48 protein-coding genes are annotated in these 57,419 nt (G+C 39.9%); 23 read left to right on the top strand and 25 right to left on the bottom strand.

From position 1 onward, the window contains the following. Both H5203_RS15145 and H5203_RS15140 read right to left on the bottom strand, forming a co-directional pair. Positions 1-695 (bottom strand): TonB-dependent siderophore receptor (locus H5203_RS15145; RefSeq protein WP_182734929.1); only part of this gene is annotated, 695 nt, incomplete at its 3' end. 279 nt (positions 696-974) lie between these two features. Beyond that, positions 975-3,365 (bottom strand): DNA polymerase II, encoded by a 2,391-nt coding sequence (locus H5203_RS15140; protein WP_182819932.1) that lies wholly within the window; start codon positions 3,363-3,365, stop codon positions 975-977. 60 nt (positions 3,366-3,425) lie between these two features. On the opposite strand from H5203_RS15140, the gene dinG reads away from it, so the two are divergent. Genes dinG through H5203_RS15110 form a run of 6 tightly spaced genes read left to right on the top strand, consistent with a single transcriptional unit; the run spans position 3,426 to position 8,275 of the window. Beyond that, a complete protein-coding gene (gene dinG / locus H5203_RS15135) occupies positions 3,426-5,501 on the top strand; it encodes an ATP-dependent DNA helicase DinG (RefSeq protein WP_145240959.1) in 2,076 nt (691 codons plus the stop codon). Beyond that, positions 5,501-6,277 (top strand): TSUP family transporter, encoded by a 777-nt coding sequence (locus H5203_RS15130; RefSeq protein WP_145240961.1) that lies wholly within the window; start codon positions 5,501-5,503, stop codon positions 6,275-6,277. Before dinG ends, H5203_RS15130 begins: the two co-directional genes overlap by 1 nt. 1 nt (position 6,278) lies before the next feature. Next, positions 6,279-6,899 (top strand): primosomal replication protein, encoded by a 621-nt coding sequence (locus H5203_RS15125; RefSeq protein ID WP_182819931.1) that lies wholly within the window; start codon positions 6,279-6,281, stop codon positions 6,897-6,899. Positions 6,900-6,901: 2 nt separating this feature from the next. Further along, the gene (locus H5203_RS15120) at positions 6,902-7,804 is read left to right on the top strand and encodes a histone deacetylase (protein WP_182819930.1); all 903 of its coding nucleotides are present in this window, start codon (positions 6,902-6,904) and stop codon (positions 7,802-7,804) included. A gap of 38 nt (positions 7,805-7,842) precedes the next feature. Next, a complete protein-coding gene (locus tag H5203_RS15115) occupies positions 7,843-8,115 on the top strand; it encodes a late competence development ComFB family protein (RefSeq protein ID WP_145240967.1) in 273 nt (90 codons plus the stop codon). Next, the gene (locus H5203_RS15110) at positions 8,108-8,275 is read left to right on the top strand and encodes a DUF2496 domain-containing protein (RefSeq protein WP_145240969.1); all 168 of its coding nucleotides are present in this window, start codon (positions 8,108-8,110) and stop codon (positions 8,273-8,275) included. The genes H5203_RS15115 and H5203_RS15110 overlap by 8 nt, the downstream gene beginning before the upstream one ends. A gap of 32 nt (positions 8,276-8,307) precedes the next feature. Here the strand turns inward: H5203_RS15110 and H5203_RS15105 are convergent, their stop codons facing one another. The 3 genes from H5203_RS15105 to H5203_RS15095 all read right to left on the bottom strand — a co-directional run bounded on the left by H5203_RS15105 (position 8,308) and on the right by H5203_RS15095 (position 11,217). Beyond that, a complete protein-coding gene (locus tag H5203_RS15105; protein WP_145240971.1) occupies positions 8,308-9,342 on the bottom strand; it encodes an isoaspartyl peptidase/L-asparaginase family protein in 1,035 nt (344 codons plus the stop codon). A gap of 123 nt (positions 9,343-9,465) precedes the next feature. Then, positions 9,466-10,170, bottom strand: a complete 705-nt coding sequence (locus H5203_RS15100) for a SapC family protein (RefSeq protein ID WP_145240973.1) — start codon at positions 10,168-10,170, stop codon at positions 9,466-9,468. Positions 10,171-10,518: 348 nt separating this feature from the next. After that, complete coding sequence (locus H5203_RS15095) at positions 10,519-11,217, bottom strand: SapC family protein (protein WP_145240975.1); 699 nt, start codon at positions 11,215-11,217, stop codon at positions 10,519-10,521. 63 nt (positions 11,218-11,280) lie between these two features. Here H5203_RS15095 and H5203_RS15090 point away from each other — a divergent pair, with 63 nt between their 5' ends. Next, positions 11,281-12,282, top strand: coding sequence for a cupin-like domain-containing protein (locus tag H5203_RS15090; protein ID WP_182819929.1), 1,002 nt, complete (start codon positions 11,281-11,283; stop codon positions 12,280-12,282). A gap of 50 nt (positions 12,283-12,332) precedes the next feature. Here H5203_RS15090 and H5203_RS15085 read toward each other — a convergent pair whose 3' ends face one another. The 4 genes from H5203_RS15085 to pgi form a co-directional block, all read right to left on the bottom strand. Continuing rightward, positions 12,333-14,984 carry a TonB-dependent receptor gene (locus H5203_RS15085; RefSeq protein WP_182819928.1) on the bottom strand — a complete coding sequence of 884 codons (2,652 nt, stop codon included), beginning with the start codon at positions 14,982-14,984 and terminating at the stop codon, positions 12,333-12,335. A gap of 1,014 nt (positions 14,985-15,998) precedes the next feature. Beyond that, positions 15,999-16,709, bottom strand: coding sequence for a 6-phosphogluconolactonase (gene pgl, locus H5203_RS15080; RefSeq protein ID WP_145240981.1), 711 nt, complete (start codon positions 16,707-16,709; stop codon positions 15,999-16,001). Positions 16,710-16,711: 2 nt separating this feature from the next. Beyond that, a complete protein-coding gene (gene zwf / locus H5203_RS15075; RefSeq protein WP_145240983.1) occupies positions 16,712-18,184 on the bottom strand; it encodes a glucose-6-phosphate dehydrogenase in 1,473 nt (490 codons plus the stop codon). Positions 18,185-18,485: 301 nt separating this feature from the next. Beyond that, positions 18,486-20,132, bottom strand: a complete 1,647-nt coding sequence (pgi, locus tag H5203_RS15070) for a glucose-6-phosphate isomerase (protein WP_145240985.1) — start codon at positions 20,130-20,132, stop codon at positions 18,486-18,488. A gap of 349 nt (positions 20,133-20,481) precedes the next feature. Between pgi and H5203_RS15065 the strand changes: the two genes are divergently transcribed. Beyond that, positions 20,482-21,510 carry a LacI family DNA-binding transcriptional regulator gene (locus tag H5203_RS15065; RefSeq protein ID WP_145240987.1) on the top strand — a complete coding sequence of 343 codons (1,029 nt, stop codon included), beginning with the start codon at positions 20,482-20,484 and terminating at the stop codon, positions 21,508-21,510. 83 nt (positions 21,511-21,593) lie between these two features. Here the strand turns inward: H5203_RS15065 and H5203_RS15060 are convergent, their stop codons facing one another. From H5203_RS15060 to H5203_RS22955, 3 genes are all read right to left on the bottom strand, one after another. Next, positions 21,594-23,843 carry an aminotransferase class V-fold PLP-dependent enzyme gene (locus H5203_RS15060; RefSeq protein WP_145240990.1) on the bottom strand — a complete coding sequence of 750 codons (2,250 nt, stop codon included), beginning with the start codon at positions 23,841-23,843 and terminating at the stop codon, positions 21,594-21,596. A gap of 178 nt (positions 23,844-24,021) precedes the next feature. Beyond that, the gene (locus tag H5203_RS15055; protein ID WP_145240991.1) at positions 24,022-25,095 is read right to left on the bottom strand and encodes an AI-2E family transporter; all 1,074 of its coding nucleotides are present in this window, start codon (positions 25,093-25,095) and stop codon (positions 24,022-24,024) included. Continuing rightward, the gene (locus H5203_RS22955; protein ID WP_145240993.1) at positions 25,088-25,306 is read right to left on the bottom strand and encodes a hypothetical protein; all 219 of its coding nucleotides are present in this window, start codon (positions 25,304-25,306) and stop codon (positions 25,088-25,090) included. Before H5203_RS22955 ends, H5203_RS15055 begins: the two co-directional genes overlap by 8 nt. Before the next feature lie 136 nt (positions 25,307-25,442). Between H5203_RS22955 and H5203_RS15050 the strand changes: the two genes are divergently transcribed. From H5203_RS15050 to H5203_RS15030, 5 genes are read left to right on the top strand one after another with little or no spacing between them, the layout of a single operon-like run. Then, a complete protein-coding gene (locus H5203_RS15050; RefSeq protein ID WP_145240995.1) occupies positions 25,443-26,108 on the top strand; it encodes a hypothetical protein in 666 nt (221 codons plus the stop codon). Position 26,109: 1 nt separating this feature from the next. Then, positions 26,110-27,570 carry a M48 family metalloprotease gene (locus H5203_RS15045; RefSeq protein WP_145240997.1) on the top strand — a complete coding sequence of 487 codons (1,461 nt, stop codon included), beginning with the start codon at positions 26,110-26,112 and terminating at the stop codon, positions 27,568-27,570. A 54-nt stretch (positions 27,571-27,624) separates the two neighbouring features. Beyond that, positions 27,625-27,972, top strand: a complete 348-nt coding sequence (arsC, locus tag H5203_RS15040) for an arsenate reductase (glutaredoxin) (RefSeq protein WP_145240999.1) — start codon at positions 27,625-27,627, stop codon at positions 27,970-27,972. After that, complete coding sequence (gene wrbA / locus H5203_RS15035; protein WP_145241001.1) at positions 27,972-28,526, top strand: NAD(P)H:quinone oxidoreductase; 555 nt, start codon at positions 27,972-27,974, stop codon at positions 28,524-28,526. Before arsC ends, wrbA begins: the two co-directional genes overlap by 1 nt. Then, the gene (locus H5203_RS15030) at positions 28,523-28,987 is read left to right on the top strand and encodes a DUF2069 domain-containing protein (RefSeq protein WP_145241003.1); all 465 of its coding nucleotides are present in this window, start codon (positions 28,523-28,525) and stop codon (positions 28,985-28,987) included. Before wrbA ends, H5203_RS15030 begins: the two co-directional genes overlap by 4 nt. A gap of 131 nt (positions 28,988-29,118) precedes the next feature. On the opposite strand, the gene H5203_RS15025 is transcribed toward H5203_RS15030, so the two are convergent. Continuing rightward, on the bottom strand, positions 29,119-30,456 hold the full coding sequence (locus H5203_RS15025) for an ankyrin repeat domain-containing protein (protein ID WP_145241005.1): 1,338 nt from the start codon (positions 30,454-30,456) through the stop codon (positions 29,119-29,121). Between the two features lie 260 nt (positions 30,457-30,716). Further along, a complete protein-coding gene (locus H5203_RS15020) occupies positions 30,717-31,313 on the bottom strand; it encodes a phospholipid-binding protein MlaC (protein ID WP_145241007.1) in 597 nt (198 codons plus the stop codon). A gap of 238 nt (positions 31,314-31,551) precedes the next feature. On the opposite strand from H5203_RS15020, the gene H5203_RS15015 reads away from it, so the two are divergent. Continuing rightward, the gene (locus H5203_RS15015) at positions 31,552-32,094 is read left to right on the top strand and encodes an acyloxyacyl hydrolase (protein ID WP_145241009.1); all 543 of its coding nucleotides are present in this window, start codon (positions 31,552-31,554) and stop codon (positions 32,092-32,094) included. Positions 32,095-32,148: 54 nt separating this feature from the next. Then, positions 32,149-32,295, top strand: coding sequence for a DUF2897 family protein (locus H5203_RS15010; RefSeq protein ID WP_145241011.1), 147 nt, complete (start codon positions 32,149-32,151; stop codon positions 32,293-32,295). A 39-nt stretch (positions 32,296-32,334) separates the two neighbouring features. On the opposite strand, the gene metE is transcribed toward H5203_RS15010, so the two are convergent. Further along, positions 32,335-34,608, bottom strand: a complete 2,274-nt coding sequence (gene metE, locus H5203_RS15005) for a 5-methyltetrahydropteroyltriglutamate--homocysteine S-methyltransferase (RefSeq protein WP_182819927.1) — start codon at positions 34,606-34,608, stop codon at positions 32,335-32,337. Between the two features lie 289 nt (positions 34,609-34,897). Here metE and H5203_RS15000 point away from each other — a divergent pair, with 289 nt between their 5' ends. Continuing rightward, positions 34,898-35,785, top strand: coding sequence for a LysR family transcriptional regulator (locus tag H5203_RS15000; protein WP_145241014.1), 888 nt, complete (start codon positions 34,898-34,900; stop codon positions 35,783-35,785). 52 nt (positions 35,786-35,837) lie between these two features. Next, positions 35,838-36,602: an ElyC/SanA/YdcF family protein gene (locus H5203_RS14995; RefSeq protein WP_182819926.1), complete on the top strand. Its 765-nt coding sequence runs from the start codon at positions 35,838-35,840 to the stop codon at positions 36,600-36,602. A 34-nt stretch (positions 36,603-36,636) separates the two neighbouring features. On the opposite strand, the gene H5203_RS14990 is transcribed toward H5203_RS14995, so the two are convergent. After that, positions 36,637-37,389, bottom strand: a complete 753-nt coding sequence (locus H5203_RS14990) for a Nif3-like dinuclear metal center hexameric protein (protein WP_149982830.1) — start codon at positions 37,387-37,389, stop codon at positions 36,637-36,639. A 150-nt stretch (positions 37,390-37,539) separates the two neighbouring features. On the opposite strand from H5203_RS14990, the gene H5203_RS14985 reads away from it, so the two are divergent. After that, the gene (locus tag H5203_RS14985; protein WP_145241020.1) at positions 37,540-37,911 is read left to right on the top strand and encodes a hypothetical protein; all 372 of its coding nucleotides are present in this window, start codon (positions 37,540-37,542) and stop codon (positions 37,909-37,911) included. A 33-nt stretch (positions 37,912-37,944) separates the two neighbouring features. On the opposite strand, the gene H5203_RS14980 is transcribed toward H5203_RS14985, so the two are convergent. Beyond that, entirely contained in the window at positions 37,945-38,418 is a 474-nt protein-coding gene (locus H5203_RS14980) for an HPP family protein (protein WP_182758210.1), read from the bottom strand. Between the two features lie 99 nt (positions 38,419-38,517). Between H5203_RS14980 and H5203_RS14975 the strand changes: the two genes are divergently transcribed. Then, positions 38,518-39,099 carry a TetR/AcrR family transcriptional regulator gene (locus H5203_RS14975; RefSeq protein WP_182734937.1) on the top strand — a complete coding sequence of 194 codons (582 nt, stop codon included), beginning with the start codon at positions 38,518-38,520 and terminating at the stop codon, positions 39,097-39,099. 47 nt (positions 39,100-39,146) lie between these two features. Here the strand turns inward: H5203_RS14975 and H5203_RS14970 are convergent, their stop codons facing one another. The 7 genes from H5203_RS14970 to H5203_RS14940 form a co-directional block, all read right to left on the bottom strand. Further along, on the bottom strand, positions 39,147-42,329 hold the full coding sequence (locus H5203_RS14970) for an amidohydrolase family protein (protein ID WP_182734938.1): 3,183 nt from the start codon (positions 42,327-42,329) through the stop codon (positions 39,147-39,149). Positions 42,330-42,436: 107 nt separating this feature from the next. Continuing rightward, positions 42,437-43,261 carry a M90 family metallopeptidase gene (locus H5203_RS14965; RefSeq protein ID WP_145241028.1) on the bottom strand — a complete coding sequence of 275 codons (825 nt, stop codon included), beginning with the start codon at positions 43,259-43,261 and terminating at the stop codon, positions 42,437-42,439. A gap of 142 nt (positions 43,262-43,403) precedes the next feature. Continuing rightward, positions 43,404-44,636, bottom strand: a complete 1,233-nt coding sequence (locus H5203_RS14960) for a M23 family metallopeptidase (RefSeq protein WP_182819925.1) — start codon at positions 44,634-44,636, stop codon at positions 43,404-43,406. A 168-nt stretch (positions 44,637-44,804) separates the two neighbouring features. Then, a complete protein-coding gene (locus H5203_RS14955) occupies positions 44,805-47,699 on the bottom strand; it encodes a ligand-binding sensor domain-containing diguanylate cyclase (RefSeq protein ID WP_182819924.1) in 2,895 nt (964 codons plus the stop codon). Positions 47,700-47,874: 175 nt separating this feature from the next. Next, positions 47,875-48,510: a CatA-like O-acetyltransferase gene (locus tag H5203_RS14950; protein ID WP_182734942.1), complete on the bottom strand. Its 636-nt coding sequence runs from the start codon at positions 48,508-48,510 to the stop codon at positions 47,875-47,877. 93 nt (positions 48,511-48,603) lie between these two features. Next, complete coding sequence (locus H5203_RS14945) at positions 48,604-49,644, bottom strand: Glu/Leu/Phe/Val dehydrogenase (protein WP_182734943.1); 1,041 nt, start codon at positions 49,642-49,644, stop codon at positions 48,604-48,606. Positions 49,645-50,045: 401 nt separating this feature from the next. Continuing rightward, on the bottom strand, positions 50,046-51,572 hold the full coding sequence (locus H5203_RS14940; RefSeq protein WP_145241038.1) for a fumarate hydratase: 1,527 nt from the start codon (positions 51,570-51,572) through the stop codon (positions 50,046-50,048). Between the two features lie 165 nt (positions 51,573-51,737). Here H5203_RS14940 and pabB point away from each other — a divergent pair, with 165 nt between their 5' ends. The 3 genes from pabB (at position 51,738) to H5203_RS14925 (ending at position 55,159) form a co-directional block, all read left to right on the top strand. After that, positions 51,738-53,084 carry an aminodeoxychorismate synthase component I gene (pabB, locus tag H5203_RS14935; protein WP_182778731.1) on the top strand — a complete coding sequence of 449 codons (1,347 nt, stop codon included), beginning with the start codon at positions 51,738-51,740 and terminating at the stop codon, positions 53,082-53,084. Positions 53,085-53,107: 23 nt separating this feature from the next. After that, entirely contained in the window at positions 53,108-53,683 is a 576-nt protein-coding gene (locus H5203_RS14930; RefSeq protein ID WP_145241043.1) for a CoA pyrophosphatase, read from the top strand. Between the two features lie 99 nt (positions 53,684-53,782). Next, a complete protein-coding gene (locus H5203_RS14925) occupies positions 53,783-55,159 on the top strand; it encodes an L-serine ammonia-lyase (protein WP_145241045.1) in 1,377 nt (458 codons plus the stop codon). 58 nt (positions 55,160-55,217) lie between these two features. Here H5203_RS14925 and cysB read toward each other — a convergent pair whose 3' ends face one another. Next, a complete protein-coding gene (gene cysB / locus H5203_RS14920) occupies positions 55,218-56,195 on the bottom strand; it encodes an HTH-type transcriptional regulator CysB (protein ID WP_145241047.1) in 978 nt (325 codons plus the stop codon). 317 nt (positions 56,196-56,512) lie between these two features. On the opposite strand from cysB, the gene H5203_RS14915 reads away from it, so the two are divergent. Further along, positions 56,513-57,271: a hypothetical protein gene (locus H5203_RS14915; protein ID WP_145241049.1), complete on the top strand. Its 759-nt coding sequence runs from the start codon at positions 56,513-56,515 to the stop codon at positions 57,269-57,271. Positions 57,272-57,419: the final 148 nt, after the last annotated feature.

The raw sequence follows: 57,419 nt of genomic DNA, 5'->3' as shown, positions 1-57,419 counted from the left end.
TTACCCATTGATGAGATATCACGATCACCAGCCCAAATTTCAGCTTGAGTAACGTGGCTAAGGTTCATCATTAAGCCACCTTTATCAGAGGTGGTACCAATTGTTAAATCAGCTGAATATTGACGGCCATCATTATATTTTAAGTTTTCACCACCATAAACTGAAAGCTCTGCACCTTCAAAATCTTTACGTGTGATGATGTTCACAACACCGGCTATCGCATCTGAACCGTAAATTGCTGATGCGCCATCTTTAACAACTTCAACACGTTCAATTGATGCTGCTGGAATGGTATTTAAATCAACTGTTGAACCTAAAGATGATATCCAACGTTTGCCATTCACTAAAACCAATAGACGCTGTGCACCTAGGTTACGCAAATCCATGTTAGTGGCACCGTTACCGCCATTATTAAATGCAGTATTCAACGCAGCACCTGCGGCAGGGATTTGCTGTAAGATATTACCGATACTGATCTGGCCACTTGCAGCAATATCTGAACGGTCTAGTACAAGTACAGGACTAGCACTTTCTAAATCGGTTCGTTTAATACGAGAACCAGTAACTTGGATACGTTCTACTTTATCAACACCTTCTTCTTCTGCTGCGAATGAAGTTGCTGAAAATGCAGCTGTTGATGCTGCACCAAAAGCGATCGCTAAGCGAACTGCCTTTGAAACTTTATTATTTAACATTTGATTCTCCCTGGACCACTATATTGTGGGTTATTTTTATTTAGTTTTTGTAAACTATCGCAACACTTAATGTTGCAACTGCACAATGATAGTAAACAAAAAAAACCAAGATGCCAACATTTGTTCACATTAATTTAATTTAAATGTGGGGTAAAATCGATAACATACTGAAAAAAGGTACTAAAACGACTAAAATAGCAACAGCGATATTTAAAACACTTTCCTATGTATACTTTTTAGCAACAAAAACAGCTCAATAATACCCATATTTGGAACTATCTAAAGGAGTTGTAATTGTATTTTATTAGACGAGTTAAAATCTTTATTCAAGGGAAGCAGGATCATTTGTGCGATTGGTTTGAGTTGTTTTTCTACATAAATTGCATAGTCATATTTTTGACTTGTCTGGGTTTGCTGCATGTTTGCATAGAGCTCTGCACCAATATGGGTGTACACATATTCAACAATTTGGCCTTTATTAATGACAAACTCAGGGTGAGTTGCTTGGTATTTTTTGACAGCCTGGACTTGAGGAGGGATGTTTTTTTGATAATCAGCCAAGTGTTGGCCGAGTTTTTTTCTGTATACGAGTTTGTCGTCAAATTCCCCAGCATACAAACGGGTAATGTAACTTTCAATAATAGGGGTTAACATTTCAACAGTAAAACTGTCGCTGAATAAAGTTTCAAATAGTTCGGTTTGAAATTCATGCGCTAATTCTGTCCAGTCACTTCGCACGGTTTCCATACCTTTAAAAATTAATTCTTTTTTATCATCTCCTTGTACCTGGCCAACATAACGTTTTTTTGAACCGGTGGTTTTGCCACGGATAGTCGGCATAAAGAATGGGCTATAAAGTGTTTCGAATTCTATTTCTAAATAACTTTGTGTCGCAAAGCGCTGTTTTATTGTTTGCTGCCATTTTTCATTAATAGTATTAGCTAATTGCTTGCCAATTTCTTTGCAGTTATCTGAATCAAGTTGATCTGGTAGGCTCACAAATGTTGAATCGGTGTCACCATAAATAACAGTATAACCAAGCTCTTCGATCCACAATCTGCTGGTTTGCATTATTTCATGACCACGCAAAGTAATAGAGCTTGATAAGCGTGGATCGTAAAAACGACACCCCTTTGAGCCTAACACGCCGTATAAACTGTTCATGATGATTTTTATAGCTTGCGACAGCATGGGCTGAGCAGTATTTTTTGCGTGTTGCCTTGATGAGGCTAACTTTTTTATTAAATTAGGAAGGTGATGCTCAGTGCGAGAAAAAAAAGCGTCTTTAAAACCTGCAATCGCGTTATCAGGCTCCTCTAAGCCGCGAATTAACCCAAGCGGATCAATACAAAACGTTTGCATAATCGATGGATACAAGCTTTTAAAATCCAACACGATAACATTTTTATAAAGCCCAGGAATTGACTCCATCACAAAACCGCCTGGGCTTTCAAATGATAAGCCATGATCGCCTAGATTCGGTGCAACATAACCGCTTCGATGCAATAACGGTAAATATAAGTTAGTAAAAGCAGCCACTGAGCCACCCATTCGTTCTAACTCTAATCCTGTTAACTGCGTGCGAACAATAGCAAATTCAATGAGTTTTAACTTTGCAAAGATACGATTAACTAACACACAATCTTGACGATTATACGCCGCTAGCGAGAGCTTATCTTCATTATATTGACGAATAATTTCACTCAAGCGGTTATCGCTTTGGATTAACTTTTTCTCGCCTAGTATTTTATGGCTCACATTAGCCAGTGAGAAACTATCAAAATGATAAGTAGCATTTTTTAGCGTATCTATGCCATCGATAACACAGCGCCCAGGCAGAGTTAAACGGGTAAAGTGTCCTTCTCTGATCTGTAATTGACCATTACCTCGACCCAATAATAATTTAACGCCAAGGGCATCCGCGCGTCGATTAAGTACATTAAAATCAAATTCAATGACGTTCCAACCAATAATAATGTCAGGATCTGCTTGTTGTACCAGCTGCTGTAATTGAGTCAGCAAATCAATTTCATCATGGCACCAATGAATAGTCTGTTCACTCTGTTGTGGCTCGCCAACCATAATAACGCAATCAATGCCCTCTCCTACTAAACCAACTGAAAACAACACGCCTTCACCACTGCACTCAATATCCATTGACAGCGTTTTAAAACGTGGTTTATACGAATCAGCTGCTTTTAGCTGAGCATTGTCGATTTGGATAAAGCCAGCTTGTTGAGTAACGTCGCCTGTCACCCACACCCCACCTCGAATAAAACGCTCCATTAAAAAGCGATCGCTGTGGCGTACATCACCTTCATATACTGTGATCTGGTTTTCTAGGGGTTGGTTTTCTAAAAGCTGCCTTGCTTGATATAACGCTTGTGAGCTTGAAAAATAGCAAGCGATGCATTGTTCGCCACTAAAGTGTTTAATCGCAACGTCTTTAAATTCGACATTGATATTGTGCTTTGATAACAACTGAGCAGCTAAAGCACGTTGTTTTATTAAAATAAAAAATACCGCTTGTTGATTTGGCACTAACACTTTTATCGGACCATGATCAGAGCTTAGCCAATAGCACAGTGTGATCCCACTATGGCGGCTATACTTATCAGCAGAATATTGTTGCCTAGAAAGTATAAAGCCTTGATAGATTGCTTGTGTCAATGTTCGATCCCAATTAATATACAGCACTGTAATTATATACATACTTTAGGTTATTGACCCATGCTTTCTGATGCATTAAAAACGACGATAAGAAAAATTCACAAGCATGTGGCCGATAACCTCAGTGATTATCGCCCTCGCAGTAGCCAAAATTACTTAGTAGCCGAAATTGCAAAAACACTGGCGGGCGAGTACCACAAAAAACAGCGGATCTGCGTTATTGAAGCTGGTACTGGTACGGGTAAATCGCTGGCTTATTGTTTAGGCGCATTACCGCTGGCGCTTGCACAAAAAAAGAAGTTAATTATTTCTACTGCAACGGTAGCCCTTCAAGAGCAATTAATAAGTAAAGAACTCCCCTTTTTTAAAAAATATTCAGGCCTTGATTTCAAGTTTGATTTAGTCAAAGGCCGCCAGCGCTACCTATGTGCTCACAAACTACATAACGCGGTCAACGGTGATAATCAAACGCAAATGGACTTTATGCCCACCCTTACTTCGCCACTGAGTGCGATGGAAACTAAATGTTTGCAGCAACTCTATGATGCTTACACCAATAAAAAGTGGCAAGGCGATCGAGACAGCTGGGCAGATACTATCCCTGTTCGCGTTTGGGGATTAATTGCTTGCGATAAACATGCTTGTCAAAGACAAATGAAAGCACATCAAACCTGCCCTTTTCAACTTGCTCGTCAACGCTTGATGCAAATGGATGTATTAGTGATTAACCATTCATTATTATTAGCTGATCTTGATTTAGGTGGCGGGAAAATTCTGCCCGAGCCAGATAATAGTATTTACGTTATTGATGAAGCTCATCATCTTGCGCATATTACGCGTGACTTTTCATCTGCCGCAGCGACGATTAAAGGCACCATTGATTGGCTTGATAAACTCACTAAATTTAGTGGCAAAATGGCCAAAGTATTAGTAGGTCAAAAAGCCATTGGGCAAAATTTTAAGCTCTGTGACAGTATTAATGATGCCAATAAAGACTTAAAAGTTGTTCGCGATATTTTGGATAATGCCAATTTTAACTATTCAAAAGACGATACATACCGATTTGAACATGGTGAAATACCTGAATCGTTACACGCTAAAGCCAAAGATATCAGCGAGGCGACCCTCGATGCTCTGCGCTGCTTAAATAAAATGCACGATACCTTAGTACAAGATGTCAGTGATGGTGATATCAAACCCTATGTTGCCGATCCTATTTTAGGCGAAAGCGGTCATTACATTAATCGTTTAGAGCAACTAAACAAACTTTGGTATAGCTACGCCACCAAGGGTGAAGGCACACCACATGCACGTTGGATAAAGCGTTTAGAATACAAAAACCATCACGACCATCTACTCAGCGATTGCCCTATTGAAGTTGGCTACTATTTAAAAGATAAACTGTGGCGACAATGTGCCGGTGCGGTTTTATGCTCAGCGACCCTGACTGCACTTGGTTCATTCGATCATTTTGCTTACGAAAGCGGTCTTACTAAAGAAGAAGGTGTAAAATACTTAAAAGTACCTTCTCCGTTTGATTATCCTAATCAAGCTACTTTGCACATACCAACATCACACATCGAGCCGACCGATAAAGAATTTAGTGATCATCTGGCCAAAGTATTGCCGGATCACTTAAATACGCAACATGCTAATTTAGTGTTGTTTGCGTCTTACTGGCAAATGGATCATGTAGTAAAAGCTTTGCGCGCTAAACACCTCGACATTTTAGTACAAGGTGAAATGTCGCGTGAAGCACTGTTAAAGCAACATACAAAGAATATAGATGCGGGTAAAGGCAGTATTTTATTTGGCACACAAAGCTTATCCGAAGGACTCGACTTACCGGGTAAATACCTTGAGAACTTGGTGATCACTAAAATTCCATTCGCGGTGCCCACCTCCCCTATTGAAGAGGCACAAGCAGAGTTTGTACAAAGCAAAGGCGGCAATCCATTTTTATCTATCACGGTGCCTGATGCGGCTAAGAAATTAGTGCAAAGCTGTGGTAGACTGCTGCGTAAAGAGAACGATCAAGGGCGGATCACCATCCTCGATCGCCGTTTAGTGACCAAGCGATATGGCAAAGCCATGCTTGACACATTACCACCCTTTAAAAGACAAATAGATTATTAATGTTTGAACTTGCACTAGACCCAACAACCTGGGCACTTCTTTGCGCAGTGGCACTTGCCGCAGGCTTTATAGACGCAATAGCCGGTGGTGGTGGCATGTTAACCGTGCCAGCACTTTTAACAGCAGGATTGCCGCCCCATTTAACACTTGGCACTAACAAATTAGCCGCTAGCTTTGGCTCACTCACAGCAAGTGTTACTTACTTCCGTAAGCAATTATTTAATCCTCGATTCTGGGCAGCGTCAATTATAGCAACCGCCATTGGCGCTTTACTTGGTACCCTTATTGTTGACTACCTGAGTATTGAATTTTTAAACAAACTACTGCCTATTGTTATCATTATGGTAGCCTGCTACAGCTTATTTGGCAGTTTAAGTACGGTAGAACATGATCAATTACCACCATTGAACAAAACAACTAAAATAAAACAATGGCTACAAGGCTTAAGCTTAGGCTTTTTTGATGGCTTGGCAGGCCCTGGGACCGGGACTTTTTGGACTGCATCAAATAGTTTACTCTACAAAATGAGTTTACTGCTAAACTGTGGTTTAGCCCGTTCAATGAATTTTGTGTCAAATTTTGTATCACTGATTACTTTTGTAGCGCTTGGTCATGTTAACTTTTTACTCGGCATCACAATGGGCTTCTTTTTGATGTTTGGAGCCTGGCTTGGAGCTCATTCAGCAATTCGGTTTGGCAGTAAGTTTATTCGTCCTGTTTTTAATACTGTGGTGATAATTTTAGCGTTAAAACTAATTTACGAGGCTTATTTATAAAATGCGAACAGCTTCTTTTGATAAGCTTTGCCAACAAGTTGCAACCTTAAAGCAGCATGCTGAGCAATTTGATAAAGCCAAGTTATTTGCTAAAAACCGCTATATGCAGGCACAACCCAGTTTATTTGACCGAGGTGTGTTTACTACTAAAAGCATGAAATTAGTTGATTATGTGTTAGAAATTGAAGATGAAGTTAATAGCCTTCCACCACTGGAGCGTCGCCATGCTCATAATTATGCTTTAGAGCGTATCGGTAATCAGGTGCAAGCCGTATTTAACGTCATTAAATCAACCCCTATTTGGGAAAAAGAAAACAAAAGCACTTACAAACCCCGTAGTAAAACCAATAATAAAACGGCACCTTACCAACAAGCTGTAAAACAAATTATGCAACCCGCCCATGAGCTATATGACGAACTCAAACAAAATCATGAGTTCGAGCGTCGCTTAGTGCTAATGGTTGAAGAATGTAAGCTAAGAATGCAAAATGTGGGTCCTGTAAAAGCAAAAGCCATTAATTTAGAGATCCTTGCTCTTCATGGCCGCCTTGGTCGCTGCCGTAAGGCAATATCTGCCACCGAAGAAAAAATTCAAATAGTTGAAAAACAACAATTACGCTAGCTATGACTGTTTTTTATCATCCACTATACTCTGCGCTTGAACTGCCTTTACGACATCGTTTTCCAATCGCTAAATATAAATTGCTAAAACAAGAAATTGCAGAGCTTGGTTTTACTGACTTTATTAGCCCAAATAAAGCGACTAATGAACAGCTCCAGCTTTGCCACAGCCATGAGTATGTTGAACGCTTTATTAGCGGGCAGTTAACTGACAAAGAAATAAAGAAAATGGGTTTCCCATGGTCAAATCAACTGGTAGAGCGCACTTTATTTTCTGTTGGTGCAAGTATTCAAGCCTCTGAATACGCTTTAAAAACGCAGCTGGCGGTAAATCTCAGCGGCGGATATCATCATGCTTATAATGCTTACGGCAGTGGTTTTTGTATTTTCAACGACCTCGCGGTTGCCGCCGCTCATCTCATTAACACTGAGCAAGCATCAAAGGTGCTGATTTTTGATTGTGATGTACACCAAGGTGATGGCACAGCAGAAATTTGTGGCTCTCTTGATGGAGTGATTAGCTGTTCGATTCATTGTCAGCAAAACTTTCCACGTTTAAAGCAGCATTCTGATTATGATTTCTCACTCAACACTGGCTGCAGCGATAATGAATATTTAAAAACAGTCGCTAATGCCTTGGATTTTTGTATCCGTCTTCATCAGCCTGATATTATTTTATATAACGCCGGAGCTGATATTTGTAGCCAAGACGAATTAGGCTATTTTGATGTTAGTTTAGAGGGTGTATATCAACGCGATTCGCTGGTTTTAGCAACCTGCAAACAGCACTCAATTCCTTTAATGTGCGCGCTCGGTGGCGGTTATCAGCGAGATACACAAAAGTTAGTTGAGGTTCATAAGTTGCTTTTTCAAGCGATTGTCGATTTATACCCGCACTTGGTATAAACTAAAAACAGCTTAATACTACCAAGGTAGATAACACAGTGCGATTACATGACGACATACACAATTACTATGAAAAAATTATGATTGAAGAAATCATTAAACGACAACTTGAAAAGCACTATAATGAAGACGTAATGGCTGATTTTTGCTGTACTGTATTAAACCAACTACCTGCCCGATACATTCGTTATGATGTGGATATGGAATTTTACTTACCACAGGTCGAACGGATCCATATGGAGGAACGAGTAAATATTGCCATTGATGTAGCAATCAGCCAAATAGCGAAAAAAAAGGGCGGACATGAGTAAAGAGTTAACCCAAGCACCTACACACGTAAAATTAGCCGTAGACTTAATAATGCTGCTTGAACAACATGAAGTTGCCGCTGATGATGTGCTCAAAGCACTTGAAATAATCAAAAGCGATTATGAAAAAAAGCGCCTCAATACTAACATACAGCCAGCATAATTTTCTGGCTGTAGTACATTTGCATAATCGTATTATTCGTCTTTAAAAATTGCCACGTAGGTCGCTTGCGTATTCGATTTACTGGCCCGATACATACCACTAGTATTAAACGGTAAACTGATATTACCTTTACCATCAACGATGATCACTCCTCCAGTACCACCAATGGGCTTTAGCACACTATTAATCACTTCATCACCCGCTTGTGTAATAGTCTTACTTTGATATTTAACTCGTGCGCAAATATCAGCCGCGACGTTATAACGAATGAAATACTCGCCGTGGCCAGTGGCAGATACCGCACATGACGCATTTTCAGCAAATGTACCTGCACCAATTACAGGGGCATCACCAATGCGACCAAAACGCTTTGCAGTCATCCCACCCGTTGAAGTACCTGCCGCCAAGTTACCATTTTTATCAAGTGCAACAGCACCCACAGTGCCCATTTTATAATTGACGGGTAACGCCTGATGCGCAGCTTGATAATCTTTACTGGTAGCTTTGGCTTTATCTAGTTTTTCTTTTGCTTTTAATAACGCTTTATAACGGTTATCCGTATCAAATAAGTTATTTTCGACCAATGGAACGCCCTGCTCTTTGGCAAACTCTTCAGCACCTTGACCACTGAGCATCACATGAACCGATTCTTCCATCACCAAGCGCGCTAAATTAATCGGGTTTTCAATATGTTTAACACCCGCAACAGCGCCCGCTTGACGATCACGACCATCCATAATTGACGCATCTAATTCATGACCGCCGTCATAGGTATATACCGCACCTCGACCGGCATTAAAGTATGGCGAGTTTTCTAATACATTGATTGCAGCGGTTACTGCATCTAGGCTTTCGCCACCTTGCTCAAGTACTTTATAGCCAGTTTCTACCGCCTCTTTGAGTTTAGAGCGATAAGCTTTTTCTTGCTCTGGAGTAAAACGGCTTTTTTCAATCGTGCCCGCCCCACCGTGAATAGCTATAGCCAAAGGTGTACTAGCGCTTATGGCTAATGGGCTAAACGTTATACAGCACGCACTAACTAAAGCGCTAAAAAGTGACTTGTTCATACAGGTAGCTTGTGTTGGAAATAAGTATAACCAATGTGAATAAATTGGCGCTAAATTACAACCCTAACCAGATAAAAGACATAAAAAAAGCGCCCAAAGGCGCTTTTTAATATTTCGTTTAAATTACGCTTGTTGCGCTTTCAAACGAGCTAAACGTGCTACTTGATGCGTAGACGTTAAGAAAGAGAAAATAGGCGCTAAATAACCACGCTTACGAAGCTCTAAAAAGTCTTCGTCGCTTAACTCGTTAAGCTTTTTCTCATCAATAAGGTAAATACCATTGATGTCTTTTTTCTCGCCTTTAATATCAACTGTTAGTGTTTGCGCTACTAAAAGCTCTTTATCAGCAAGATATTTTGTGAATGCTTCAGTTACATGAGAAAACTCAATAAATGATACAAGTGCTTCTTTACGACGTTTTAAGTAATCTGTCTCTTCACCGTTTTCAAATAATGCATTTCCTTCAGTTTCACCCACTAATGGGCTTGCTTCGTCAATCACAATACCGTATTGATCTTCTTGTGGGTGTTTAACTAGACCCAGTGGGTAGCGTGTTGTTGCCATAGGAGCAAACGCTGCAGTCCACTTACCGTCTTTTACAAAAAGGTTTTCGCCAGGCTCTAAACCAAACATAGCTACAGCTTGAAATTGACCAGTCTCGTTATTTTTTACGAAAGACATTGGAAACTCATTTGCTACACGCGCGAACTCATGTGCAACGACAGGCACTAAGTGTTGAGTTTTTAAAAATTCTACATTGATGCCGTTTTGAATTTTAGTGTTGGCATGCTTTTCATTGTGTAAAGGCTGTACTTGTTGCTCCGCCATGTTACTGCTCCGTTATTAATAAGTTTATATTTTTGCTGTTAGTACCCTAAGGCTAAAGGTTTTGCCACAAAAATGGAAGTGAAAATTTTGTGTCAATTTGCATGTTACCAAGTAAAATAAGCCTCTCAAACAGTTGCATACAGATAAAAAGTTTATCGTTGTTTTATAGCTTCCTAAAAAGTATATGGCTGATAATAACCATTTTTAAAAAAGCTATGAATTAATTAGTTGACGTTGAGTACTATTAGCTAAATTCCTTAATACTGCTCTCTGTATAGCTTTTTCTTAAATCTATTATATTTTATTCATAAAAAATAAAATTACTGTTAATTTTAATTTTTCGTTATATTAAGTATTTGCAGATAAATCTATAACACGTTGAAATTGACCAAGTGAAACAAGGTGTGAATATATCGCCTCTAGCATCCCTTGTTTTTGCAAAGATAATAAAGACTCATCATCTAGAGATTTTAATAAATCCCTATCAACAGAATAAAGGCCTGAAATTTGCTTTTTTTGACCATCACCTAAATCAAATTTAAAAGAACATTCAGTGAGTAGCCCAAGTTCTACCAGTCGACTAGTGAACTGTGTTGATAACTCCTCTTGTCGAGCAAGTTCTTTTAGTTCAACTTGCTTATAAATCAAATAGTCAGAAGGTTCTCCTACATTGTCAAATAGTGCTTCACCATTTTTTTCTGTATTTAATGCAGCGGTTTCAACAGCAAGAAAAACTTGACCTTCTGGGGTTTTAGCTAGCGTGAATGGGTGTTTTTTAACATGTTGAGGCACGTACATTGCTTTGAAATGACCATCGTTGTAAAAAACATTTCGACCCGATTCAAGCCCTAAAATAGCAACCATTTTAAATGGGTTCTCATCGCTTGATTTCATAAAGCATACAGGAAAATTGAGTGCTACTTTTGCAATTTCAATAGGGGTGATAGGAACAACATGCTGATCCTTTATATGTGAAAAATTAGCATCAACTTTTACATACTGCCCTTTGTGTTTTTCCACGTTAAAAACTTCAAATTTATCTGACATTAAACACCTATTAATATATTATTATTTACTTAAAAATAGCACGTATAAGAGGTAATTTAAAGTATGCAAATAGATAGATTAAGTATTAGTAACATAAAAAATATACAAGAATTTTTGTGCAATTTAAATGAGCCAATTATAATAAAAGATTTATTTTCTAATTGGCCAAGTGTTACACTTGCAAAACAATCACCTTTAGCACTTCTTAGAAGCCTTGTTACTCAAGCATCTACTGAATTAGTGGATACTTTAATTATTGACAAGAAGTATAAAGGCCTAATTGGTTATACTGATAATAAATTTAAAAATTACACTTTCGAAAAACACAATGCACCACTTATTTCTGTACTTAAAAAATTAATAATTAATTTTAATAATCAAGGTTCAGATACTATTGCAGTGCAAAGTGCACTAATAAATGAATGTTTACCTGATTTTTGTATTAAGAACTCTGCACCTAAATTTTTAGCTAACGTTCCTCCTCGTATCTGGCTAGGCAATGCTGCTACGGTTCCTGGACATTATGACACTGAACATAATATAGCCCTAAACCTCTGTGGTAAAAGAACTTTTTATTTGTTACCCGCAAATGAAATAAAAAATCTTTACGTAGCACCCATTGATAGAACTGTGGCTGGCCCTGCAATCAGCTTAGTGGATTTTGAAAACCCTGATTTTGAAAAGTATCCAAAGTTTAAAGCCACAAAGGAGAAAGTGTTAACTGCAAGTTTAGAGATCGGTGAAGCTCTCTATATACCTCCACTTTGGTGGCATAATGTAAAAGCCATTGATCCTGTTAATATACTAGTAAATTATTGGTGGGATCCGACATCTACAAAATCGGATTTAGGATTAGAGGCAACAGATAGTTTATTACATAGTATATTAACACTTCGTAATTTGCCTGAATCACAGAGACTTGCTTGGCAAGCTATTTTTTCTCATTATGTATTTGAGAAAACAGATGAATTTAAAAATAAAAGTAATGAATATCACGGTATTCTTTCAAACTCTCATGAAAGTCTAAAGTCAGTTGCAAGTGCATTAAAAGAAAGAATGAAATAGTAAAAATAAAAATGCCGCTATACAGCGGCATTTTTTTACACTCTGTTCAATTAGAATCGGAAGTTTGCACCTAGTACGAATCTACGACCATTTTGGTAGATAGATAGTACACGATCTTCACTAGTGTTGAACTCAACAACTTTTTCATCAGTTAAGTTTATAGCTTCTAATACAACCGAAATATTTTCAGTTACATTATAAGTAGTACTAAAATCTAACTGACCGTAGTCATCATTCCACAATTCTGTACCTGATGAATGAAGTCCTTTGTACCATTTAGTACGATAGTTATACATTGCACGAACAGAAAACATATCATTTTCATAAAATGCAGAAGCGTTTAACATATTTTCTGATGCGCCCATAACTAAACCTGAACCAGGATTTGCTACATCACGTTCGCCATCATTATTTGCATCTGTGTATGTATAGTTAGCAGACACACCAAAACCATTACCTAAATCATACTGAAGTGATGCTTCTAAACCTGTTGTAGTACCACCTTCACCATTTGCAGGACGAGAAACTGTTGCTGTAACCCAGCTAGAAGTTTGCTGATCATAAAAATCTTGTGAAGATGTAGCTGTAGTATGATAACTTTCAATATCTTTATAGAATAACGTTACAGCGAATAATGACGCATCATCAAAATAGAACTCCCAAGCGGCATCAAACTGATTTGCTATTTGTGGAGCTAGATTAGGATTACCGGCTTGTGCTGTAGGGTTGGTTTCACCTAAATCACCAGGCGCTGTAATTGGTGATATATCAAAGAAGTTAGGACGAGCCATTGTTCTAGCAGCAGAAAGGCGGACAATTTGGTCTTCGGCTAAGTCATATGACAAGTTAAAGTTAGGTAAAATCTCTGTATAGCTGCGAGATTCAGTAACCCATTCTAGTGTCGCAGGTGCTAAATCTGCATTTTCACCTGGATTTTTAACTGTTAATAGACTAAAAGAGTCTGAAGAGTATAAGTAACCTGAAGAGTCTTGATCTGTTCTCGCTACACGAATACCGATATTACCGCGGTAATCATCGCCAGAAAAATCACCTTGTACATAATAAGATGTTTTCTTTTCAACTACCTCAAAGATCTCGCCTAAATTTTTATGTACAGCATAAGATGCATTTGGACCTAAGCCAAGTTCTATCATTTGAGCGCTGTTATGGGTTAATTGTTGAGTGATATCACCGTTAACAACATCGGCACCAACGCTATCAGTACCTACCGCAAGATCACATTTAGCTAAGGTATCACATTGCGAAGACAAAATCTGGGCCATGTAATTAGGGCTTGTACCATCAGTTGCAACACCCCAATGCCAGCTATATGCATTTCTGTCTTGTGTACGTTTTTGATCGCGATATTTCACACCAAATTTAACAGCTGTGAATGCACCTAACTCTACAGGAACATCAAAGTCTACTTGTCCATATGACTCATCATCAGTTGTTGGTTTATTTCCACCCCAAATCCAACCACCATTAAATTTAGAAGGATCAGTACCATCAACCCCAGCATTTACTGTAGGTGTAGAGCCTGTTAGATCGAAGTTATAGTCACCTTGTCCACCATATTCCCATGATGTTTCATTCAGAGTACCACCTTCAGCTGCAGTAGTACCTAACTCAACATTCATAGAGAAAGAATCAGTTGCAAAGTCAACATCTAGGTGAATTGAGTTTGTATCTGTTTTTGAAATACGGTTGATGTGGTTCCAGCGAACATCGGTACCACCAGTGCCTTTTACTGCATTACTGCCTACGTATGTTAAGTCAGCCCCTGCGCCAGGATTCATAAGTAAGAAATTAGAGTTAGTGTTATTAACATCCATTTTCGAATCTAAGATGTTTAATGTTGCGCTAAAATCATCAGAAGGTGCAAACTGAATTGAACTGAAGAAAGTTGTTCTTTCACGATCTTGACGGAAAACAGGAACGCCCATAGTACGTGGAGTATAAGTACCGTCTGCTGAATTTGCATCCCAACCTAGTACTTCAAAACCTTCACGACGAACTGTACGGTCAGATTTTGAACCTGAGATCAAAATACCAAACTTTTCGTCTTCGTTTTTCCAAGAATAAAAGCCTTCAACTAATGGATCATGTTCTTCTGATGATTCTGAGTACTGGCTCTGTAACGTGATATGAGTAGTGCCAGAATCTAAATCGAGTGGTTTACGAGTTCTTAAAATAACAGTACCACCAATTGAACCTTCATCTAAGCGGGCTTCTGGTGATTTGTATACTTCAAGGCTACTTACAAGTGAAGAAGGTAGCATAGTGAAGTTGAAACTACGAGATGGGTTATCAAGTATAAACCAATCTGCTGTACCTACGTTTTGACCATTTAATAAAGTACGGTTTTTAGTCGGATCTGAACCACGAACAGTAATTTTTTCACCTTCACCAAACTCACGGCTAACACCAACACCTGTAATACGTGAAAGTGATTCAGCAACGTTTTTATCTGGGAATTTACCAATATCTTCTGCAGTAATGGAGTCGACAACAGCATTTGCAAAACGCTTATTGTTAATATCAGCTTTAGCTGAAGCGCGAATACCACGTACCTCAATGACTTCTACGTCTTCTTGAACTTTTACTTCATCAGCTGCGAATGCAGCACCAGTGAATCCGGCACTCATTACAAGACCGATATTTACTGCTAATAAGCTTTTTTTAAAATTTTTAGCTAACACAGGATTCCCCTTGAATCATTTTGTTGGTTTTATTTATCACTTCTGCCCAGTGATGATGACAGCGTTGTCATCTAGTAACAAACCATACACTCTAAATTACATTTGTGCTACATCTTTTTAGCCGTTTTGTGAAAAAAAATAGCTATAAAAATACTAACCAATTGAATATTAATAGATTAAAAAAATAGAGTTTATAAATTGTTACAGTTTTACGGCGGGAATATAGCATGGTTAAGTTCAAAAAGAGAAAACCAAATGCACTGTATTAGGTAATTTTATGATTTTAGATAAGTCTTAGTGTAAAAAAAACGTTCCACTTCAACTATACAGAAATGACATTTCGCTTATTTGCTGATAAAGATATAACTTTAGCTGGATGAACAAAAACACATCTTTTCACATTAATATTGCAGAAAAATTAGGGCAAATAATTTATCAAGGGGAATTTATTAATAGTTATCAATATCAATGACAGCGTTGTCATTTTGTATTTTAAAGAGTTACGCTATTAATGTCTACCTTTATTTCCCCCCATAGCCTACCCTTTTCATTGAAAATTTTAGAGAGCTATAGGAACCGTGAAAATTACTCATATAATTGTTCTATATGGATAATTTTTAATGTAGTTAGTGAAGTTTTTTAAACCACTAAGATGCTCATGTTTTTAATAAAGTAGGCATAAGTAGCCACATTTCAACAAACAACTAGTTAACTCACACTATTTGTGAGGCTTGTTATTTAGTGAAGATAAGTCACTTACAGATAGATCACATTACGCTCCAAACTTAATAATTGCCGGGCGTTATATAATAACAATCGACTTAAATATTTAACCATTCTAGCGAAGCTATAAATGGTCAGTAACTTAACACGATTGTATAACTGTTGTTTTCGATAAAAATAAATAAGCGAAAATAATAAAGATCTTGCAAGTGCGATACAGATAAATTTAGAAGAGAAACAAAAATGCAGGCTTTATAGCCTGCATTTTAAAGTTTGGGTCGATTGGGGTCGTTACGGAGCCCAATAAACTTCAATATTTATTGTTGGGTGATTTAAAACTGCACGTAGTGGCATGTCGTTTTCATCTCCACCGGCTTTTGCTGCTTTATATACAGCAAGCTTTTCTTCTCCACTGATCAGTAACTTAACCACTTTAGACTGCGCAATCGCTGCTAAAGTTAACGTCATACGTTCGGTAATATTCCCTGTTACTTCACTTTCAATAGCATTAATTGCACATACCAATTGTGATGTTTCAAGCCCTTGCTGTAAACCGCCCGCATGTGGAAATAATGAAGCGGTATGACCATCCGGTCCCATGCCTAATATAGTAACATCAAATGGACGTTTCAGTTGTTGGTACGCAGCTTCACATTCTGCACTACCCTGTTGCGCAGTCTCGGCATTATTTTTCATAGTAATGAAGTTAGCTGCCGCGCCATGATTTTGTAATAACGTGCTCTTAATAAACGCTTCATTACTTTTTTCATGTGCTACATCAACCCAACGTTCATCAACCATAGCAACATCTATCTTTGCCCAATCTAATGCTAGATTAGATAAGTGCTTATAAGCGGGTGCAGGTGATGAACCACCTGATACCATCAGTACGGCACGGCCATCAGCTTCAATACCGCTGACTAAACTTTGTTCAAGTGTTGTAGATAACTCAGCGGTTAATGCATCTTTTGAATCAAAAAATTTCTCTACGATGGTTGCCATTGTTATGCCTTATCGCCAGTGTTAAACCAAACATGGTTATTTTCAGCTAATAGTTCATCAGCATCATCAGGCCCCCAGCTACCAGCACGGTATAAAGCAGGCTTACCTTTTTCTTGCCAGCGCTCGATAATTGGGTCAATCCATTTCCAAGCTTGACGTACTTCATCACGGTGAATAAACAGGGATGGATTATTTGCAGCCGCATCTAACATCAAGCGCTTGTAAGCATCTGAATGGAAACCATTGCTATAAGCTTGCGATAGTTCAATGTTCATGGTTACCGGCTCTAATTGCATCTCTAAATTATCAAGACGCTTTGACATCAAGGTTAATTGAATTGTCTCTTCAGGCTGAAGGCGGATAACCAAACGGTTTGGTTCAATATTGCCAACATTATCACCGTAAACATTGTGTGATACTTTTTTGTATTCAACGACAATTTCGGCACAACGTTTTGCCATACGTTTACCTGTACGAAGGTAAAATGGCACGCCCGCCCAACGCCAGTTATCAATATGAGCACGAATAGCAACAAATGTTTCTGTTTTACTTGAACCTTCATTTAACTCTTCTAAGTAACCTGGGACAATTTTGCCATCCAAATCACCGGGTACATATTGACCACGAATGATGTTGTCATCTACATCCGTTGCAACAAGTGGGCGCAATGATTCTAATACTTTCAGCTTTTCGGTGCGAATGCTGTTTGCATTAAGTTTATTTGGTGATTCCATCGCGACTAAACATAACAATTGTAATAAATGGTTTTGCACCATGTCACGTAAAGCGCCGGCTTTATCATAAAAACCAGCACGGCTTTCAAGGCCAACAGTTTCAGATAAACTGATTTGAATATTATCGATTGATTTAGCATCCCACATATTTTCAAATAATGAATTTGAAAAACGCAGTGCCATTAAGTTTTGTACCGTTTCTTTACCTAAGTAATGATCAATACGGAAGATTTGCTCTTCGCTAAAATATTCAGCAATTTTTGCATTGATCTCTTCTGCTGAATTACCGCAATAACCAATTGGTTTTTCAACAACGACACGTGATGTAGCAGTGATCAGACCTTTGCTAGACAGTATTTCACAGCAGCTACCATATACCGCAGGTGGAAGTGATAAATAGAACACCCGAGATTTGTCTGCATCATGCTCATCTAGTATTGTTTTTAATTTATCCCAATCATCGTCTGCTTCGGTTACATTCGTGACTACTGGCACCAAGCACGCTGAAAAAGCTTTCCAATCTTTGGCATTAAACTCACCTTTACCTAAAAATTCTTTTAGTGCTTGATGAGCTGTTTCTATGTATTCCGCACGTTTACTTTCTTCACGAACCGTCGGTAAAATACGCGAACCTTGTGGAAGGTTGCCTTCTTGATATGCGCGATACATTGCAGGTAATAATTTGCGTAATGCAAGATCACCACCGCCCCCAAAAATTACAATATCAAAAGGATTTAGCATAATTTACTCTCTACGTTTGCTATGCCCCGTTGTCGACTATCCACTATTGATAGTGCGGGCATACATTCTTGTTGTTTAGTTGATGTCAGCTTTTTGGCATCGTACTCGAGAAAAAGCCTGTTGAATTCGCTTGTTTTATCGCTGAATATTGATTCAGCTGTATTCATTTCAAACTGGTAATTAAATGAGTCTTAGGGGCTCTGTATATCCTCTCACAAATATACAGGCCCTAAGAACTCCAGCGCTACCCGTTCAAAGGTATTTGGTTGCACAGCAGATGTGTATCTGCTGTACGAATTTTTTATTGCGCTCGACGTTGTTTATAATAGCTCATTAAGCCATTTGTCGAACTATCATGTGGATGGTTTATATTATCATCCAGTAACTCAGCTTCAATTTTTGAGGCTAAGCCTTTACCGAGCTCAACACCCCATTGATCGAAAGAACAGATCTCTAAAATGATGCCTTGGCAGAAAATTTTATGCTCATATAAGGCAATTAAGCGACCAACCGTTTTTGCATCAACCGTATCTAACAGCATTGATGTTGTAGGACGGTTCCCACGGTGGATTTTATGATCAATTAGCGCGGCTATTTCAGCCTCTGATTTACCTTTTGCGGTTAAATCAGCGCGAACTTGCTCTGCATCAACCCCCATCATCATCGCTTCTGTTTGTGCAAAAAAGTTCGATAATAAAATGTCGTGATGCTGACCAATATTAACCTGAGGTTTAATAGAGGCAATAAAATCAGCCGGTACAATCACATTGCCTTGGTGCAAACACTGATAAAAAGCATGTTGACCATTAATTCCGGTCATACCCCAAATAATTGGCACTGTAGTATACGGTACGGTATTACCCGCAAAATTAACGTGCTTACCATTACTTTCCATTTCACCTTGCTGCAAATAAGCTGGCAACATGTGTAATGCTTGATCGTAAGGTAAAATAACCTGTGAGTCGAAACCTAAAAAGCTGGTATTCCATACGCTCAACAAAGCCATTAATAATGGTACATTTTCTGCAAATTCGGCCGTTTTAAAGTGTTCATCAACTTCAAAAGCGCCTTCAAGAATCGCTTCAAATGCATCAAAGCCTAAATACAATGCAATTGGTAAGCCTATCGCACTCCATAATGAAAAGCGACCACCTACCCAATCCCACATTGTGAATACGTTTTCATCAGCAATACCAAACGCTGCCGTTTTTTCTAAATTAGTGCTCACTGCTACAAAGTGCTTAGCAATAGCTTGCTTGTCATCGGCTGACTCTAAAAACCATGCAACGGCGGTTTTTGCATTGGTCATGGTTTCAGATGTAGTAAAGGTTTTTGACGAAATCACAAACAAAGTTGTTTCAGGATCGATGTCTTTCAATACTGACGCAATTTGTACGCCATCAACATTTGAAACGTAATGTACTTTTAATGAGTCATCTGCATAGCTTTTTAGTGCTTCAGTGGCCATTTGTGGGCCTAAGTTTGAACCACCAACACCAATGCTCACAACATCTTTCACGGCTTTACCGGTATAACCTAACCATTTCCCGCTACGTACTTTTTCAACGAACAACTTAATTTTTTGTAATTCAGCGTTAACCACCGAACTTACATTCTCGCCATCTACAACTAATGATGATGCACTACGGTTACGAAGTGCAGTATGAAGCACGGCTCTATCTTCGGTGATATTAATTTTTTCACCGCTGAACATTTTATCTCGCCAGTTAGCGATATCGCACTCTTGTGCTAAAGACAGTAACTGTGTCATCACACTGTTATCAATCAATTGTTTTGAATAATCAAATAAAACACCTGGGATCTGAGTCGAAAATTGCTCGAATCGCGTGCTGTCATTGGCAAATAAATCTTTAAGATGAACTTCCTTCATCTTATTTGCACTTATTTTTAATGCTTGCCAACTAGCTAACTGTGAACGACAACTCATTTTTAACATCCCCTTAAACTTGCAACAAACTGATTTATAACTATGTTTATATTAATAAAGTGAACTGATAGCGTATTAACTTACAAAGAAAATTAACGATAAGTTAGAATGACAACGCTGTCAACAAGCTACTTTTATATTTTACAATCGAGATAATAACGCACTTTTACTCATTTGACACCGGTATCATAAAAATTATCTCAATTATTTTACTGCTAATTTTACTGAACATTAGATACACTAACTGGTCTTGATGAAGAAATAATGAATAACACGTTTGTTAAGTCTACTTAGGTGTATTCTTATCAGGACCATGACAACACTAAAACAATAACCTAAAAGTAACTCTATGAAAGTAACTATAAATGATGTAGCGAGGCTCGCCGGGGTTTCGATGAAAACGGTTTCACGGGTAATAAATAAAGAACCATCTGTTCGTAAAAAAACTTACGATACAGTCATGGATGCTGTAAAAGAGCTGAACTATCAGCCAAATCTTGCAGCACGAAACCTAGCTGGTACGTCATCATTTACGGTAGGCTTAGTTTATGACAATCCTAATGCGTATTATGTGATTGATATGCAAAATGGTGTGCTTTCTCGCTGTAAAGATGAAGGCTATGAATTGGTGATCCATCCATGCACTTATACAGATGCAAACATGAAAGATGAATTTATTACCATGATAAAGCGCTCTCGCTTAGCTGGGCTTGTGCTTACACCGCCATTGTCAGAGCAAAGTAGCATCACCAATTTACTCGATGAGTTAAATATTCATTACGTTAGGGTGTTATCTGGGCGACCATCAGATGATGATCAAGACACCTGTATTTATGTTAACGATTATAAAGCCGCGTATGAGATCACCACTCACCTTTTAACTCATGGACATGAAAATATTGGCTTTATCTGTGGCGATAAAGAACATAAATCGACGTCTGAACGCCTTGAAGGTTATAAAGCAGCGCTGGCAGATCATCATAAAGAATTTGATAAACGCTTTATTTACGATGGTAAATATTCGTTTGAGTCGGGTGTTGAAGGTGCAAAGCATTTGTTAGCAGAGAATAACACCTTGGCTATTACTGCTATATTAGGTGGCAATGATGAAATGGCCGCTGGCGCTCTATTTGCGTCACGCTTAATGGGTATTGCCATTCCTGAACAGTTATCTATTACTGGCTTTGAGGATTCTCCTTTCTCCCGTCAGACATGGCCAAAGTTAACTACCGCTCATCAAGCAAACGATGTTATCTCTCAACATGCAGCACGGTTATTATTTACCAAAACTCGCGGTGCTCGTAACCAAGATAAAGACATCATCACATCATTTACACCATCAATTGTGATCCGTGAAAGTTCAGGGCCTAAACAGTAGCTACAGCCTTCACTGATAATAAATAAGGCGCTAAAAAGCGCCTTATTTCCCTGTAGTCAATCGCCAGTCTTCTACACTTGTTATTATAACAGTGCCATTCCACCGCTGAGATTATACACGTCAGTAAAGCCAAGCTGAGATAAGTTAGTTGCCGCTTGTTTTGAACGATTACCACTGCGACAAAGTAAAATATACTTACCCTGTGGGCTCAATTGCCTGTCCACTAATGCATTTGCCATTCTACTTAGCGGAATATTCATCACTCGCGCAGGGCTAACTGCAAATAACTGAGGAATATTGTTTGCCCCATGTTCATATGGTTCACGGGTATCAATTAAATATACATCGCTTGCAGTTAACATATCTTTTGCTTGCACGGCGTTCAGTTCGTAAGCTCTACTGTATTTCAAACTGTCAGCATAACCACACAAAGTTGCAAATTTACATAAATTGTCTTCATCGCTGCGCTGCTTGTTGTTAGCAAATTCAGTATCACTTAGTTCATTGTTCAATAATGCATGCAATAACGGCGTTTGCTGCTGTTGAACTTGCCAATTAATAGCAAAACATTGCTGGTAGTCATGACCAGAACAAATAACTGTCGACTCTGCTAAGCATGTTGATAGTTGACGTAATGAGTGTGCCATAGCTAACGCATCCCCACCGTCAATTGCAGTATTACCAAGCCCAGCAGGCAGCAGCAAATCACCGCAAAAGCAAAATAGCACTTGTTGAGAGTTGTTACACCGTAATAAATAACTAACACTATCTTGGCTGTGCCCGGGTGTTGCTAAGCGCTCAATGGTGCATTCAGGTAATGCAATACTCGTTTGCTGCACTGGCCACCCCAATTCATGCTCGTCTTGCAAACTGAATTTTAAGGCCTGAGCCAACAATGTAGTCGCACAGCATCGCTCTTGATGGGCATGTGTGTCTAAAATGGCTGCTACCGTTAAATTTTGTGTGTGTACTATTTTTTCAAGCCGCGGGATAAGCTCAATAATTGGGTCAATGATCACTGCTTGTTTATCTTGACTGACATACAACCAACAACACGCACCTTGATGTCTAAATTGTGTTAACCCTAATGCACACGCTTCTTGCTGTGGTGATGACGAATCTGAAACCACCAAACAATTAGCTTGTAATATTGGTTTAAGTGAACGAATACGCGCACAGGCAGTGGTTATTTCAGCCTGTGTTGTCGCCGGTCCAAATGATAAACGTATTGCATTTTCACTACGCCAATCACTCACGCCCATGGCATCTAACACAAAACTACGATTTGCGCCTGAGCTACAGGCTGAGCCACCACTGATACGAATACCTGCCGCATCGAACAAATCCATCACTTCTTTACTACTGAGTTCATCAACAGCAAAATTTAACGTTGTTGGTACTGACAATGCAAAAGTATGATTAAAGGTTATATTACCAAAGGTATCTACTAAAGCCTGATGTAATTGTTCACGATAGCCGTTTAACACATCGATTGATTTAAACGTATCGTTTGTTTTATCCAGCAATAAACAAAACAGTTTGTTAAGACCTGCTATACCTGGCAGGTTTTCAGTACCGGAGCGCATGCCACTTTCTTGACCACCACCGGCAATAAATGGCGTATAAGCACTGCCTTGACGAATATACAACACGCCTATACCTTTCGGCGCGTAAAGTTTATGGCCTGAAAATGGCGCGTAGTCAATCGTTGTATCACTAAGGGCCAATGCGGTTTTCCCTAGCGCTTGTACGCAATCCACCATCCACGCAACTTCCGTGTTATGTGCTCGTATTACCTTTTCAATCGCTTTTAAATCTTGATAAACACCGGTTTCATTGTTAACCGCCATGGTACAAATCATCAGTGCATCACCAGCGTGTTGAGCAATAAAATCTAAATCTAAAAGGCCATCACTCGATACCGGGATCGCAAGCACGGTTGCGTTTATACCCAATACGGCATTCCAATGTATTAATGTATTAGGTACTGCTTTATGTTCAGTCGCGCCATACAGTAATACTGGATTTGGTTTAGCATGATCTTTAGCTGCTATGAGCGTAGACACGACAGCTGTTTGAATTCCTTCGGTAGCCCCAGAAGTGAATAAAATATCCCCCTGCTGTGCACCTATCACATCACGTGCTTTTTGACGTGTTTGCTCTAATAAGTGTTTAGCTTGAATACCGGTAATGTGTGAAGAAGAAGGGTTACCAAAGCAGATTTGCATAGTATGCGAAACAACCTCTGCAATACAAGGTAGCACCGGTGTTGTTGCGTTTGCATCAAGGTAAATTTGTGACGATGAGTCAGTAGGTAATATTAAATCAGACATTAAAAAACGCACCATATTACTAAAAGATATATCTTATAACCCATTCTACATAAAATTAATGGGCCGCGTAAGAATCAATTAGTCTCTCAGGTGCGTTTTCTATACCATTTGATACTATACCCAAAATACCTAAATCTTCAGGTGATTTAGGTATAAAGCTAATTAACCAAAGTTCGTGTTAGCTATGCTCAATCAGTTGTTCTTCTTGTTTCGTTGACCAAGCATTGAGTAAGGCTTTTACCAATGACGCTAGTGGAATTGCAAAAAACACGCCCCAAAAACCCCATAAGCCACCAAAAAACAGTACCGCAACAATAATAAATACCGGGTTCAGATCAACCGCTTCAGAAAATAGTAACGGCACCAGCACATTACCATCTAATGCTTGAATAATGCCGTAGATGATCAGTATGGTCCAAAACTGGGTTTCTAAACCAAATTGAAATAATGCCACGGCCGCAACCGGTATGGTAACAAGTGCCGCACCCACAAAAGGGATCAATACTGATAAACCCACTAATACGCCCAATAGCGCTGCATAACGTAAATCAAAAATAGTGAACGCGATAAACGATACTGAGCCTACAATCAAAATTTCAAACACCTTACCACGAATATAATTCATGATTTGTTGGTTCATTTCGTGCCATACCTGCAGGATTAAGCGTCTTTGTTTTGGAACGAGTTTTTCTGCACTTCTGATCAACTCCAGCTTATCTTTGAGCATAAAGAACACCAGTAATGGTACTAAAATAAGATAGATCAACCACGCCACTACATCTTTTAATGATGTCAACGAGACCGACAATAGTACTTGGCCAAACTCAATTGCTTTGGCTTCAACGCTGCTGACCACTGATTGTACTTGCTCTGCATTAATTAAACTGGGGTATTGCTCAGGCAAGTGCAGTAGAAAAGATTTTCCCTGTTCTATCATGTGCGGGCTTTCTTGCACTAAATTACTTGCTTGCTGCCACAGTATTGGACCCATGCCGATCACTAAGGTCAGCATCAACCCTGAAAAAATTAACATCACAATAATAGTGGCAGTAAAGCGGTGTAAGCCAAAACGCTCTAAATGCGCAACCGGCCAATCAAGCAGATAAGCAATCACTAAAGCAATCAAAACAGGTACAATAAGTGCACCAAAGAAATAAAACATCGCCATTAAAGCGAGTAATAAAAACAATAGAGTTACTGAATGTGGATCTGAAAACTTCCTTTCGTACCAAATTTTTACATATTCAAACACGATTTAGCTCCACGATTAACAACCCACGTTGTTGATCTAATTTGTACGGATAATGATTTTTTAGCAAAAAGCGCTCCATATCTTGAGTTGGTTGATCCACTAATAATGTAAACTTTATCGGTTGCGCAGTTGCTAAAGCTTGGCGTAAAGTCAACTTAAACTGGATAAATTGCTGCGGACATTTGAATCCGCGCAAGTCTTGCTCTAGCATAACCAATTATCTGCCCTATAAAAATGAATAATAATACGGTCTTTGTCAGCGTTGTTAATAACAAATGTAACTTTTTCTTAAAACACGCATCGCAATAGTTTATCCTTATAGCATAGTTAGTAGTAAGGATAAGTTAATGTCTGGCACGCATAATAAAGCGCAACTACCGAGTAATCCAACTCTTAAAGAAATTAACTGGTATAAAAAACAAATAAACTGGGGCGAACTTCCGCCCTTCTATCACCTTGTCGCCTCATCAGTGAGCGAGTCAGAGGGGATATTAGAACATGGTTTTGATAATGCCGTAAAAAAAATAATTGATAGGCGCAATTGGAACCTCGATTTACTCGGAGGTCATGAAGACGCTCTTGGAGAGATATATTGTGAAAACAAGCCAAGAATTGCGCTGCACCAAGTATTTACCGACCGGGGCTTTGAATTATGGGCACTGCCTTATGCAAAAGACGTTACAATAGATAAATACGTAAAAGATAACCGCTTTATAGAGTTTAACGAGTGGGATCCAGTGTCAATGAAAAGTTTGATTCGGATTAATCAATTACATAAGTTTATTGGCTTTTACTTTGAGCGTGGTGACAAAGCAGATAAAGCACTTATTCTTCATGCGCACAAAGTAGTACATAAAATCATTAGTTTTTTACAACGAGAATTGAACGTTGTAAAGCTAGATGGGGTCACAATCAAAGAATTGTATCAATTGTGCGAACGAGATAGCAGAGCATGCAGTGATGAAATTGACATTGCTAAACTCATGCTAGGTGAAGATCATAACAAGGAATAAAATGCAGCTTAAATCAGCCTTTATTACATTACTCACTACACTTTTAACTTTTAGTGTGCTGGTAAGTGAGCCATTAAAGGCACAAACTAATTTTACATTACCCGATCTTGGTACTTCAGCATTGCAAGCTTTGCCTCTAGAAAAAGAGCAAGCAATCGGGAAAGTAATGATGATGCAAATTCGTGGCTCATCACCGGTTGTTAATGATCCTGTGCTTGATGAGTATTTAACAACGATCGGCCACAAGCTGGTTGCTAATGCAAATGATGTTCGCTTTCCGTTTTCATTTTTTTGGATCAACAATCCGGAAATAAACGCATTTGCTTTTTATGGTGGCCATGTTGGGGTACACACCGGTTTAATTGCACAGTCCGATAACGAAAGTCAGTTTGCCTCAGTACTTGGTCACGAAATTGCCCACGTTACCCAGCGCCATCTTGCACGTCGCATGCAACAACAACAAGATAACAGCGCCCTCACTATTGCCGGTATGATTGCCGGTATTTTAGCATCAGTTGTGTCACCAGATGCCGGTATCGCGATTATCTCAGCTAGTCAAACACAAAGCGCATTTAGTCAACTCACTCACAGCCGTTCAGCTGAGCAAGAAGCCGATCGAATTGGTATGCAAACACTCAATAATGCAGGATTTGACCCATACGCATCCAGTGAATTCTTAACCAAACTTGCTGCGCAAATTCGTTATAAATACAAGCCACCGGCCTTTTTACTTACTCACCCATTACCTGAGAGCCGCGTGTCTGATGTGCGCTTGCGTGCACAGCAATTTGAAAAACGCCAACTTCCGGATAGCTTAGAATTTAATCTTGCCAAAAGCCGCGTGATTGCTCGCTACCACCAAACACCAGAAGCAGCTGAAAATTTCTTTAGAAAGCTAATACGTGAAAACAGTTTTTATAATAAAACAGCGCTTAATTATGGCTTGGGTATTAGTTTATTGGATCAAAAAAAGCTCGATGAAGCGGCGCCTATTTTAGACGAACTTTTAAAGTCTGATCCTAAAAATTTATTCTACATTGATACGCATACTGATCTACTGATAGCACAAAAAAAAGCCGCCGAGGCAGTAAAATTTTTAGCCGCATTGCATGAAAATCGTCCTAACAATCAAGTTATTACCTTAAACCTTGCCAATGCAGCACTTGAAGCTGAGCAATACGATGTTGCAGTGCAAATATTAAAATCATTTTTACTCGAAAAACCTGAACATAATTTAGGCATGCAACTTCTTGCAGATGCCTATAAAAAGCAAGATAACTTAGCCGCTTATCATGAAGCAAATGCCGACGTTCTTGCACAATACGGCGCCTACTTAAAAGCCGCTGACGAAGTACAAAAAGCACTCAACTTTGTAGAACCGCAAGAGCTAATTAAACAACAACGTCTCAAAGCATTGTTAACGCAATACCGACAAATGCAAAAAGAGCTCGCAAGACTTTAAGTCTGGTGCTGCTTGCCCTAAAATAGCCTTACTTTATCTAATTGGATTGTTACTATGTCTGTTACTATTTTTCATAATCCACGTTGTTCAAAATCGCGTGAAACATTAGCTCTACTTGAACAAAAATCGATTCAGCCAGAGATAATCGAATACTTAAAAACTCCACTGAATCATGAGCAAATCAGCATTTTAGTTAAACAGTTAGGGTTTTCTTCAGTTCGTGAACTAATGCGCACTAAAGAAGATATTTACAAAGACCTAGACCTTAAAAATGAGCATGATGAAAACGTACTCATTGCAGCCATGGTTAGCAATCCAAAATTAATTGAGCGCCCTATTGTGGTAAATGACAATAAAGCCGCTCTGGGTCGCCCACCAGAAAACGTACTAAGCGTACTTTAATGAGCGTCACTATTGTTGTGTTGTATCATTCAAGTCACGGCTCTGTTGCAGCCATGGCACATGAGATTGCAGAGTCGATTGAATGCCAAGGCGGTACTGCACTGCTAAGAACCTTTGTAGCAAGAGAACCTCACGATATTGTGATCAGCAAAGATGACTTAATCCAGTGTGATGGGTTAGCATTTGGCACCCCTACTCGCTTTGGTATGATGGCCTCACAAGCCAAAGCTTTTTGGGAAACCACCAGCGACTTATGGTTAAAAGGGCAATTAATAGATAAACCAGCCTGTGTATTCTCATCATCAAGTAGCATGCATGGTGGCAATGAAGCAACGTTGCTTAATTTGTCACTGCCGTTATTACACCACGGTATGCTGTTAATGGGTGTGCCGTATGAAGTACCTGAGTTACTTGCCACACAAACCGGTGGCACTCCCTATGGTGCAAGCCATGTTGCTGGTGCACAAAATAGCGCGCAATTAAGTAAAGACGAAATTAAAATTTGCCAAAGCGTTGGCCAACGCTTGGTTAAAATTACGAGAAAATTACAATGACATCGCACAGCGATTTAAACCCACAACTGACGCCGAAAAAGGCTATCACTATCCGTTTTCAACGTATTGCAATAATTGGTTATATTGGCTTGTTACTGCTGATGCCACTTTGGTTGTTTTTATTAGAGCCTAGAGAAGGTCATAGCAATGGATTTATTTTTGTTGTGTATATTCTGCCGCTTTTACTGCCGCTAAAAGGCATCATTCAAGATAAACCTTATACGTATGCGTGGGCAAACTTTATCGTTATGTTTTATTTTATTCACGGTTTTACCCTACTGTGGGTCGCACAAGAACAACTAATATGGGTCGTTTTAGAGCTGCTGTTCGCCAGTATGATGTTTATTGGTTGTACTTATTATGCACGTCACCGCGGTCAAGAGCTGGGACTAAAAATTCAAAAACTAAAAGATGAGTTAGCAACAGAAAAAGCGGCTCATGAATTTAATAAAAAAGACTAAAGTTAATACCAAACGACTTAAATATTTAACCATTCTAGCGAGCTAAATGGTCAGTAACTTAACACGATTGGTATAACAACTAAAAAACGCGCTTAATTAGCGCGTTTTTGTCTACGGTGCATGCAAGAAGCTTAAACAACTTCACTTAACGTTGCCAATGCCACAATACTTGCTAAGCCTAGCTGCCCAACTAAACTGATCAATGAGCAACAACGCAGTACAAATAACCCCCATGGGTGTTTAATATGCGGGTATAAAGCGCAGCGCTTCAAACTCATTGCAAAAAAGAAGCAAACTATAGCTAATATAGTCAAGCAAAGCGTCAACTCACTTTTAATCGCAAGTGTATCATCAAAAAAGAAAAACAACTGTAGCGGCAACAATAAAGTCACGATGGCATGTAAGGCGTGAACTTTTTTGATCCGCGAAAATTGTCCATCCGGCGATAATTCTTTAATACCAAAATCACGCTCTAAGCATTTCACTAACTGACTGGCTTTAACACTCACTGCTAAACGATAACAACTTAAGCCATCACAGTTACGAACACGAAAGTCATAGCCAGACTTCAATAATAGCACCATCAAAGGTTCATTTTTTGCTAGTACCGCATAATGTAAAGCACTGTTACCAAGGGCATCACGTTGTTTTTTATCTTGTTTATCTAATAAGGTTTGTACTAAATTAACAAACCCTTTTTCAACTGCCCACATAAAGGCCGTTTTACCATTTTCATCCGCCAACGTGCCTGTTGCACCTTGCTCTATAAAACGCATCGCCATCGTTTGTTTAGCTGTGTCAAAACGCAAATGCGCCAACAGTGCTTGTTCTAATAGCACCACTGAGTCAACATCTGGTGATACTTGGGTCAATAAGGTGAAATAATCCTTTCCACCAGCAACTTTTTTCGCCGCTAATTCACTTAACGCATTAACGTCATCGATTGAGTCAGGTATAAAGGTGCTAAAACGTTCACGAAAATCAACTTCTTTCCACAGTGCCAAAGCATCTTCAGCACTCATTTTACTGCCCGCATTGAGCGCATACTCGATGATTGTAAAATAGCGTTTTGAGAATAACTGAGATAATAACGTAACGGGTGTTTCTATCGTTGTTTGTGACGCTACAGCTGCATATTTTTCAAGGCGTTGGCAAAGTAACAGCACTAAACTCTCTGGGCTATACTCGTTATCAAAATAGTAATCTTTAGCTGCCGAAATATACTGTTGAGCGGCTTCATCATATTCACAGATATGTTGGAAAAAACACTCTTCAAATGGCTCAAGGGGAGTTAACCAGGTTAAATAATAGATAGGCGGTAGCACAGTGGTACACACGCCATTGTCTTCTTCAGTCGAGCGACAAGCCGGCCATGCTTCTAAAGCGTCTAAAATAAATGCACCGTTTTGCTCAATAAGTCCTTTGACTAATAACGGGTATTCTTTAGGCCAAATAAGTACATTTTCCATTAAAAAAACACAACTCCAGTGTCTATCTTGCTCGGTACAAAGGTCAGTAAAAGAGTTTAACAACTACAAACTGACACTGCGCTTAATATAATTTTAAGTACCCCAGTAAATTAGTGATACCAGTGGGTATGTAAGCGCTTATTCTAGCATACCCAAAACCACACGCTATAGCCAAACCGTGTGATTTTAAAAGAAAATAACAAAGCACCATGCAGTTAACACTGCATGGTGCTTTAGGTTGGAGACTTACTTGGAAATGATTACTTACTGTTAAGCTCAGCTGTCACTTGGTCAAGGCCAACTTCTGAAATTCGTTGAATAACTTCTTTTTGCTTTGCACTGAGTAACGAAATACCTTCAGCGACAATATCATATACTTTCCAGCTACCATCTTTACCTTGGCGAAGCTTAAAGTGTAAGTCAATCGTTGGCGCATTATCTGCAATAATTTGCGTCTTAACCGTGGCAAACTCACCCTCTGCAGCATCGTTACTCTCTTCGAATTTTATTTCTTGCCCGGTATATTTCATTAATGCACTAGCATAGGTAGTGGTTAAGTAATGCTCCACTGCACTTATAAATGCAGTCGCTTGTTGGCGATCGATACCTTTAATGTGCTTACCTAATAATTTATAGGAAACAAATTTAACATCTATATTAGGCATTAAATACTGATCAACAATGTGTGCCATGTCACTTTTACTCGCTGTGCCTTGGCTGTTTATTTTGCCAATTTCACTAAACAGCTGATCGCCTACCTGAGTTAATAACTGATTAGGTGACTGTTGTGTTTGCGCAAACAAGGAAGCACTAAAAACTAGCGCGATTAATAATAAATAACGACCAAGTGAAATCATTGTTGATAAGTCCTAAGTAAATCTTGTAGCGTAATTTACGCTGTTCATAAGAGATTAAAAAGCCTCAAAATAGCACCTTATTAGTGCCAGCACGGCATCAATTGATTTAATCTTTTTATTTCATATTGTTAGCTAAGCTCATGCAATAACACACAGAGTCTGTGAATTTATGCCACTTGAATTAGCCTCCCCCACGCCCTTATTTTGTAAATAACGTTTTCATCTAAAGAGCTTTACCATGTTATTTAAAACATTAACTGTATTGATTTTATTATCTATTTCCATGTTCAGCAGACTATCTTATGGTGCGCCCTATACACTTTCCCCTCATGGCTATGCCATTGATTACATTCAGGGGGAAGGTGATGTTAAAGGCTTAAAATTGGCATACCAATACCATGCTCCGGCACTACAATCATTAATTGAAAATACCCATATTTACTTAGAATCAAGTATTAATATTTGGGAATACGGCGCAGATAATAGCCATCAGACAAATGTTGTCCTTGCAATGTCCCCGGTATTTCAACATCTGATCAGCTCAGTGCGCGGTATTCCTCTGTATTTCGAAGCCGGCATAGGAATTTCATTAGTCAATGACACTCACTTCGCCGGCAAAAATGTGAGTACCCACTACCAGTTTGAAGACCGACTAGGCTTTATTGCTGATTTTGGAAAAACCAAAGCTGCGGTGCGTTATTTACACTATTCAAATGCAGGGTTTAAAAGACCAAACCCAGGTCTTGATTTTATTTCGCTGTCGTTTTCTAGACGTTTTTAACCCTAGAAATCTTTGCTACACTGAGTACTTATAAATGACTCATTAGAGATCACCATGCAAATTTGGCATATACTCATCATCATCTTAGTGTTGGCAATCATTATCGGTAATATTTTGCTGATCAAACACTCAGCAAAAATGGATTTTAAAAAACCAACCGATGAAGATGAACTAAAATCAGAGCAACAAAAAAAGCCCTAACTAAGTTTTGTTAGGGCTTTACATCGTAGGAGATGTTCTTTACTGCAGCTCCTCACGCAGCTCTTTGGTTGCTTTAACCATATTATCAAGAGCTTGTCGCGTTTCTTCCCAACCACGGGTTTTCAAACCACAGTCCGGGTTTACCCATAAACGCGCAACCGGTATTTTTCGTGCGGCTTTATGGATCAACGTTTTCATCCATGCAATATCCGGTACATTCGGAGTGTGAATATCATATACACCTGGACCAATATCATTTGGATAATCAAAATTCTCAAATGCTTCAAGTAGTTCCATGTTAGAACGTGAGGTTTCAATGGTGATCACATCGGCATCCATATCTGCAATCGCGGCAATAATACCGTTAAATTCGGCGTAACACATGTGAGTATGAATTTGTGTTTCATCTTTCACACCGCTTGCTGAGACCCTAAATGCATACGCTGCCCATTCTAAATATGCTTGCCATTGGCTACATTTAAGCGGCATACCTTCACGAAATGCAGGTTCATCAATTTGAATAATATCAATACCGGCATTTTGTAAATCGACCACTTCATCACGTAACGCAAGTGCAATTTGATTAGCGATGGTGGGTTTGTCTAAATCATCACGAATGAATGACCAAAACAGAATAGTTACAGGACCTGTTAGCATGCCTTTCATTTTCTTACTCGTCAGCGACTGTGCGTATTTTGTCCACTGAACCGTCATCGCTTGTTCACGTGATACATCCCCCCAAATTACAGGTGGTTTCACACATCGCGAGCCGTAGCTTTGCACCCAACCAAACTGGGTAAAAGCAAAGCCTTCTAATAGTTCAGCAAAGTATTCAACCATGTCATTACGCTCCGCTTCGCCGTGCACTAACACATCTAAATCAAGCGCCTCTTGCTCTTCAACAGCGTAACGAATTTCTGCTTTCATTTGCCTTTGATAATCATCCGCAGATAATTCACCGGCTTTATAATCACGGCGTGCTTGACGAATTACTTGAGTTTGTGGAAATGATCCTATCGTGGTGGTCGGCAGTAGCGGTAAATTAAGTGCTGCATGTTGTTTTTCAATACGTTGAGAAAATGCATGATTACGCTTACCGTCTTTTGCGGTGAGTGCAGTTACACGCTTTTGTACAGCTGTATTATTTACACGAGTAGAGGTTAAGCGTGCTTTAATAGGTGCTGAATAAGCAACGAGCTCACTGCTATCATTGCTTTCAAGCGCGGCTTTTAATAATGACAACTCTTGGCCTTTTTGTTTTGCAAATGCAAGCCATGAACAAAGCTCATCATCGAGCTTTTCTTCTTGCTCTAAATCAACCGGTGTATGCAGTAAAGAACAAGATGGAGCAAGCCATAGATTATCACCGCGCTTTAGCGCAATGTCTTTTATGCTATTAAATACAACCTCTAAATCAGTACGCCAAATATTACGGCCATTTACTACGCCTAATGATAAAACTTGATCTGTACTTAATAATATATCTAGTTTTGCAACATCAACATTTGTTGCAACACAATCAAAATGTACGCCATCAACGGGGTAACCTGCAATATCATCAAAGTAGGCAGTGACTGAGTCAAAATAACTAGCAAGTAACAACTTCACGCCTTGACCTGCAAGTGCACGAAAGCTTGTTTTTATTGCCTCTTGATAATCTTCTGTCAGCTCTAAACCTAATATAGGCTCATCAACCTGTACCCATTCAATCCCTTGCTGCGCTAATTTAGCGAACACGTGTTGATAAACAGCTAATAGTTTTTCAAGTAAGCTAAGTTTATCAAACTCCTCACCTGCACATTTTGCTAAGTAAAGATAAGTGACTGGGCCGACCAATACTACTTTTGCATTGTGCCCCAATGCTTGTGCTTGAGTAACTTGCTCGAATAACTCAGTCCAGGTTAGTTGAAACTGCTGATCATGAGTTAGCTCTGGAACTATGTAATGATAATTAGTATTAAACCACTTTGTCATTTCGCTTGCTGCACATGAACAACCGCTTGGTGCGCGACCACGCCCAATACGAAATAATGTATCAAGATCAATGCTACCATCCGCTTTTTGATGACGCTTGGGCACTGCGCCAATCAATAAAGAGGTAGATAACACATGGTCATACCAAGCAAAGTCACCTACCGGTAATAAATCAATCCCAGCATCTGCTTGAAGAGCCCAATTTTCTGCGCGGATCGTCTTACCTTGTTCAAGCAACTGCGCTTGGCTGATTTTACCAGCCCAGTATGATTCTACTGCAAATTTTAGTTCACGCTTTCTACCTATGCGAGGAAAACCTAAGTTATGTAATTGTGCCATGTTGAAATTCCCTTCCAGCTGTTTAGATAGCTAAAACCATAAACCTATACCTGACATCAAACAATTGATGCTTCCTCAGTTTCAACTTGAGGTAAATTCATGGAAATATTTTTTTGCAAACTCAAAAAATATAATGACAACGCTGTCAAATATGACGCTATAGTATATTTGTAAATTTCACGTAAAAAAATGGGGTTTATAGCCATCTAGACGTTGATACATCTTAATTTAAGGCGTATTATGGCTGTAATCTGAGTTAAACTCACCTTTACCATGAGAATTATTAAAGATGATTGATGTAAAACACTTAAAGACCATCGCAACCTTGAAAGAAACCGGTTCCTTGGTAAATACTGCGCGCGAATTATTTTTGACTCAATCCGCTTTGTCTCATCAAATCAAAGATTTAGAAAACAAACTTGATTGCCAACTATTTGAACGTAAAACTCAACCGGTGCGCTTTACCCCACAAGGTATGCTATTACTTGAACTTGCCAGCGAAGTACTCCCGCGTGTTGAAGCAACCAAATGCCGTTTAAAAGAAAGTCTTAATCAACCAATTTCACAATTACGACTTAGTGTTGAATGCCATGCTTGTTTTCATTGGTTATTACCAACAATTAAAGAATTCAATAACTTTTGGCCTGATATCAAAGTTGATTATGAGCGCGGCTTTAGTTATGACGCTATTCCTGATCTGCTCAGTGATGAATTAGATTTAGTACTCACTTCAGACATTCGTGAACCAGATAAACTTGAATACGCACATTTATTTGATTTTAAACTTAAATTAATTGTTGCTCCTGATCATGAACTAGCGAAAAAAGCCTATGTAACGGCACTTGATTTGAAAAACGAGACGATTATTTCGTACCCTATTCCACGAGAGCGTCAGGATATCTTCAAACATTTTATTCAAAATGCACGTTTTGATGGCACCTTGAAAACCGTAGATCAGGGCTTGCTCATTTTTCAGCTTGTCAGTGCCGGAATGGGGGTTGCAGCATTACCGGATTGGTTAGTAACACCATATGAAAGCCAAGGACTCATTAAGTCGATTCCATTAGGCGCACTGGGATTAACCCGTCCAATGTATTTAGCCATGAAAAAGAATATGAAAGATAACCCAGTGTATCGCCACTTTTTAAATACCTGTAAGTTAAATAACGGTCGATAAAATAGGTTTAACCCAGTAGCATACAGAAAACCCCTTTATGTGTGCTACTGTGATGTTTGAACTGAAAAAAATCCTCGGTGCAATGCTGATGCCATTGCCTCTGTTTGCTCTACTGTGCTTTGTTTGCTTATTAATCGCACTGCGTACCAAGAAAGTCAGCGTATTTATTGGTTTAATCGCAATCACCAGTTTATTGCTGATTAGTACCCCTTTTATTGGTCAAAAAATAATTGCTCCAAATTCACAGTTAAAGTATATTTTTGATACAAGTAAACAGCCGATACTCGATAAAATAGTGGTACTTGATTGTGATATAAATCCTAACCCAAAACTTAACGCCAATAGCCAACTTGGTAATTGTGCTAAAAGCCGCCTAATCGAAGGTATGCGCTTAGCATATGTGTACCCACAAGCTCAACTTATTGTTTCAGGTGGCGGTTACAATAAAGTGACCAACAGTAGTTTGATGCAACAAACCGCGATAAGTTTAGGTATTGATGCGCAGCGTATTAAACAAAATCCTACGGCTATGGATACCGCCGATGAAGCACGGCTTTTAGCACCTGCTCTAGTTGATCTTAAAGTTGCACTGGTAACTTCGGCAAGTCACATGGCACGAGCAAAAGATCTATTTAATAGCCAAGGCGTTGATGTTATTCCCGCCGCCACTGATTTTTACGATTTCTCAGCGTGGCCTCATCACAAACAATATATTCCGAGTGTTGAAGTATTAAAGGCAGTCACAAGTTATTGGCATGAAGTAATCGGTAGTACGTGGATAAGTGTGCGCCGCTGGATTGATCCAGAAGCGCTTTAACATCTCACTCACTTAAAGTGAAGTAGCTGGCAACTCAAACTGGGTTGTCAATATCAATAAAGGTTACATCAAAGCCATGTTGCTCAGCCAATAACTCACCGAGCGCTTTTATGCCATAGCGTTCGGTGGCGTGATGGCCTGCGGCAAAAAAATCGATCTTTTGCTCACGAGAACTGTGAATGGTCTGCTCTGAAGCCTCGCCTGTTAAATAGGCATCAATCCCCTGGCTAGCAGCCAAATCAATATAACCTTGACCACCTCCAGTACACCAAGCGATGGTCTCAATTAGCTCATCACGTACTAGGCTAACTAAAGGTTCACGAGCGAGCACTGTTGATATTTTTTGTGCAAATTGCTCACCACTCATTGGGATTTTTAAACGCCCTTTGACTGCGACACTATTTGCTACAGGCTCCAAACCATCGAGTATTTCTAAATCAAGTAGCTGTGCTAATTGCGCGTTATTACCGATTGCTGGATGCACATCAAGAGGTAAATGATAGGCAAATAAATTGATATCATGATTAAGTAACGCAGCTATGCGACGCTTTTTCATACCGGTAATAGGTTGCGCTTCACCTTTCCAGAAGTAACCATGATGAACCAATATTGTATCTGCGCCATGTGCAATTGCAGCATCGATTAATGCTTGACTAGCAGTGACACCTGTAACAATTTTTTTAATCTGTTCACGTCCTTCGACTTGTAGCCCATTTGGGCAAAAGTCTTGAATAGAATCAGGTCTTAAAATGGTATTTAGTAATTGGTTAAATTCTCTGCGCTGCATTTTTTTATTCCAGATTAGCGTTAAATTTTGTGCAAATTTTGGCGTTTATAGGGCTAAAATGGAAGGAAAATCGCAAAAAATTGAAAAGTAAGTCAAAAATAGGTATAAATAAATATTCTCAATCTGTGTTTACAACGTATAGGGCCTCTGATGAGCAAACTAGACAAAACAGAAGTATTAAATGCCTTTGAAGCAGCATACCAAGCAGCCAATGGTAAGAAACCTGAAATCACCAGCAAACCTGGTTGGTACAGCATCGACGGCGGCAAAAACTTGCGCCTTGCAGAAGTTGCTGAATTAACAGAGCAGCTAACTTCAGGCGATACGTCTGCACAACCTGCAGCAACAGCACCTGCTAAGAAAACTAAAACTAAATCAGCAGTGCCAGCTAAAGCAGCTGTTAAAAAACCACCATTTACTATAACAACAGCTAATGAAGAAGGTTACACTGCCGAAGAGTTTTGGATTGTGTACCTAGCTAAAAAAGATCACGATTGCCGCTTACCTCGCGGTGTTGTGTAATAACTTTAGACTCGTAGCATAAAAAAACCGCTTTTAAGCGGTTTTTTTATGGCCAACAACGTTGAGTTTTGTATTCAACCACCCTGATATATACCCACAGATAACAATAAACACGGTACCAACAAGAACTGGCATAATCAAAAAGTCCCAACTTTGACCACTGACCATAATCAAAATAGGGTTGGCCCCTGCTGCAGGATGTATGGTGTTAGTCAACATCATTACGGTCACAGCTAATCCAGTCGCAATAGCAATACTGATCGGATCCACGCCTATAAAACTAATAAAAACCAAACCTATCACGGCAGTGATGAAATGCCCTACAATAACATTTTTTGCTTTTGCTAAAGGGCTGTTTGGTACACCAAACACCAGTACCGCAGTTGCGCCAAATGGTGCCATAAGCCATACACCATAATTCCCTAAACTTTCTAAATATGCTAATACCGAAAGTGTCAGTGCTGAAAAGATACCCGCGATAACGGCTTTGTAAAATACATCATTCATTAATATTACTTCCTTCAGAGGTAGACCGACTTGTCTACATTTAGATGATAGACAAGTCGGTCTACTTATGTCAAGCTTACTTTTTGACTAGGAGCAACCATGGATAAACGTACCCAGATAATTAATACCGCACTCAGTGCGTTCTATCAAAGAGGGATCCATGCGGTAGGCATTAATGAAATACTTAAAGAAGCAGGTGTTGCAAAAAAAACGCTTTATAATCATTTTGTCAGTAAAGATGAGTTGATCTGTGCGTGTTTAGAGCTCAGAGATCAGCGCTTTAATCAGTGGTTGTATGAACAATTAGAAAACTGCAATACCCCCTTCGAAGTGGCTGATGCACTTTTTAGCGCACTCTCCGCTTGGATAGACAATAAAGTCTCTGAGCTTGGACCTTTTAATGGCTGTTTTTTTATTAATACTGCAGCGGAGTTTCCACACAGCGAGCACCCTATCGCGATGCTTTGCAAAGCACACAAAGAATCAGTTTTACAGTTATTGTTCGATAAACTCTCACACACAGAACAACTTAAAGGTCAGTTAGAAAAAACCATACAGTTAGCACAATTATTAATGACCTTAAAAGAAGGTATGATCTGTCAGGCTAGAGTGACGCACTCCAGTAATACACTAATGCAAGACCCAGTATTATTACGCCAACTTATAGCAAGTAGCATATAAAAAAAGCGGCTATTCAGCCGCTTTTGATTGGTTTATAACACTAATAATTACTTATCTTCAAAGTACAATTTGTCGCGTGCTTTTTTGCCAACTTCATTCATAGTCGCGGCATCAAATAACCGACCGTTGATCATCGTATAATCAACTTTATCTGTATCACGAATATTAGTCAGTGGATTACCATCGATCACCATTAAGTCAGCCAGTTTACCGACTTCCAATGAGCCGATATTCTGATCAAGGCCGATGTACTTGGCCGGATCAAGCGTCGCCGCACGAATAGCTTCCAGTGGACTCATACCACCTTGAGCAAACATCCAAATCTCCCAGTGCGCTGCAAGGCCTTCGCGCTGACCATGTGCACCTAGATTCACTAAAACACCTAAATCTTGTAGCTCTTTTGCTACCCGTGCATTGTTAAAGTGATTATAGTGGTGATCGGGTGCTTTAACACGGCGCATTGAACGTGGTAGTAATTGGTTTTTTGGCACAAATTTACTTAAGCGCGGGTGATTCCACACATCAGTCTTATCATACCAATAGTTTTCTCCCCAGATGCCCCCATATGCCACACCAAGTGTTGGCGTGTAGCCTACATCACTTTGTGACCAAAGCTGCTTGATATCATCATAAATATTCGCCACGGGAATTGAGTGCTCAATGCCCGTATGACCATCAACCACCATCGTTAAATTATGCTGTAATAATGAACCACCTTCTGGCACCACCATCATTTCAAGCTCTCGGCCAGCTTCAATTACTTGTTGGCGTTGTTCACGTCGTGGTTGGTTGTATGATTTAACACTAAACGCGCCAACTTTCTTTAATCGCTCTAAGTGAAATTTAGCATCATCTAACGAATCAATGTGTGATGTATAACCTGGCATATTGGCACCATATAAAATAGTACCGGTTGAGAAAATACGTGGGCCTACAATAGTCCCCGCTTTTTGCATTTCGCTGGCTGTAAAAATCTCTGTTGTATCGTTTGATGGATCGTGAATTGTCGTGACGCCTAACGATAGGCCCGCTAAGTTTTTCCAATTTTGCTCAGGAATGATCTCATCGCTGCCTTGTGAACCATGCGCATGCGCGTCAACAATTCCTGGCATAATTGTTTTGCCAGATACATCAATTACCTGTGCGCCTTTTGGAATGTTAATATCAGCAGCTGTGCCAACGGCTTTAATATGTTTACCATCGGTTAATAGTATTCCATTTTCAATGACTTGCTCACCTTTCATGGTAATAATACGTGCGCCCGTTAAAGCTATCATGCCTTTTGGTTCAGCCATTTTGCTACTAAAGCCAATGTTATCGCCACTTTTTACTTTGAAGTCAGCGTCATCCGCTTTATTGATATCAAATAAACCTGCCAAACTTGCATGATAAAGCTCTGGGCCTAGCGTCCAATACAGTTTATCGCTGCTGGCGCTCCAGCTGATATTCTCACCGGCACGAACAGATAACTGCTCAATCGGAAATTGGCTGTCTTTAGGACCAATATTGATGGTTTTACCACTTTGCACTAATGGCGTAACAAACACTTTAAAACGTTCAGCAAAAGCGAGGTACTTGCCATCAGGCGATACTCTAAACTCAGTAGCATGCTCTGACTCATAAAGCTTAGTGATTTTTTTCGAATCAAGTTCAACCACACTTAGCGTTGGTTTAGGCCATGGGCTCATCACAAAAACTCGATCATTAGCTGATGCAAACTGCGGCTGATAACCACTTTTAGAAATCAACTCAGCTTTCCCGCCTTTGCTACTCACTGCATAAATACCCGGATGCAGTGACCAATCAGGGTTTAAGATGCTGCCTCCTGAGGCTTTACGGTACACCACTGTTTTGCCATCAGGGCTGAATGTTGGCTCAACATATTTACCTGGCTCTGTGGTAATATCATCACCGCGACCACTACGCGCAGAGACAACTCGAACAGCACCCTGTTCGTTATCATCCCAGGTTACATAAACTATTTTTTTACCATCACGGGAAAACTGCGGGAACAACTCAAAGTGGTCATCTTGTTTAGTTAAACGCTTTATTTTTCCTGACTCTAAATCGCGTTTATAAATATGTCCTAGCGCTTCAAAAATTGCTGTTTCACCATCCGGCGAAATCTGTACATTACGCAACATTTTTACAGCAAATTCATCGCTATCAATGTTTTGTGTAAAACGCACTGCTTGTTGAATTTTTTTACTGGTTTTTACTTCAAATGGTACGGTTTCTACATCGCCATCTTGCACATCAAGTTTATGAATAGTACCGCCAGCCCAAAATACCAGTTGGTTATTATCTGGTGTCCATGCAATGGTTGGATACACACCATGAATAGCCCAAGTCTCTTGCATATCACGTTCAAGCTTGTCATATAGCTTAGTATGCTTACCGCTGGTTAAGTCATATAGGTAGAGGCTAGTTTGAAAATCATCTCGTTTAATATACGCAAGCTTCTTACCGTCTGGCGACGGGGTTGGTCTAATCGCGCCGCCCATACCATCAATAATCGTTTCTATCTCACCCGTTTCGCGATCGTAACGCTTGATTTTATAAATGCCAGCAACCGAATCTTTTGAATAATGAAAGGTTTTACCCGGCGTCGCATCATGTGAAAAATAAACATATCGGCCATCAGGTGAAAACATCGGCTCACCTAAATCTTTTTGATCATTCTCACGTTTAGTGAGTTGTACACCTTTGCCACCCGCTTTATGATAAAGCCATACTTCACCTGCGCCTAATGAACGGCTCGCTGTAAAATGCTTACGAGCAACAATATAGTCGCCGTCGGGACTCCATGCGGGACTGTTCAATAAGCGAAACGTTTCATCGGTTACCGCGGTTTGATTCTCACCGTTTAAATCCATCAACCAGATATTATCGCCGCCACCTTGATCAGAGGTAAACGCAATATGTTTACCATCAGGACTAAAACGCGGTTGCATTTGCCATGCGATATCAGAGGTCAGTTGAGTGGCAGTGCCACCAGCCATCGGCATAGTGTAAATATCGCCCAGCAAATCAAACACAATGGTTTTGCCATCAGGACTGACATCGATATTCATCCAAGTGCCTTGAGAGACACTAATATTAGCATCAACAAATTGCCCTTGTGGCGCATCCACTTGCCATTTTTTGTCATCATTATCTTGTGCCTGAGCCTGACCATATAGCGCCAGTGACACAGCTACAGCCATTGCTGTATGAAGCATTTTTTTCATCGCCTTCTCGCTTATTTTTATTGCGGTTTTTCATCTTATAAACATGATTGCAACAAAAACGGCAGCAAGTTACCAGCGATATCTGATAAAGCGTCGTTATTTGGCGGTTAATGCCATTTTATTGGATCAAACTGATAATAGCCGACCAATAAACTGTATATTTCAGGATCATAATGGCGCAGCTCACTGGGCTTTTCGAGAAAAGTTTCGGTGATCACGGCAAAAAATTCGGCTTCATTTGTTGCACCATAACTATGAATAACATGCGGCATATTATACGCAACATGCGTTTTTAACTGATTATAAGCGCGGCTAAAAACACGCCCCCACTGTTTATAATCTACTTCTTTAGCTAATATAGGCGTGCCTGTGGTTTTACCTGTTTCTTGATCGAGTTGGTGAGCAAATTCATGAAACACTAAATTATGTCCGTCACTGGGTAAGCGGTTCCCTTCAAGCACATCGTGCCAGCTCAGCACTAAAGTCCCTCCAGGCCATGACTCGCCTTGACGAACAGTATTATGATAGCTTACTAATCCGGCACTATCACGAGATGTCTGCGGCGCGTAATAAGCACTTGGGTACAGCAAAATTTCTTTCACATTTTGATAAAGTGGCCATGGTTTATTAAGCACCAACACACACGCATCCGCAGCAATTATTAACTTCATACTCTCGTTAAGAATTAAACCATCACAACCAATAAAGCGTTTTTCATTTAGAAACCAGACAATATGACGCTCTAATTTTTCCCGATCAGCATCCGTCATTTTTTGATAGATAGGCATATACCGTAACAATAATGTTTTTTGCTTTTCATCTAAACGATAATCTTGATACTTTTTTTGCCACAAGCGGTTTTGAATAACCGGCCAACGCCAATAAACAACTACAAACGCAATCAGCGCAAATATTAATAATCCATTTACCATTAAAAGGTCCTATCAACAGGTGTAGCTTATTAATATGTCCTGTGAGGATAAAATTCAATCATCTAGTCTAGCAACAGCTAAAAAAACCGCCCATAACTATGTTATAGGCGGTCAGCTATATTATTTCGTAAAATCAATTATATTAACGATATAAACGGTCCCAAGCACAAGTACGGTAGCCATTACGTTCAAAGTAAAAGTTATTACAATTGTCATCGTAGTTGCTATTGCCGACATCAATACGATGACCACTAATATATTGATTATGTAATGACACCTGCTGGCCGTTATACAACAAAGTAAAATGCACGTGAGGACCTGATGATTGTCCCCCTTCACATAGTGCTTGGTAATAATTGTTCGCATAACGACCGAGCCATGCACCTGGCTGCACAAAATCACCGCTACTATACTGCAGATTAGACATATGATAATAGTTGGTTGAATAACCACTCGAATGCGTTACGCGGATATTACATGACGAAAAACGTGTGATAGTACCACCATGCGCCGCTTGAACATATGGTGTATTTGCGCCCCAACCACCAGAGCCATTATTAAAATCAAGCGATGAATATGGATAACCAGAGCCAGTATTAGAGTGAGCCCCACCGCTGTACCAATAATAACCTGATGACCATGGTAAGTTCATTGAAAAACTAGCCGCAGCAAACTGCTGATTGCTACTTTGTAGTGCACTTTTAGAGGATCTTTGTAACTGAGCGCGACTATCAGGGAATAGACGCTCAAACGTCGCTAAAAAGCCGGTCAGATCGCTCTTAGCGAAATTAACATTATCTTTGCTTAATGCTTGTTTTTTAAGAACACTGACCAATGCTACTGTCGCTGCAGTACTGCTGTTGGTATTGACTCTATTCGTGATTTCCTCGCCCGCATACTTTGATGTTTCCGGGGTGGCTTGGCTATCTTGCCACTGTTTATATGCATAAAAACGTTGACTTAACATCATTACCACATCTTCTAGCTGGGCATCAAAACCGTGTTCGTCCGATAAACCTGCAAAAGCATTATTAAGATCTGCGTCAGGATCAGAAAGTAAGCCACTTTGCAGCTCAATCAAGGCTAAGATAACTTTAGCGTTGATACTTGTATAACCTGCCCAGTGCAAAACACGCTCTTTTTTATCTTCCAGTACTGGCGCATGCAGAGCAAAGAAATTATCCCAATCTTCACGCAACAAGTCATTATTGAACACAAACTGAGTATCGTCCACAGCCACCAAGGAGGTTAACTTAAGTGACTCAATGGACTGTGCAGTAAAGTTAAAATCATTCTGCTTATGGCCTTGTGCAAACACCGCTGGCGACACACCTAAAACACCTGCTAATGCTACATATATCATCTTACTTTTCATCTTTTGTTCCTTCTGTTCACATCAAAAGACCCCAAAACGGGAACAAAAGGTATAGCATCAAACCCAATTAAATGTTAATAAAATGTTTTAATATATGTATTAGTATATATTATGTACCCGAAAAGCAATGGCCTGTAGCGTGTTTTCCTAAATACTCTACTATAACTTTTAGAGTGTTATAACTTCGACTCGATTTCGCCCATTACTTTTTGCTTGATAAAGCGCTTGATCAGCTTGCGCCAGTAACCTGTCATAGTCATTAACTGCCAATGAATCAGCGACTCCAAAACTAACCGTTACCGATAACCCGCTAGCGATGTTTGAAAAATCGTAGTTTGCAATTTGCACACGTAATTCTTCACATAATTGAGCGGCTTGTTGCGCGGTTTTATGAGGGAATAGTAATGTAAATTCTTCACCTCCCCAGCGAGCAACTTGACTATCATCACTCTCATTGAGCTCTCCTAGCATATGAGCAACCACACAAATTACACGGTCGCCAACAATATGTGACCACCCATCATTAATTCGCTTAAAATGATCAATATCCATAATCGCAATAGCGAGAGGTGAACCATGCTGTTTAAAATCAGCAAAATTGTCCGCAAGCCAACAGTCAAAGGCACGACGGTTTGGTAAATCAGTTAGTTGATCATGGGTTGCTTGATGAGCAAAGGCATCTGTTTGTTGTTGCAGATCATTAGTTTGTTGCTCAACCCGCTTAATCAGCTCTATCTCTATTTTTTTATAATGATAAAGCCGGTATCTATAAAGCCCGTAGACTAATGCTAATAAACCGATAAAAACCATTATTTTAAAAGTAGTTTTTTGCCAAAAATATGACTGAATCACAAACGTTAAGGTTTTATCATTATTTTGCCATTGCCCATTAGGGTAGCCCGAACGTACCTTAAAAGTATACTTTCCCGGTGGTAAATTAGTGTATTCCGTAATGGTTAATTGATTACGATTAACCCACACATTATTATAACCAGTCAATTGGGTCTGGTAATTCAACCGATGAGGCATAATAAAACTTAGGCCAGCATAATGAAAAGAGAGCCGCGAAACACCAAGCGGTAAAATAATTTCTTCATCTTGCTGCACCAAGGGGGTCATTTTGCCATCTACATACATTGCCTCAATAATTGTCGGTAATGTTTTCTTTGTAGCTTGCTTTAATCGTTCAGGGACGATAGTACTTGCCCCTTGCGCTGTAGCAATCCAAATACTGCCATCTTTGTGCAGCACTGCAGAAGGATTAGACCCGCCATTAGCCTGAGCGCTTAGCATGCCATCTCCTTCATCATATAGCTGATACTGGATTGGCAACGCATTATTTTGTGCTAACTGCGCTAGCCGCTGTTTGACCTGTTTTTGATTTACTTGGATCACACCGCGATTACTAGATAACCAAAACGAATCTCCCTGTGCCACAACTTGAAACAACTTATCAACTGGCAAGCCTTGTTCACGCCCAAGAATACTCATTTCTCCAGTTGGGATATGACACCGGACAAGACCACGGTCTGTCGCCATCCAAATATATTCAGATTCAGCATAAAAACCAAAAGCATATTCAGCATCAAAATGGGCAGGAAACACTTTAGCCGTAAATTTTTCTAAATTTGGGCTAAAAGATGCTACTCCAACGCCGGTTCCAATCCATACATTGCCATAATTGTCTTCACTAAGGGCTATAATAAAATCACCAGGTAAACCATCTGTACTTGAAAACTGCTTCAGAGAGCCATCCACGTCTATTCGTGTCAAACCTGCTGCAGTTCCCACCCATAAGCGCCCTGCACTATCAAATAACAACGCCCTAACTTCATTACTGGCTAAGCCATTTTGACGATCCAGAACAGGATAAACTTTACCATTGATAATCCGCATCAAACCTGAAGTATAGGTCCCGAGCCAAATTTGACCTTGCGCATCTTCGGCTAAACTTAAAACCGATAACGGATCATTCCCATAAGCAGGAGGGAATGTGTTTACTTTATTATCTTCAATGCGATTTAAACCAAGGCTGCTGCCTACCCATAAGCTACCATCAGAATGCGACAACACGGTACGGACATAATCACCTGTCAACCCTCGTTTTGTGGTCCAAGTCGAAAAAGCGGCTTCACGCAATCGGTATAAACCGCCATTTGTGCCAACCCAAATACTATTTTCACGATCTTGTAATAACGATAAAATCCGATTTGCAGGTAAACCAGCGTCAGCATCAAGTTGTTCAAGTCCTAACGGGCTTAATCGAAACACCCCTTTATTGATCGTACCAAACCAAAGATCATCATGGTCATCTTGTAAAATACTTGAGATAGCCTCATTTTCAAGTTGAGCATGAATACTGATAAAACGGTTGTTTACCTGTTTCCATGCACCTTGTTCACTGCCGACTATGAGCTCACCTTGGCGGGTCAAATACAAGGTGTATATTGGGCTTTGTGGTAAACCGGAATCGGGAGTGATTAAACGCGCTGTTTTATTATTAATTTGATACAAGCCATTGCTGGTTGCAACCCAGATAATACCTGCATTGTCTTCTATTAGACGATAAGCACTGAGGTTTTCTAAAATCGCCGTGTCCGGCGCACTATCAAACTCTCGATATACAACACCTTGGCCCTCAAGGGCTAACCAAGTTTCATCTGAAGGCGTTTTTAATACGTGATTTACCATCGCAGTCGCATTTGGCTTGGCATGCCATTGCCCTTGATATAAATGACTGATCCCCCCTCGAGCGCCCACTATGTATAGACCGCCATCAGCTTGTGGGGCTAAACTACGTAAACCAGAATCTGGTAAACCAGTTATTTCCGTACGTGTAAACAGTTTAAACTCTCGGCCATTAAATCGGGCTAATCCTTCCCAAGTGGCAATCCACACGTAACCATCATTTGTTTGTACCACGCTATTGATACTATTATGAGGCAAACCAGAACGGGTATTCCAGGTTTCAGCAAAGTAGTCATTAAGAGGTAAGCGGGTTTGCTCAGCAGCAAAGCAACTAAAAACAACAAAAAAGAAAAAGCAAAGACCTAAACGAATCATTATACTAAACGCCTTCGTAATTATGGCGAGCTAACAACTTAGCATGAACGCAAATTAAATAGATAATGATTTTCCAGTAGTTAACTATCATTATGTTTTCTTGTATATGAATTATACTAACATAGTCTGAGTTTTATTTTCATTAACTAAATAACACAATTCGTTTACGGCCACGCTAAGCACACAGAGCGTCTATACTCTGCTGCAGCTGTTCAATAAACTTCGCTACATGTAAACCATCCATCAATGCATGGTGCACATCTATTGAGATAGGCATTGTCCCCTTTTGTGCATCAAACTGTCCAAACACTAATTTAGGAATGCCGAAATGATTACCTTGTGTATGTGCATGAGAGAAGCTTGTAAAGTTCAACCACGGTAAAACCGAAATATGGATCAAATCAGTCTGACCTTCGGTTTGCGCAAAAGCAGTTGAGAATAATGGCTGTTGCTTTGCCGCTAAGCTAACTCTGTTTGCATGTATTTGAAAGTCGTTCAACGTAGCTTGTTGTGAAAAGTAGCTAAACCTAAAGGTATCATCATCAGCAAGCTCTACAACACTGGCACGTTGAGCAGCTAGTTGCCAAGGTACACCGTCAATGATCCTCAGTAACATTGGTTGATAAGTATTACTTGCCTGCAATGTCGCATAGATATAGGCATGAAAAAAAGAGCATTGCTGTGATTTACAATGCTGATACAACGCCCCCATATCTAATTGTACACATACATTAAAGTAGGGTTGCGTAAACTCTTTAAACAGTGAGAAATGTTGTTCGCGTGGCCATGTGGCTAAATCGATGGGCGTCATATCTTTAAAAACTATACAGGTCAGGATGACCGTATCGTGAGGGATTTACTGAATAATGTAAAGGCGTGCAATTGCACGCCTATAACGCGTTTATTATAAACCGTTTTTGATGATCTCTTGTGCGAGTTCGTCTGCGATCAAATGCGTTGATTTTTGCTCTTTCTCACTTCGCGAAAAAATTTCAGTTAAGGTTTTGAAGATCCCCTCAACATGTTTATTTGATGCCTCAGCACTGTAACCTTCTGGCGCTGTTTCATAATAAACATTAATAATACCACCTGCGTTAATCACATAATCTGGTGCGTATAAAATACCTTTTTCACGAATGATCTCACCGTGACGAGACTCGGCTAATTGGTTATTTGCACAACCAGCAATAATTGTCGCTTTAATGCGTGGAATAGTCGCATCATTTACTGTTGCACCAAGTGCACACGGTGCATATACATCGACATCAAGGTCGTATATTTCATCAATGCCTACAGCAGTCGCTGCAAAATCATTCACGACTCGATCAATTGCCACTTGGTTGATATCAGTTACAAACAAGGTCGCACCCGCGTCATGCAAATGTTTACACAAGCCATAAGCAACAGCGCCTAAGCCTTGTACTGCCACTTTAATGCCACTCAAGTCTTGGTGACCACGTTGATGTTGTAACGCCGCTTTAATTCCTAAAAATGTGCCATACGCTGTAAATGGTGATGGGTTACCACTTTTACCTTCAAGGCCTAATACATAGTTAGTTTCTTTATTCATGATAGCCACATCATCACAGGTGATGTTTACATCTTCAGCGGAATAGTAACTACCATTTAAGCGCTCTAATTGGCGACCAAATGCACGGAATAATTGTTCAGACTTAATTTCTTTGGCATTTCCAATGATCACAGATTTACCACCACCAAATGGTAAACGTGCTACCGCATTTTTGTAGGTCATACCCTTTGATAAACGAAGCGCATCGACAACAGCGTCGTCATCACTTGCGTAATCCCACATTCTGCAACCACCAACAGCAGGACCTAAATTAGTATTATGAACGGCAATAATTGCACGAAGGCCTGATTCTTTATCTGAACAAAAAACCACTTGTTCGTGGTTATCAAAATCAACTCGATTGAACACAGCCACTTTATCTTACTCCGAAATTTGTAACCCGTGAGAGGGTATGCACGCTGAAATTGCCGAGACTCTACCACTTCATATTACAGCTTGCCACTATATGAGATGATAAAACCTATCAATATCAGGCGCCGTAATGAACAAGCTAAATTATCGCAATTTTAAACATTTTAAATTCAAAAATAGTCACTTTTTAGAATAGTTAATTAACTTAACTAAAAATATAGCATGATAACGTTTACGTGAACGTCAATTTAAATATTATTGTAAAGTTTAAATTACAATGCAATAAACAGCAACAAGAGAGTAATGATGGGTCTTTGCGGGAGGTTAGGTGGTTTACATCCAACTGGTCAGAGCTGATAAGCGGTATCTGAGAAAACTCAAATACCGCATAATAAAGCGAATACTTATTTTAATTTAGCGTCTAACTCTGCAATTTTAGCTTTCCAAATTGCTGGGCCTTGGGTATGCGCATTTGCGCCTTCACTATCCACTGCGACAGTGACTGGCATATCTTCTACTTCAAATTCATAGATAGCTTCCATACCTAAATCTTCAAATGCCACTACACGGGCTTTTTTGATTGCTTTAGATACTAAGTAAGCTGCTCCACCTACGGCCATCAAATACACAGATTTATTGTTTTTGATAGACTCAACTGTTGCAGGGCCACGTTCCGCTTTACCAATCATGCCAATAATGCCAGTTTTTTCTAGCATCATGTCAGTGAATTTATCCATCCGCGTTGCTGTTGTAGGACCCGCTGGGCCCACTGCTTCATCACGTACCGCGTCAACTGGGCCAACGTAGTAAATAAACTTATTATCAAAATCAACACCTGCAGGTAACCCTTCACCAGAATTGATCATATCTTGCAGACGTTTATGCGCTGCATCACGACCAGTTAATATAGTCCCTGACAGTAATACTGTTTCGCCCATTTTCCATTCATGCGTGTCTTCTTTAGTTAGCGTATTTAAGTCAACACGACGCGTGCCCTCACCCACTTCAAATGTGACTTCTGGCCAATCTTCAAGTTTTGGCGCTTTTAAGTTTGCAGGACCTGAACCATCTAATGTGAAATGTACATGGCGAGTCGCCGCACAATTAGGGATCATAACCACAGGTTTTGAGGCCGCATGAGTCGGTGCGGTTTTTATTTTCACATCAACCACTGTTGTTAAACCGCCAAGGCCTTGTGCGCCAATACCGAGCTTATTTGCGCGCTCAAATATTTCTAAACGAAGTTTCTCTTCGGTGGTTTCTGCGCCACGTTCCATAAGCTCATGGATATCAACTGGATCCATAAGTGATTCTTTTGCCATTACTGCGGCTTTTTCTGCCGTTCCGCCAATACCTATACCTAGCATGCCTGGTGGACACCAACCAGCGCCCATGGTCGGCAAGGTCTTTTCGACCCATTCAGCCACATCATCAGATGGATTAAGCATCACCATTTTACTTTTATTTTCAGAGCCGCCGCCTTTTGCTGCCACCATTACTTCAACATTGCCGCCTGCCACTAAATCAATGTGCACGACCGAAGGCGTATTATCTTTGGTGTTTTTACGGCTACCTGCAGGATCTGCAACAATAGATGCACGTAATGGATTATCTGGATTCAAATAAGCACGACGCGTCCCTTCGTCAACCATTTGCTGTACGGTTAAATCTGTTTTGTCCCACTTAACATCCATACCTACTTTCACAAAACAAGTAATAATACCTGTGTCTTGGCACAAAGGACGTTTGCCTTCTGCCGACATCCGCGAGTTAATTAAAATCTGCGCAATGGCATCTTTTGCCGCTTTACTTTGTTCTTTGTTATAGGCTTTTTCGAGCGCTTGAACAAAATCAAGTGGATGATAAAACGAAATATACTGCAATGCATCTTCAATGCTATCAATAAAGTCTTGCTGACGAATTGTACTCATAGGGGTTCCTTAAATTACCTTTACGTGAGAACACGTAAACTAGGCCAAACCAGTGACGGTGGTTTGTACAGCGCTTAGGCAACGTCACTAAACGCTGCCAAAAAATTATAACTTATGATACCCTCCTAGCCCGTTTCGAGCCAGTTCTTCAGGGTAAAAAAATAGATGATAAAGCAACAAAAAACCTGTATTCAATTAGACATTTCGCTCAACTGCCTAGAGGTTTTCGCCTATTTTGCCCATTTACCTTATGCCGTTCTGCTGGATTCAGCCAACAGCGACCATATAAATAGTCGTTACGATCTGATTGCTATTGCGCCAAAAATGCGCCTAGAAGTTAAAAATAACCACACGTTTATTGATGACAAGGCAACTGAACAAGATTGTTTTAGCATCATTAAAGCACAGCTAAATACTCTAGATAGCAGTAAAACTAAGCCTAACCTACCTTTTAGTGGCGGCTGGCTCGGGTATTTTGGTTACGACCTTGGCCGAGTCATTGAAAAACTTCCCAGCCAAGCTATCGATGATATCGATATGCCACAACTAGCTATTGGTCTCTATCTGGATGCACTTATCTATGATAAAAAGCTGCACAGTTGGTTTTATGTCGCACAGCCTGATGTTGATAGATCAGCAATGTATCTACAGGAGTTAGCTCACGCCTCTCCAATTACCTCGCCATTTGAAATCACCCGAGGCTGGTCATCAAATATGAGCCGCGCACAATACAGCGCTAAGTTTGCAAGAATTCAGGGATATTTAAAAAGTGGCGATTGTTATCAAATTAACTTAGCACAGCGTTTTACAGCGCAGTATCAAGGCTCACCGTGGCATGCTTATTGTACTTTGCGCGAAGCTAACAAAGCACCATTTTCAAGTTTTATTAATCATCCTGATGGCGCTATTTTATCTATTTCCCCTGAGCGCTTTATTGCCATTAATGATAATCAGGTTGAAACCAAGCCAATCAAAGGAACGCTGCCACGGTGTCTTGATAAAAAAGAAGATGCGTTACAAGCAACTCGATTACAAAATTCAGCGAAAGATCGCGCTGAGAATGTGATGATTGTTGATTTACTGCGCAACGACTTAGGTAAAGTTGCCAAACCTGGTACCGTGCAAGTCCCGTCACTCTTTGCGATTGAGAGTTTTCCTGCAGTACACCACTTAGTCAGTACCGTGACAGCGCAGTTAGCTGACGATAAAACTGCGGTTGATCAGTTGTATGCTGCTTTTCCGGGAGGGTCAATCACCGGTGCACCCAAAATTCGTGCGATGGAAATCATTGAAGAATTAGAACCGCATCGGCGCAGTATTTACTGTGGTTCAATCGGTTATTTAAGCGCTTGTGGCAATATGGATACCAGTATTACCATCCGAACTTTAGTGTGTCACAAACAGCATATTTATTGTTGGGCTGGCGGCGGCATTGTTGCTGATTCACAAGTGGATTTGGAATACCAAGAAACTTACGATAAAGTAAATAAAATCTTACCTTTATTGAAGTAACCTGTGTGAATAGCAAACAGCTTATGGCTCGTTTTCAGCTAACTGCGCCTGCCAATGAGTATATACAGCCAGCTGATAAGAGACATTTTAAACAACGTCCTCAACGAGCCAGTGCCGTTATGTTACCGCTGATTGATGTAGATAACAGCGCGCACATATTACTATGCAAACGCCCAATGTTCTTAAATCACCATCCTGGGGAAATTTGCTTACCAGGCGGTAAGCATGAGTTGAGCGATGCAAACTTACGCCATACTGCACTGCGTGAACTAAGTGAAGAGCTAAATATCGCCCCATCAAATGTCACTGTCATCGGTCAATTAGGCGATTACTCTACTCTTACCGGCTTTACGATTACACCGTTTGTTGGTGTATTAGCCCCAGATACACATTGGCATGCAGATCAAAATGAAGTGGCCGCCAGTTTTTTGCTGCCCGTCAGCGCACTCGCTGATGTAAACAATTGGCAACCCTTACCTTTTCATCGCTTTGGCAAAACTATTACTTTACAAGGTTTTTCAACTCCTTACGGACTACTTTGGGGAGCCACTGCTAGCATTATAAAAAACTTTACAAAACAGCTTGCCATACCAGTTTAAATCTCTATTGCAAAGGGTTACAAGGGTACAATTACGCGTTATTATGTGCGACCGTTCAAAGGCAGCAATCGTGCTGAGTAAAAGTAGAGTAAAGTTATTATGATCAGTGCATTCGATATGTTTAGTATTGGCATTGGCCCGTCATCATCACACACCGTCGGCCCAATGCGCGCATCGCGTTTATTTGTTAACGAACTACAACAACAAAACTTGTTAACCGATGTCACCAGCATTAAAGTTGAGCTATATGGCTCATTGGGACAAACAGGTATCGGCCATGGCTCAGGCAAAGCAGTTATCCTCGGACTTGCGGGTTATGATCCGGAAACCATTGATGCCGATTTAGTAGACGATATTCTCGCTAAAATTGAAAATGAACAAGTGATCCACTTAAATCAAGTGCATCAAGCAAAGTTTCCAAAACAAGGAGCGATTGTATTCCACCGTCGTAAAACTTTGCCAAAACACTCAAATGCAATGGAGATCATTGCTTTTAAAGGCGACGAAAAACTCCATAGTAAAGTTTACTATTCAATTGGCGGCGGTTTTATTGTTACCGATGAAGAATTTGAAAACGAAAAACAAGCTGCGCTCACTGTCCGTGAAGAAAACCCAGCCCCCTTTCCATTTGGCAGTGCCAAAGAATTATTAGAAATGTGTAAGGAGTCAGGTTATAGCGTATCAAGCTTGATGATGAAAAATGAAAAAACCTTACGCACAGAAGATGAAATAAAAGATGAACTATTCAATATTTGGCAAGTAATGAAAGCCTGTATTGAACGCGGTATGCGCACCGAAGGAATTTTACCTGGTGGTTTGAAAGTAAAACGTCGCGCCCCTAGCCTGTACTTAAAGCTCAATATTGAAGTCAGCAATGACCCCCTTCGCGCAATGGACTGGGTGGATTTATTTGCCCTTGCTGTTAATGAAGAAAACGCTGCAGGTGGCCGTGTAGTTACAGCACCAACTAATGGCGCAGCAGGTATTTTACCTGCGGTATTAATGTACTACCACACATTCATTAAAGAAATAGACCGCGATATTGCAACTCGTTATTTATTAACTGCCGCCGCAATTGGCATCTTATATAAAAAGAATGCCTCAATTTCAGGTGCTGAAGTTGGTTGCCAAGGCGAAGTTGGCGTCGCATGTTCAATGGCTGCTGGTGCACTGACTGAAATTGTCGGTGGCAGTGTATTACAAGTAGAAAATGCCGCGGAAATTGGCATGGAGCATAACTTAGGGTTAACCTGCGACCCTGTCGGTGGATTAGTACAAGTGCCGTGCATTGAACGTAATGCTATGGGAGCTATTAAAGCAATAAATGCATCGCGTTTGGCTATTCGTGGCAGTGGCGAGCAAAAAGTATCATTGGATAAAGTTATTAAAACCATGCTTGATACTGGTAACGATATGAAAACTAAATATAAAGAAACCGCTCGCGGTGGCTTAGCGGTAAATATAATTGAGTGTTAGGTTTATAGTCATTAAAAAAGCCGCAATATGCGGCTTTTTTGTTTTCAACAGATTAAAGTCACTTAACCGGTAATTCTATATCTTCAAACAGCTTATCTACGTCATCTTGATTACGTAGTAAACTCGCTCGCTCAACCCGCTCTTTGGTCAGATGTGGTGCAAAACGCTCTATAAAGTCATACATATACGTACGTAAAAAGCTGCCTTTTCTAAAGCCAATTTTAGTGGTGCTGGCTTCAAATAAATGGCTGGCATCAATACACACTAAATCGGTATCTGCAATTTGATCAATCGCCATTGATGCTACAACACCCACACCTAAACCTAAGCGTACATAGGTTTTAATCACATCGGCGTCAGTTGCAGTAAATACAATGTGTGGTTCAAGTCCCTGCGCATTAAATGCTTTATCAAGTTCTGAACGGCCAGTAAAACCAAATACATAAGTAATAAGTGGATACTGGGCAATATCGGCAACGGTTAGCGACTCTGCTTTTTTAGCTAGTGGATGGTCTTTTGCCACCACAATACTGCGATTCCAGTGATAGCAAGGTAACATCACTAAATCAGAATATAAATGTAGTGCTTCAGTGGCAATTGCAAAATCAGCATCGCCACGAGCAGCAGCATCAGAAATTTGCTGCGGCGTACCTTGGTGCATGTGCAATGACACCGCAGGGTACTTTTTCATAAATCCTTGGATCACACTTGGCAGTGCATACCGTGCTTGGGTATGTGTGGTGGCAATATTCAACTTACCTTGATCAGGTAGTGTATGCTCATTTGCAACCGCTTTAATACCCTCTACTTTAGAAAGGATTTCACGGGAAATATTAATTATTTCAGTGCCCGCGCTGGTAACATGGGTTAAGTGTTTTCCACTTCGCCCAAAAATCTGCACGCCCAACTCATCTTCCAACATACGTACTTGCTTAGAAATACCTGGCTGTGAGGTAAACAAACTTTCAGCGGTTGCTGAAACATTAAGTTTATGATTTTGGACTTCGACGATGTATCTGAGTTGTTGTAATTTCATGGCTGCATTTTTTAGTGTAGTTATACTGCTTATTTATAAATGCTACATCGCGTCAAGCCAAGTTTTTTCTGATTAACAATAGAAAAAGGCTGTCTGGAATCGTATTTATAAGGTTATCTGCTTAGGCTAGCATAATCCCTCGCCTTGAGGTAGCCATCTTTTAAGCTGATGCTCAAAATGAAAAAATATCATACGCAGATAGTAATAAATGATGAGAAAGTGAATTCTTTTTTACATAAGCCGCGCAAAACTATCCTGTTAGCATATATTTAATGTAAGATTAAAATTATTAGTTTGTGAAATTTGAGACCTAAACCATGATCGTTTCTATTATTATTATGTTGATTGTTGCACTGATTGTCATTGCCCTCTGGGTCAGTGCGGTACAACAGCATAAAGAGAAACAAGAAACAGAACGCCGCAAAGACTTAACCAAACAAAAAAAAATCATTGAAGAATCAGAAGACGTTCTATTAAATAGCGCAAACATCCCTATGTCAGAACATATTTTACGTATTCTACAACGGCGTATTCATGATGCTTTAGTCGCTATGGTGCAGCTATCACCCAATTCGAAAGAGTTAAAGAATCGCTTAAAGGAAGCAAAAGAACGTTTAGGAGACTCAATCGACACCACTAACTTAGAAAATTTAGTGTTACCCGATAACGACAAGCAATTAATAGCACTAATCCAAGGTATTAAGAAAGTACGCGCAGTACTTCGTTCAGAGCATGGCAAAGGGAAAGTAGACAGCCAAATTTTTATTGCTGAAGACAAGCGCTTAGAAAAACTCCAATTACGAATTAATATTGAAAGCCAGATTAAACGAGGTATCTCCGCACGCTCTGCGAATATGGTCGGTTCTGCACGCCAATACTTTGAAAAAGCCTACGCTACTGTATCTGCAGTCGCTTATAGCGATGACTATATAACCACTAAACGCCAAGAGCTCGAAGGTTATTTAGAAGCAATAAGCACAGAGCTTAAAGCATCTAATGCAACAGCACTGAAGAAAAAAGCAGAGCAAGAACAAGACGATTTAGACGTACTTTTTGCACCAAAGAAAAAGTGGTAAACCACTTTTTCTTTGTATTAACTTAGGGTCTGTTGACCTTTGCGGATTAATATTTGTTCAAACTAGGGGCAATTTAATCGCGGCGCGAGGTTTGTAACCTAGTGGGCTAAGTAAAAACCGAGCAAAGCTTCCGCGTCCTGCTCACGCC

It is taken from the genome of Pseudoalteromonas sp. SG41-1 (assembly GCF_014164575.1).
GTDB lineage: Bacteria > Pseudomonadota > Gammaproteobacteria > Enterobacterales > Alteromonadaceae > Pseudoalteromonas > Pseudoalteromonas rhizosphaerae.
The sequence above is the reverse complement of the archived record's forward strand: the minus strand, read 5'-3'. Positions and strand labels throughout refer to the sequence as shown.

Coding starts and splice junctions, on each gene's coding strand:
- H5203_RS15030 (WP_145241003.1), top strand. CDS start 28,523: ATGACATCGCACAGCGATTTAAACCCACAACTGACGCCGAAAAAGGCT.
- pgi (WP_145240985.1), bottom strand. CDS start 20,132: ATGAGTTGTCGTTCACAGTTAGCTAGTTGGCAAGCATTAAAAATAAGT.
- H5203_RS14965 (WP_145241028.1), bottom strand. CDS start 43,261: ATGGTAAATGGATTATTAATATTTGCGCTGATTGCGTTTGTAGTTGTT.
- H5203_RS15120 (WP_182819930.1), top strand. CDS start 6,902: ATGACTGTTTTTTATCATCCACTATACTCTGCGCTTGAACTGCCTTTA.
- H5203_RS15025 (WP_145241005.1), bottom strand. CDS start 30,456: ATGGAAAATGTACTTATTTGGCCTAAAGAATACCCGTTATTAGTCAAA.
- H5203_RS15050 (WP_145240995.1), top strand. CDS start 25,443: ATGTCTGGCACGCATAATAAAGCGCAACTACCGAGTAATCCAACTCTT.
- H5203_RS14960 (WP_182819925.1), bottom strand. CDS start 44,636: ATGAAAAGTAAGATGATATATGTAGCATTAGCAGGTGTTTTAGGTGTG.
- H5203_RS15090 (WP_182819929.1), top strand. CDS start 11,281: ATGCAAATAGATAGATTAAGTATTAGTAACATAAAAAATATACAAGAA.
- H5203_RS14975 (WP_182734937.1), top strand. CDS start 38,518: ATGGATAAACGTACCCAGATAATTAATACCGCACTCAGTGCGTTCTAT.
- H5203_RS14995 (WP_182819926.1), top strand. CDS start 35,838: ATGTTTGAACTGAAAAAAATCCTCGGTGCAATGCTGATGCCATTGCCT.
- cysB (WP_145241047.1), bottom strand. CDS start 56,195: ATGAAATTACAACAACTCAGATACATCGTCGAAGTCCAAAATCATAAA.
- pabB (WP_182778731.1), top strand. CDS start 51,738: ATGATAAAGCAACAAAAAACCTGTATTCAATTAGACATTTCGCTCAAC.
- H5203_RS14930 (WP_145241043.1), top strand. CDS start 53,108: ATGGCTCGTTTTCAGCTAACTGCGCCTGCCAATGAGTATATACAGCCA.
- H5203_RS14925 (WP_145241045.1), top strand. CDS start 53,783: ATGATCAGTGCATTCGATATGTTTAGTATTGGCATTGGCCCGTCATCA.
- H5203_RS15125 (WP_182819931.1), top strand. CDS start 6,279: ATGCGAACAGCTTCTTTTGATAAGCTTTGCCAACAAGTTGCAACCTTA.
- H5203_RS22955 (WP_145240993.1), bottom strand. CDS start 25,306: ATGCTAGAGCAAGACTTGCGCGGATTCAAATGTCCGCAGCAATTTATC.
- H5203_RS15060 (WP_145240990.1), bottom strand. CDS start 23,843: ATGTCTGATTTAATATTACCTACTGACTCATCGTCACAAATTTACCTT.
- H5203_RS15100 (WP_145240973.1), bottom strand. CDS start 10,170: ATGGCGGAGCAACAAGTACAGCCTTTACACAATGAAAAGCATGCCAAC.
- H5203_RS14955 (WP_182819924.1), bottom strand. CDS start 47,699: ATGATTCGTTTAGGTCTTTGCTTTTTCTTTTTTGTTGTTTTTAGTTGC.
- H5203_RS14915 (WP_145241049.1), top strand. CDS start 56,513: ATGATCGTTTCTATTATTATTATGTTGATTGTTGCACTGATTGTCATT.
- H5203_RS15020 (WP_145241007.1), bottom strand. CDS start 31,313: ATGATTTCACTTGGTCGTTATTTATTATTAATCGCGCTAGTTTTTAGT.
- H5203_RS15110 (WP_145240969.1), top strand. CDS start 8,108: ATGAGTAAAGAGTTAACCCAAGCACCTACACACGTAAAATTAGCCGTA.
- H5203_RS15000 (WP_145241014.1), top strand. CDS start 34,898: ATGATTGATGTAAAACACTTAAAGACCATCGCAACCTTGAAAGAAACC.
- zwf (WP_145240983.1), bottom strand. CDS start 18,184: ATGCTAAATCCTTTTGATATTGTAATTTTTGGGGGCGGTGGTGATCTT.
- arsC (WP_145240999.1), top strand. CDS start 27,625: ATGTCTGTTACTATTTTTCATAATCCACGTTGTTCAAAATCGCGTGAA.
- dinG (WP_145240959.1), top strand. CDS start 3,426: ATGCTTTCTGATGCATTAAAAACGACGATAAGAAAAATTCACAAGCAT.
- H5203_RS15015 (WP_145241009.1), top strand. CDS start 31,552: ATGTTATTTAAAACATTAACTGTATTGATTTTATTATCTATTTCCATG.
- H5203_RS14985 (WP_145241020.1), top strand. CDS start 37,540: ATGAGCAAACTAGACAAAACAGAAGTATTAAATGCCTTTGAAGCAGCA.
- H5203_RS15095 (WP_145240975.1), bottom strand. CDS start 11,217: ATGTCAGATAAATTTGAAGTTTTTAACGTGGAAAAACACAAAGGGCAG.
- H5203_RS15065 (WP_145240987.1), top strand. CDS start 20,482: ATGAAAGTAACTATAAATGATGTAGCGAGGCTCGCCGGGGTTTCGATG.
- metE (WP_182819927.1), bottom strand. CDS start 34,608: ATGGCACAATTACATAACTTAGGTTTTCCTCGCATAGGTAGAAAGCGT.
- H5203_RS14980 (WP_182758210.1), bottom strand. CDS start 38,418: ATGAATGATGTATTTTACAAAGCCGTTATCGCGGGTATCTTTTCAGCA.
- H5203_RS15010 (WP_145241011.1), top strand. CDS start 32,149: ATGCAAATTTGGCATATACTCATCATCATCTTAGTGTTGGCAATCATT.
- H5203_RS14970 (WP_182734938.1), bottom strand. CDS start 42,329: ATGAAAAAAATGCTTCATACAGCAATGGCTGTAGCTGTGTCACTGGCG.
- H5203_RS15130 (WP_145240961.1), top strand. CDS start 5,501: ATGTTTGAACTTGCACTAGACCCAACAACCTGGGCACTTCTTTGCGCA.
- H5203_RS14990 (WP_149982830.1), bottom strand. CDS start 37,389: ATGCAGCGCAGAGAATTTAACCAATTACTAAATACCATTTTAAGACCT.
- H5203_RS14940 (WP_145241038.1), bottom strand. CDS start 51,572: ATGAGTACAATTCGTCAGCAAGACTTTATTGATAGCATTGAAGATGCA.
- wrbA (WP_145241001.1), top strand. CDS start 27,972: ATGAGCGTCACTATTGTTGTGTTGTATCATTCAAGTCACGGCTCTGTT.
- H5203_RS15105 (WP_145240971.1), bottom strand. CDS start 9,342: ATGAACAAGTCACTTTTTAGCGCTTTAGTTAGTGCGTGCTGTATAACG.
- H5203_RS14950 (WP_182734942.1), bottom strand. CDS start 48,510: ATGACGCCCATCGATTTAGCCACATGGCCACGCGAACAACATTTCTCA.
- pgl (WP_145240981.1), bottom strand. CDS start 16,709: ATGGCAACCATCGTAGAGAAATTTTTTGATTCAAAAGATGCATTAACC.
- H5203_RS15045 (WP_145240997.1), top strand. CDS start 26,110: ATGCAGCTTAAATCAGCCTTTATTACATTACTCACTACACTTTTAACT.